This is a genomic window from Streptomyces sp. NPDC059895 (assembly GCF_042731035.1).
GTDB lineage: Bacteria > Actinomycetota > Actinomycetes > Streptomycetales > Streptomycetaceae > Streptomyces.
This window is the reverse complement of sequence record NZ_JBHWKO010000022.1, coordinates 55987-113657: the sequence shown is the minus strand read 5'-3', so window position 1 is coordinate 113657 and position 57671 is coordinate 55987. Positions and strand designations below refer to the sequence as shown.

At 71.5% G+C, this 57671-nt stretch carries 46 protein-coding genes and 3 pseudogenes (2 of these 49 only partly in view); 17 read left to right on the top strand and 32 right to left on the bottom strand.

The window, feature by feature from the left end; all coding sequences use genetic code 11:
• Both ACFV9M_RS24420 and ACFV9M_RS24415 read left to right on the top strand, forming a co-directional pair.
• Nucleotides 1-222, top strand: the final stretch of a protein-coding gene (locus ACFV9M_RS24420) for a GNAT family N-acetyltransferase (protein ID WP_385078886.1). Its footprint begins 795 nt before the window's first position; only the last 222 of its 1017 coding nucleotides appear in the window; the start codon falls outside the window, past its left edge; the stop codon is at nt 220-222.
• Nucleotides 219-1061 carry a tetratricopeptide repeat protein gene (locus tag ACFV9M_RS24415; RefSeq protein ID WP_385078883.1) on the top strand — a complete coding sequence of 281 codons (843 nt, stop codon included), beginning with the start codon at nt 219-221 and terminating at the stop codon, nt 1059-1061. The genes ACFV9M_RS24420 and ACFV9M_RS24415 overlap by 4 nt, the downstream gene beginning before the upstream one ends.
• Before the next feature lie 238 nt (nt 1062-1299).
• On the opposite strand, the gene ACFV9M_RS24410 is transcribed toward ACFV9M_RS24415, so the two are convergent.
• The 9 genes from ACFV9M_RS24410 to ACFV9M_RS24370 form a co-directional block, all read right to left on the bottom strand.
• Nucleotides 1300-1914 (bottom strand): response regulator, encoded by a 615-nt coding sequence (locus tag ACFV9M_RS24410; protein ID WP_385078880.1) that lies wholly within the window; start codon nt 1912-1914, stop codon nt 1300-1302.
• Nucleotides 1911-3083: a sensor histidine kinase gene (locus ACFV9M_RS24405; protein ID WP_385078878.1), complete on the bottom strand. Its 1173-nt coding sequence runs from the start codon at nt 3081-3083 to the stop codon at nt 1911-1913. The genes ACFV9M_RS24410 and ACFV9M_RS24405 overlap by 4 nt, the downstream gene beginning before the upstream one ends.
• Nucleotides 3080-3820, bottom strand: coding sequence for an ABC transporter permease (locus tag ACFV9M_RS24400; RefSeq protein ID WP_385078875.1), 741 nt, complete (start codon nt 3818-3820; stop codon nt 3080-3082). Before ACFV9M_RS24400 ends, ACFV9M_RS24405 begins: the two co-directional genes overlap by 4 nt.
• Complete coding sequence (locus tag ACFV9M_RS24395) at nt 3817-4731, bottom strand: ABC transporter ATP-binding protein (RefSeq protein WP_385078874.1); 915 nt, start codon at nt 4729-4731, stop codon at nt 3817-3819. Before ACFV9M_RS24395 ends, ACFV9M_RS24400 begins: the two co-directional genes overlap by 4 nt.
• A gap of 209 nt (nt 4732-4940) precedes the next feature.
• Nucleotides 4941-7421, bottom strand: a complete 2481-nt coding sequence (locus ACFV9M_RS24390; RefSeq protein ID WP_385102523.1) for a hypothetical protein — start codon at nt 7419-7421, stop codon at nt 4941-4943.
• 154 nt (nt 7422-7575) lie between these two features.
• Nucleotides 7576-7986 (bottom strand): DUF6113 family protein, encoded by a 411-nt coding sequence (locus ACFV9M_RS24385; RefSeq protein WP_385067277.1) that lies wholly within the window; start codon nt 7984-7986, stop codon nt 7576-7578.
• Nucleotides 7986-8855, bottom strand: coding sequence for an N-acetyl-1-D-myo-inositol-2-amino-2-deoxy-alpha-D-glucopyranoside deacetylase (gene mshB / locus ACFV9M_RS24380; RefSeq protein WP_385067280.1), 870 nt, complete (start codon nt 8853-8855; stop codon nt 7986-7988). The genes ACFV9M_RS24385 and mshB overlap by 1 nt, the downstream gene beginning before the upstream one ends.
• A gap of 184 nt (nt 8856-9039) precedes the next feature.
• Nucleotides 9040-9921: a hypothetical protein gene (locus tag ACFV9M_RS24375; RefSeq protein WP_385067283.1), complete on the bottom strand. Its 882-nt coding sequence runs from the start codon at nt 9919-9921 to the stop codon at nt 9040-9042.
• A gap of 24 nt (nt 9922-9945) precedes the next feature.
• Nucleotides 9946-10821 carry a helix-turn-helix domain-containing protein gene (locus tag ACFV9M_RS24370; RefSeq protein ID WP_385067286.1) on the bottom strand — a complete coding sequence of 292 codons (876 nt, stop codon included), beginning with the start codon at nt 10819-10821 and terminating at the stop codon, nt 9946-9948.
• Between the two features lie 471 nt (nt 10822-11292).
• Here ACFV9M_RS24370 and ACFV9M_RS24365 point away from each other — a divergent pair.
• Both ACFV9M_RS24365 and ACFV9M_RS24360 read left to right on the top strand, forming a co-directional pair.
• Nucleotides 11293-12164, top strand: a pseudogene (locus ACFV9M_RS24365) (helix-turn-helix domain-containing protein).
• Entirely contained in the window at nt 12161-12370 is a 210-nt protein-coding gene (locus ACFV9M_RS24360; RefSeq protein ID WP_385067289.1) for a DUF397 domain-containing protein, read from the top strand. Before ACFV9M_RS24365 ends, ACFV9M_RS24360 begins: the two are co-directional and overlap by 4 nt.
• Before the next feature lie 138 nt (nt 12371-12508).
• Here the strand turns inward: ACFV9M_RS24360 and ACFV9M_RS24355 are convergent, their stop codons facing one another.
• Nucleotides 12509-12703: a hypothetical protein gene (locus ACFV9M_RS24355; protein WP_385067291.1), complete on the bottom strand. Its 195-nt coding sequence runs from the start codon at nt 12701-12703 to the stop codon at nt 12509-12511.
• A 179-nt stretch (nt 12704-12882) separates the two neighbouring features.
• Here ACFV9M_RS24355 and ACFV9M_RS24350 point away from each other — a divergent pair, with 179 nt between their 5' ends.
• A complete protein-coding gene (locus tag ACFV9M_RS24350; protein ID WP_385067293.1) occupies nt 12883-15030 on the top strand; it encodes a prolyl oligopeptidase family serine peptidase in 2148 nt (715 codons plus the stop codon).
• Between the two features lie 150 nt (nt 15031-15180).
• Here ACFV9M_RS24350 and ACFV9M_RS24345 read toward each other — a convergent pair whose 3' ends face one another.
• The 12 genes from ACFV9M_RS24345 to ACFV9M_RS24290 form a co-directional block, all read right to left on the bottom strand.
• Nucleotides 15181-16251, bottom strand: a complete 1071-nt coding sequence (locus tag ACFV9M_RS24345; RefSeq protein WP_385067295.1) for an ABC transporter ATP-binding protein — start codon at nt 16249-16251, stop codon at nt 15181-15183.
• Entirely contained in the window at nt 16235-17218 is a 984-nt protein-coding gene (locus tag ACFV9M_RS24340) for an ABC transporter ATP-binding protein (RefSeq protein WP_385067297.1), read from the bottom strand. The genes ACFV9M_RS24345 and ACFV9M_RS24340 overlap by 17 nt, the downstream gene beginning before the upstream one ends.
• 7 nt (nt 17219-17225) lie before the next feature.
• Complete coding sequence (locus ACFV9M_RS24335) at nt 17226-18206, bottom strand: ABC transporter permease (protein ID WP_385067300.1); 981 nt, start codon at nt 18204-18206, stop codon at nt 17226-17228.
• On the bottom strand, nt 18199-19122 hold the full coding sequence (locus ACFV9M_RS24330; RefSeq protein WP_385067302.1) for an ABC transporter permease: 924 nt from the start codon (nt 19120-19122) through the stop codon (nt 18199-18201). Before ACFV9M_RS24330 ends, ACFV9M_RS24335 begins: the two co-directional genes overlap by 8 nt.
• A 6-nt stretch (nt 19123-19128) precedes the next feature.
• Nucleotides 19129-20757, bottom strand: a complete 1629-nt coding sequence (locus tag ACFV9M_RS24325) for an ABC transporter substrate-binding protein (RefSeq protein WP_385067305.1) — start codon at nt 20755-20757, stop codon at nt 19129-19131.
• 231 nt (nt 20758-20988) lie between these two features.
• Nucleotides 20989-22125, bottom strand: a complete 1137-nt coding sequence (locus ACFV9M_RS24320; protein WP_385067307.1) for an ABC transporter ATP-binding protein — start codon at nt 22123-22125, stop codon at nt 20989-20991.
• A 27-nt stretch (nt 22126-22152) separates the two neighbouring features.
• On the bottom strand, nt 22153-23214 hold the full coding sequence (locus ACFV9M_RS24315; RefSeq protein ID WP_385067309.1) for an ABC transporter ATP-binding protein: 1062 nt from the start codon (nt 23212-23214) through the stop codon (nt 22153-22155).
• Between the two features lie 10 nt (nt 23215-23224).
• Nucleotides 23225-24202 carry an ABC transporter permease gene (locus ACFV9M_RS24310; RefSeq protein WP_385067312.1) on the bottom strand — a complete coding sequence of 326 codons (978 nt, stop codon included), beginning with the start codon at nt 24200-24202 and terminating at the stop codon, nt 23225-23227.
• A 110-nt stretch (nt 24203-24312) separates the two neighbouring features.
• A complete protein-coding gene (locus tag ACFV9M_RS24305; protein ID WP_385067314.1) occupies nt 24313-26109 on the bottom strand; it encodes an ABC transporter substrate-binding protein in 1797 nt (598 codons plus the stop codon).
• 115 nt (nt 26110-26224) lie between these two features.
• Entirely contained in the window at nt 26225-27256 is a 1032-nt protein-coding gene (locus ACFV9M_RS24300; protein ID WP_385067317.1) for an ABC transporter permease, read from the bottom strand.
• Nucleotides 27257-28198: 942 nt separating this feature from the next.
• Complete coding sequence (gene typA / locus ACFV9M_RS24295; RefSeq protein ID WP_385067320.1) at nt 28199-30106, bottom strand: translational GTPase TypA; 1908 nt, start codon at nt 30104-30106, stop codon at nt 28199-28201.
• 185 nt (nt 30107-30291) lie between these two features.
• Nucleotides 30292-32556 (bottom strand): ABC transporter family substrate-binding protein, encoded by a 2265-nt coding sequence (locus ACFV9M_RS24290; protein ID WP_385067322.1) that lies wholly within the window; start codon nt 32554-32556, stop codon nt 30292-30294.
• Between the two features lie 369 nt (nt 32557-32925).
• Between ACFV9M_RS24290 and ACFV9M_RS24285 the strand changes: the two genes are divergently transcribed.
• Genes ACFV9M_RS24285 through ACFV9M_RS24270 form a run of 4 tightly spaced genes read left to right on the top strand, consistent with a single transcriptional unit; the run spans nt 32926 to nt 36851 of the window.
• The gene (locus tag ACFV9M_RS24285; RefSeq protein ID WP_385067325.1) at nt 32926-33216 is read left to right on the top strand and encodes a hypothetical protein; all 291 of its coding nucleotides are present in this window, start codon (nt 32926-32928) and stop codon (nt 33214-33216) included.
• 35 nt (nt 33217-33251) lie between these two features.
• On the top strand, nt 33252-34085 hold the full coding sequence (locus ACFV9M_RS24280; protein WP_385067327.1) for a hypothetical protein: 834 nt from the start codon (nt 33252-33254) through the stop codon (nt 34083-34085).
• 22 nt (nt 34086-34107) lie between these two features.
• Nucleotides 34108-36087 (top strand): fumarate reductase/succinate dehydrogenase flavoprotein subunit, encoded by a 1980-nt coding sequence (locus ACFV9M_RS24275; protein WP_385067330.1) that lies wholly within the window; start codon nt 34108-34110, stop codon nt 36085-36087.
• The gene (locus ACFV9M_RS24270; RefSeq protein ID WP_385067332.1) at nt 36084-36851 is read left to right on the top strand and encodes a succinate dehydrogenase/fumarate reductase iron-sulfur subunit; all 768 of its coding nucleotides are present in this window, start codon (nt 36084-36086) and stop codon (nt 36849-36851) included. The genes ACFV9M_RS24275 and ACFV9M_RS24270 overlap by 4 nt, the downstream gene beginning before the upstream one ends.
• A gap of 115 nt (nt 36852-36966) precedes the next feature.
• On the opposite strand, the gene ACFV9M_RS24265 is transcribed toward ACFV9M_RS24270, so the two are convergent.
• Together ACFV9M_RS24265 and ACFV9M_RS24260 are read right to left on the bottom strand one after the other, a co-directional pair.
• The gene (locus tag ACFV9M_RS24265) at nt 36967-37890 is read right to left on the bottom strand and encodes a class I SAM-dependent methyltransferase (RefSeq protein WP_385067335.1); all 924 of its coding nucleotides are present in this window, start codon (nt 37888-37890) and stop codon (nt 36967-36969) included.
• Nucleotides 37891-38053: 163 nt separating this feature from the next.
• The gene (locus ACFV9M_RS24260) at nt 38054-39319 is read right to left on the bottom strand and encodes a hypothetical protein (protein ID WP_385067337.1); all 1266 of its coding nucleotides are present in this window, start codon (nt 39317-39319) and stop codon (nt 38054-38056) included.
• A gap of 165 nt (nt 39320-39484) precedes the next feature.
• Here ACFV9M_RS24260 and ACFV9M_RS24255 point away from each other — a divergent pair.
• The 4 genes and pseudogenes from ACFV9M_RS24255 to ACFV9M_RS24240 form a co-directional block, all read left to right on the top strand.
• A pseudogene (locus ACFV9M_RS24255) lies at nt 39485-39661 on the top strand (hypothetical protein); the annotation flags it as partial.
• Nucleotides 39662-39719: 58 nt separating this feature from the next.
• Entirely contained in the window at nt 39720-41126 is a 1407-nt protein-coding gene (locus ACFV9M_RS24250) for a hypothetical protein (RefSeq protein WP_385067339.1), read from the top strand.
• 126 nt (nt 41127-41252) lie between these two features.
• Nucleotides 41253-44213, top strand: coding sequence for a hypothetical protein (locus ACFV9M_RS24245; RefSeq protein ID WP_385067342.1), 2961 nt, complete (start codon nt 41253-41255; stop codon nt 44211-44213).
• A complete protein-coding gene (locus ACFV9M_RS24240; protein ID WP_385067345.1) occupies nt 44210-45070 on the top strand; it encodes an immunity 49 family protein in 861 nt (286 codons plus the stop codon). The genes ACFV9M_RS24245 and ACFV9M_RS24240 overlap by 4 nt, the downstream gene beginning before the upstream one ends.
• 227 nt (nt 45071-45297) lie before the next feature.
• Here ACFV9M_RS24240 and ACFV9M_RS24235 read toward each other — a convergent pair whose 3' ends face one another.
• From ACFV9M_RS24235 to ACFV9M_RS24210, 6 genes are all read right to left on the bottom strand, one after another.
• A complete protein-coding gene (locus tag ACFV9M_RS24235; RefSeq protein ID WP_385067348.1) occupies nt 45298-47955 on the bottom strand; it encodes a SpoIIE family protein phosphatase in 2658 nt (885 codons plus the stop codon).
• Between the two features lie 263 nt (nt 47956-48218).
• A complete protein-coding gene (locus ACFV9M_RS24230; RefSeq protein ID WP_385067351.1) occupies nt 48219-48647 on the bottom strand; it encodes an ATP-binding protein in 429 nt (142 codons plus the stop codon).
• A gap of 263 nt (nt 48648-48910) precedes the next feature.
• The gene (locus ACFV9M_RS24225) at nt 48911-49342 is read right to left on the bottom strand and encodes a (deoxy)nucleoside triphosphate pyrophosphohydrolase (RefSeq protein ID WP_385067354.1); all 432 of its coding nucleotides are present in this window, start codon (nt 49340-49342) and stop codon (nt 48911-48913) included.
• A 30-nt stretch (nt 49343-49372) separates the two neighbouring features.
• Nucleotides 49373-49564, bottom strand: coding sequence for an SPOR domain-containing protein (locus ACFV9M_RS24220; RefSeq protein ID WP_385067357.1), 192 nt, complete (start codon nt 49562-49564; stop codon nt 49373-49375).
• 550 nt (nt 49565-50114) lie between these two features.
• The gene (locus ACFV9M_RS24215; protein WP_385067360.1) at nt 50115-50867 is read right to left on the bottom strand and encodes a GntR family transcriptional regulator; all 753 of its coding nucleotides are present in this window, start codon (nt 50865-50867) and stop codon (nt 50115-50117) included.
• A gap of 147 nt (nt 50868-51014) precedes the next feature.
• Complete coding sequence (locus ACFV9M_RS24210; RefSeq protein ID WP_385067363.1) at nt 51015-52136, bottom strand: DUF4190 domain-containing protein; 1122 nt, start codon at nt 52134-52136, stop codon at nt 51015-51017.
• Nucleotides 52137-52672: 536 nt separating this feature from the next.
• Here ACFV9M_RS24210 and ACFV9M_RS24205 point away from each other — a divergent pair.
• The 3 genes and pseudogenes from ACFV9M_RS24205 to ACFV9M_RS24195 all read left to right on the top strand — a co-directional run bounded on the left by ACFV9M_RS24205 (nt 52673) and on the right by ACFV9M_RS24195 (nt 54772).
• Nucleotides 52673-53878 (top strand): cytochrome P450, encoded by a 1206-nt coding sequence (locus ACFV9M_RS24205; protein ID WP_385067366.1) that lies wholly within the window; start codon nt 52673-52675, stop codon nt 53876-53878.
• Between the two features lie 146 nt (nt 53879-54024).
• A pseudogene (locus ACFV9M_RS24200) lies at nt 54025-54471 on the top strand (CPCC family cysteine-rich protein); the annotation flags it as partial.
• A 64-nt stretch (nt 54472-54535) separates the two neighbouring features.
• Nucleotides 54536-54772, top strand: a complete 237-nt coding sequence (locus tag ACFV9M_RS24195) for a tyrosine-type recombinase/integrase (RefSeq protein WP_385102528.1) — start codon at nt 54536-54538, stop codon at nt 54770-54772.
• A gap of 108 nt (nt 54773-54880) precedes the next feature.
• Here ACFV9M_RS24195 and ychF read toward each other — a convergent pair whose 3' ends face one another.
• The gene (ychF, locus tag ACFV9M_RS24190; RefSeq protein WP_385067369.1) at nt 54881-55969 is read right to left on the bottom strand and encodes a redox-regulated ATPase YchF; all 1089 of its coding nucleotides are present in this window, start codon (nt 55967-55969) and stop codon (nt 54881-54883) included.
• 467 nt (nt 55970-56436) lie between these two features.
• Between ychF and ACFV9M_RS24185 the strand changes: the two genes are divergently transcribed.
• Entirely contained in the window at nt 56437-56895 is a 459-nt protein-coding gene (locus ACFV9M_RS24185) for a DUF6542 domain-containing protein (RefSeq protein ID WP_385067371.1), read from the top strand.
• Between the two features lie 55 nt (nt 56896-56950).
• Here ACFV9M_RS24185 and ppgK read toward each other — a convergent pair whose 3' ends face one another.
• Nucleotides 56951-57671, bottom strand: the 3' portion of a protein-coding gene (ppgK, locus tag ACFV9M_RS24180) for a polyphosphate--glucose phosphotransferase (protein ID WP_385067372.1). The gene runs 38 nt beyond the window's last position; the window shows 721 of its 759 coding nt (coding positions 39-759); its start codon lies off the right edge, out of view; it ends in the stop codon at nt 56951-56953.

Here is a 57671-nt window from a genome sequence, read left to right as displayed (position 1 = left end):
GGCTTCGCCGCCGTCGAGGTGGACCCGGGGCAGCGCCGGCGGGGGCTGGCCACCGTGGTGATGGCCGCGCTGGCCGGGCGGGCGCTCGACGAGGGTGCCTCGGCCGCCTGGCTCCAGGTGGAGACCGACAACGCGGGGGCGCGCGCCCTGTACGAGGCGCTGGGCTTCGCGCCGCATCACGCGTACCACCACTACCGGGAGCCGGGGGCTGGTGCGCCGTGAACGCGTGGGAGCCGGGGGAACCTCGGCGGCGGTTCGGTGAGGAGGCACGGGCCGAGCGGCCCGACCTGTCCGTGCTGTGCCTGCTGATGGGGGCGGAGGCGGACCGGGCGCTGGACGAGGCCGGTCTGGACGCCGCCCAGGTCGAGCTGGACGCGCTGGCCGGGCAGGTGCCGTTCCGGCCGGGCGGTCCGCGGGCGTGGGCGGAGGCCCTGCGCGAGCTGCTGGGTGAGCGGTACGGGTTCCGCGGCTCCCCCGCGGACTACCGATTGCTGGAGTCCTCGCTGCTGCACGAGGTGCTGCGGCGCCGGCGCGGGCTGCCGATCCTGCTGTCCGTGGTGTGGATGGAGGTGGCGCGCAGGGCGGGGGCGCCGGTGTACGGCGTGGCCCTGCCGGGGCACTTCGCGGTGGGGTTCGGGCCGCCCGGCGACCTGGAGCGGCAGGTGCTCGTCGATCCCTTCGACGGGGGCCGGGTGCTCACGGCCGGTGACGCGGAGCGGCTGGTGGGCGGGGCGACGGGGGCCCTGCTGGAGCCGTCGATGCTGACGCCGGCCGAACCGCTGGACGTGGTGATGCGCATCCTGAACAACATCCGGTCGTGGGCGGCTGCCCGGCCCGAGCGGTCCGACGTGGCGCTGTGGGCGGTGGAGCTGTCGCTGCTGGTGCCGTCCCACCCGGCGCGGTTGCGCTACGAGCGGGGGCAGGTGCTGGTGCGGCGCGGGGACTTCCTCGGCGGGGCGGCGGAGCTGGAGGAGTACGCGGGGCTGGTGGAGGTGGTGGACGAGGCCGCCGCCGCGCGTGTGCGGCAGGAGGCCCGGGCCGCGCGGGCCCTGATGAACTGACCCGGCGCCGGGACCGCCGGGACCGCCCGTCCCGGCCGGCCCGCCGTGACGGCCGGCACCTCCGGGCCGGTCCGCCGTGACGGACAGCAACTCCCCGGCCGGTCCGCCGTCACAGCCACCACCTCCCCCGGCCAGGCCCCGTCACAGCCAGCGCCTCCCCCAGCCAGGCCCCGTCACAGCCAGCGCCTCCCCCAGCCAGGCCCCGTCACAGCCAGCACCCCTCCCGACCGGTCCCCCGTCACAGCCAGCCCTTCTCCCGCGCCGTCCGCACCGCCTCGGCGCGGTTGCGCACCGCCAGCTTCTGGATGGCTGTGGACAGGTAGTTGCGGACCGTGCCCTGGGACAGGTGCAGGGCCGCCGCCAGTTCGGCGTTGGTCGAGCCGTCGGCCGCCGCGCGCAGGACCTCCCGCTCGCGCTCCGTCAGCGGGTTCGCGCCGTCGGCGAGGGCCGCCGCCGCGAGGGCGGGGTCGATGACGCGTTCGCCGGTCAGGACCGTGCGGATGGCGTCGGCGAGCCGGGCGGCGGGGGCGTCCTTGACGAGGAAGGCGTCGGCGCCGGCCTCCATGGCGCTGCGCAGGTAGCCGGGGCGGCCGAAGGTGGTGAGGACGACCAGCTTCATCCCGGGGAACTCCGTGTGCAGCCGGGCCGCCGCCTCGATGCCCGTCGCCCCCGGCATCTCGATGTCGAGGAGGGCCACGTCGACGTCGTGCCGGCGGGCGGCCGCGAGGACCTCGTCGCCGCGTGCCACCTGGACGACCACCTCGATGTCGTCCTCGAGGCCGAGCAGGGCGGCGAGCGCCTCGCGGACCATCGACTGGTCCTCCGCCAGAAGGACCCTGATCGTGCGGCTCATGCGCCGGATCCTACGCTCGGCGGGAAGTCCGCCGGGACACGGGCGACCAGGCGGAAGCCGTGCCTGGTACCGCCCGCCTCCAGGGTGCCGCCCGCCTTCTGGAGGCGTTCGCCCAGACCGGTCAGGCCGTTGCCGGGTCCGCCGTCGGCGCCCCCGGAGCCGTCGTCCTCGACGACGAGTTCGAGGACGGGCCCGTCGAGGCTCTGCCGGCGCAGGAGCTCCACCGTGCAGCGGCGGGCGCCGCTGTGCCGGACGACGTTGGTGACCGCCTCGCGCAGGGCCCAGGCGAGGGCGGACTCGCTCTGCTCCGCCACACCGGCCAGTACGTCGGCCAGATCGGGGTCGGCGGGGACGCGGGCGGTGACGCCGGCCGCGGTGAGGGCGACCCCGGCGCCGGCGAGTTCCGTGGCGAGGCGCGGGCGGCGGTAGCCGGTGACGGCCTCCCGGACGTCGACCAGAGCCTGCCGGCTGACCTGCTCGATGTCGGCGACCTGCTGGGCGGCCTGGTCGGGACGGTCCGGAAGCATCCGGCCGGCCAGCTCGCTCTTCAGCGTGATCAGTGACAGCGAGTGCCCCAGCAGGTCGTGCAGGTCCCGGGCGAGGCGCAGCCGCTCCTCGTTGGCGGCGAGCTGGGCGACGGTGGCGCGGGCCTCGCGCAGGGCGATGGTGGTGCGGACGAGCTCGCGCACGCCCGTCATGGCGAAACCGCCGAGCAGGGCCGGCACGAGCAGCCCGGCCAGGTACGCCCGGCCGCCCGGCACCGCGCAGGCGAGCACCGCCATCAGCGCGCAGGCGGCCGGGATCGTCCAGCGGGCCATGCGCGGGGGCAGGGCGGCACCGGAGGCGATGGAGACGTAGACGAAGAGGACCAGCCATTCGCGGCCCAGGGCGAGCACGAGGACCGTGGACTGGGCCGCGAGGACGCCGAGCGAGCCGAGGACCAGGGCGTTGCGCTCACCGCGGCCGGTGCGGAAGATCAGCACCAGGTACGACGCGACGAAGGCGGCGAGGGCGGTCCAGCCGAGGACCTGGGCGCCCGCGCTGTGTCCGCCGTGCAGGAGGTCGGTGACGGGCGCGCTCAGGTACACCAGCCAGACGGCGGTCCACAGCGACTTGACGAGCCGTTGCCGGCGGTTCTCCGGACGCTGTCCGATGCCGATGCCTCTCACGCCTTCAGCGTGTCCTTCCGGTACAGCCAGGCCGCTCCGCCGGTGAACAGGGCGAAGGAGACGGCGAGGATCGCGATGTCCTGGACGCGAGGGGCCCGGCTCTGCTCGATGGCCTGCCCCAGGGCAGCGTACGCGTGGGTGGGCACCCACTTCGCGAGGGACTGCAACCAGGCCGGGAAGCTGGTCGTCGGCATCCACAGGCCGCCGAGGAGGGAGAGCCCGAAGTAGATGATCATCGTGATCGGGCGGACCGAGTCACCGGTGGCGAGGTAGCCGAGGGCGACGCCGAGGGCCGCGAAGACGAGGCTGCCGGCCCAGATGGCGCCGGTGAGCGCGCACCACTGCCAGGCGTCGAGGCGTACGTCCTTCACGACGGCGGCGACGGCGAGGACGACGACGATGGACGGCAGGCTGACGACGGCGGCGCTCGCGGTCTTGGCGAGGACGTAGCCGCGGCCCGGCAGCGGCGTCAGCCGCAGCTGCCGTACCCAGCCGCTCGCGCGCTCCTTGGCGATGCGTTCGCTGTTGCCCATCAGGACGGCCGTGAGGGCGCCGAAGGAGGCCATGGAGACCATCATGTAGGTCGGCAGGGTCAGGCCGGTGCCGGCGATCTCGGTGGTGCTGTCGGCGCCGCCCGCGACGAGCAGGAACAGGACCGACGGGTAGACCACCGAGAAGAACAGGAACTTGCGGTTGCGCAGGGCGCGGGTGAGCTCCAGCGCGATCAGGGCGTTCATGCGGTGCGTGCCTCCTCGGCGGCGGTGAGGGTGACGAAGGCCTGTTCCAGGCCGAGCCCGGTGACCTCCAGGTTGCGGGGGCGCAGGCCGAGGCCGTAGAGGGCGTGGACGGTGGCGTCGGCGTCGGCGGAGTGGATGCGGACGGTCCGGCCGGAGACGGTGAGGGCGGTGAGGCGGGGCAGGGCGCGCAGGGCGGACTCGTCGACCGGGCCGTCGGGCAGGTCGAAGGAGATCCGCCGGCCGCCGGCCCTCGCCTTGATCTCGGCGGCCGTGCCGTCGGCGAGCAGGCGGCCGCGGTGCAGGACGAGGACGCGGTCGGCGATCGCGTCGGCCTCCTCCAGGTAGTGCGTGGCGAACAGGACCGTGCGTCCCTGCTCGGCCTGTTCGCGCATGGTGGCCCAGAACGCGCGCCGGGCGGTGACGTCCATGCCGGTGGTGGGCTCGTCCAGGACGGTCAGGTCGCTGTCCCCGGCGGTGGCGAGGGCGAAGCGGACGCGCTGGGCCTGGCCGCCGGAGAGCTTGTCGGCCTTGCGGTCGGCGATCCGGGTGAGGCCCGCGCGGGCCATCACGTCGGCGGGCCGGTGCGGCCGGGGGTGCAGCCGGCAGGCGAGGGCGACCAGTTCGGCGACGGTGACCCCGTCCATCAGGCCCCCGCTCTGGAGCATCGCGCCGACGCGTCCGGCGACGATCGCCTCGCGCGGGCTGGTGCCGAGGACGCGGACGGTGCCGCTGTCGGCGTCCTTCAGGCCGAGGAGGAGGTCCAGGGTGGTGGACTTGCCGGCCCCGTTGGGCCCGAGCAGGGCCACGGTCTGCCCCGGGTGCAGGGTGAGACTGAGGCCGTCCACCGCCCGTACGTCCCCGAAGCCCTTGCCGACCTGGTCGAACTCGACCACCGGTGTTGTCGTCGTCATGCGTCGATCGTCGCGCCGGGGGCCCGGCCGGCGGCAGTGTCGGCCGTCCGGAGTGCCGCATGACAGATGTCATGCGGGCGCTGTGCGGGTGCCATGCGTGGCGCCATGCGGGTTTCGTGCTCCGGCGGGCCCGGACAAGGCCGTTCCCGGCCGGGACGCGCGAGGGGCACCCGGCGGTGGTGCCGGGTGCCCCTCGCGGAGGTGGTGCGTCAGCTCGGGTCGGTCTCGATGACCCCGACCCGGTCGGTGGTGCTCTTCAGCGCCAGGCGCAGGGCTCCGATGACGTCCTGGACGGTGACATCGGTCTTCTGGCCGGTGGCGCGGGTGATCTTGACGCCGTCGAAGGTGCCGCCGTACAGCTCCTTCAGCGCCGCCTCGTCGTAGCTGTCGACGAGCTTGCCGTCGACGGCCTTGACCTCGAGGAACTTCCAGAGGGAGTTCTCGGGGCTGAAGGCGACGCTGTGCGCCGCGTCGGTCTGGACCGTGACGGTGCCGGACATCGCCGGTTCGGCGAACTCCTTCATCATCCGGTCGACCTCGGCGTCGGTGACCGTCGGCTGCTTGGTGGTCGTCGGGACCTTCACCGGTGCGGTGGTGCCGTTCTCCACCAGGGCCCGGTAGGCGGCCACGACGGCCGTCTCGGCCTGGGTCGCGTCGATGCCCTTGCCGGCCTTGCCGTAGACGGCGACGGCCTTGCCCGCCTTGAACGTGATCGAGCCGTCGGTGGCCGAGCCGGAGCCGCCCGCGGCGCTCTCCAGGGCGGCCTGGAGCTTCTCCTCGTCGACCGGCATGACCGGCTCGACCACGCGCTGCTGCCCGAACAGCGAGCCGATCACCGAGACGGGGTTGTAGTCGCTGTGGGCCGCCTCGTCGACCGTGGCCTGCATGTCGAACTGGAGGCCCGCCTGGTCCGGCTTCAGGGTGACGGTGCCGCCGTCCACGGACAGCTTCAGCGCCTGGTTCACCCGGGTGTCGAAGGCGCTGTCCAGCTTCTTGACGGCGTCGTCACGGGTGCCGCCGCCGATGTCCACGCCGAGCACGGTGGTGCCCTTGGGCACGTCGGAGTGGTTCATCAGCAGGCCGGCCCCGTAGGCGCCGGCGGCGCCGACGACGATCAGGCCGCCGAGCAGGACCAGCTTGCTGCGGCCCTTCTTCTTTTTCTTCTTCGAGCCGGCGGCGGGCGTGCTCTGCGCGGCCGGCTCGGTCTGCTGCGGCGGGGTGTGCGGCAGCGGCCCGTCGGGGTGCGCGCCGGGCGCGAACGGCCCGCCGGGACCGGCGCCCTGGCCGCCTGGGGGCACGACCGGGATGCCGCTGGTGACGGTCTGGCCGGAGACGTTGTCATGACGGCCGTAGCCGCCGCCCGGGCCCGGCTCGGGGGCCGGCTGCTGCGGGGTGAGGATCGCGGTGTCGTCGCTGAGACCGCCACCGGGGAAGAGCGGCCCGGTGCCGGGGCCGCCCTGCACGCCCAGGCCACCGGGACCGCCCGGACCCGCCTGCGCGCCGGGACCGCCGGGCACGCCAGGGCCGCCGGGGCCGCCGGGTGCCTGGGGAGCGCGGGGGGCGCCCACCGTGCCGGTGGCGGCGCCGGGCGCCGTGCCGTTCATCGGCGGGATCATCGGGCCGTCGCCGGTGACCGGGCCGCCGGTCGGGCCGGCGGGGCCCTGCGGGCCGCTCCTGCCCCCGCGGCCACCGCCGCCCGGACCGCTGAAGTCCCTCGGCCCGCCGGGGGCGTCCGCGCCGGTGAAGCCGTTCGGCCCGCCGGGCGCACCGGCCGGCGCGCCCGGAACACCCGGAACACCCGCCGCGCCGGGGACGCCGCCCTGGCCGTTCGCCGGGGCGTAGCCGTTCCGGCCGCCGCCGTCGTCCGGGACGTACGGCAGGTCGTCGCGGCGCGGCTCGGTGCCGCCGCCCTGCCCCGGACGCGTACCGCCCGCCAGCGGGCCCGCGGCGAGCGCCTCGGTCACGTCGAAGGAGCCGGTGCCGCCGCCGTGCCCCGGAGCCACCGGACCGCCGGTGGCACCACCGGGCAGCCCGGCGCCGTTCGCACCGCCGGAGCGGGGGGCGCCCGGCGTGCTCATCGGGCCGCCGGCACCACCGGGCCGCCCGGAGCCCGGACGCGCGCCACCGGGCGCGCCGGCACCGGGTCCGGCCGGACGCGGGGCGCCGCCGCCCGCGGCGCCGTTGGCGCCCGCGGGCGAACCGCCCGCGGCCGCGGCCCCGTTGGCCGGGCCGCCGCCCTGACCGGGCTTGCCCGGCGCGGACTTGCGCGGCGCGAACCAGTCGCTGGTCTTCTCCCCGGTCGCCGTCGCCTGCGCGGCGGGCTGTTCGGCGGCGCTCGCGGCGGACGCGGAACTCCCTTTCCCGGCGGCCGCGGACGCCGCCGGGGCGCCCGCTTCCGCGGCGGAGCCCTGCGGCTGCGCGTCGGCACCGCCGTCGCCCGCGCCCTCGGCGTCCGCCACGGGCTTGCGCACGACGACCGGCGGAATGGGCCGCGACCCGGGGATGTTGATCCGGATCCGGGTCGTCAGCGTGGTCTCGGTCTTGCGTTCCTCCGGCTGCGCGGCCGAACGGCCCGCGTCCGCACCGCCGTCGGCCACCACCGGGGTGCCGTAGGGCGGCGTGCCCGAGGGGTATGCGGCTCCGCCGCGCCCGTGGGGCCCGGAGGACGGACTGTCAGTTTCACGACTCAAGGCAGGTTCTCCAGGTTGGCTCCGCCGCCCGCCACGACCTCAGAGGCGGCCCGGCGGCGCGCACCACCATACTGGCCACTTCTGGCGCTTATCCCACGACCGCCACCGAAACCCGCACCGGACCCGCACGGCCCTGGTACGGCGAAGCGGTACGTCACTTGTCAAGTCGGACGTCGTCGCCGACCGGTTGCCGTCCCGGAGCAAGGGTGGCGCAGATCACAGCCAGCGCCATACCGCCGAGCAGGAAGAGGTAGGAGCCGCCTCCCGCGCCGAACATGAAGTCGCCTTCGGGGCGGGCCGTGGTGAGCAGGACGACGGCGATCATCCAGCCCGCGGCGGGGGCGACGGCCCCGCCCCGGCCGCGGAGGGCGCGCGCCCCGCCGAGGAAGAGGCCGGCGGCGCCCGCGAGCGCGAGCAGCAGTCCGCCCGGGAACCAGCCGGACTGGACGAGCGCCCCGGCGGCGCCGGTGACCGCGCCGAGCAGCAGCAGGCCCAGGTAGGCGGCGGCCCGTCCGGCGGAGGGCGGACGCAGCGGCTGGGCGAGCGGGGAGCCGTGACCGGACATCAGGCCTCCTCCCCGACGCCGGCGAACAGGTCGGTCTCCCGGCCGGGGCCCGCCGCCGGACCGCCGCGCACCAGTTCGTAGTACTCGGTGGTGAACAGGGGTTGTGCGAGCTCGTTGGAGAGCGCGAAGGAGCGCCCGTCGGGGGCGACCTCGATCTGGGTGGCGTGCGCACGCATCGCGGCGGCCTTGGCGGCGGCGTGGGCGGTGCCGTCGATCTCGGTGGTGATCCGCTCGTCGTCGACGACGCCGGGGACGTCCCCGACCGTCGCGCTCTCGGGGAAGGGCAGGCCGGGCAGCTCGTCCCGGAGCCGGTCGAAGGCGGCCTCGGCGACGGAGCGCGGGACGCGGTTCCAGTAGACCTTGGGGACGCTCCAGCCGGCGTCGGCGGCCCGCTCCACGGCGCGCATGGCGACGCGGTGGGCCTGGATGTGGTCGGGGTGGCCGTAGCCGCCGTCGTCGTCGTAGGCGACGAGCACCTGGGGGCGCAGCTCCAGGATCACCTCGGCGAGCAGGGCGGCGGCGCCGTCGACGTCGGCCTGCCAGAAGCAGCCGGGGTCGTCGTTGTCGGGGATGCCCATCATCCCGGAGTCGGCGAAGCGGCCGGCGCCGCCGAGCAGCCGGACGTCGTGCACGCCGAGCTCCGCCGTGGCGGCCCGCAGCTCGCGCAGGCGGTGCTCACCGAGGGCGGCGCCGGTGAGGTGCCGCAGCTCCGGCGGGATGACCTCGCCGCGTTCACCGAGGGTGCAGGTGACCAGGGCCACGTGCGCCCCGTCGGCCGCGTACCCGGCCATGGTCGCGCCGTTGTTGATCGACTCGTCGTCCGGGTGCGCGTGCACCAGCAGCAGACGTCGAGCGGGCAGTTCCGTCATGGGCCCAACCCTACGAGGCGGACACCCGTCCCCGGCCGCCTACCCGGCCGACTCCCGCCGCGCCGCCGCGTACGGGGGCGATGGCGAGCGCGAGGCGCTCATTCCGTCCCGATGGTGTCGTTCACGGCTGCCTCGGGGAGCCGCCGCGCCCCGCCGGGGCGGGAGCGACGGCTCACCGGGAGGATCAGGCGACGCCGTCCGGCTTCACGAAGATGTCCTCGGCGGACGGGACGGTGACGGCACGGGTGAGCCACTGGCGCAGGAGGTCGGGGTCGTCGCAGCCGGCGATGCGCTCGCGGGTCCCCTCGGGGACGTTCAGGCCCCGCGCCTCCAGGACGAGCAGGATGTCCTCCGCACGCCCCTGGGCACGCCCCTCGTCACGGATCTCTTCGGAGATGGACGACTTGTAGAAGGAAAGGTCCACGGCCACCAGGGTCCTCCAGATTTCCGCGGCCCGGCGCACGCTGTCCAGGCCTCGTGTGGTGAGTTCGATAATGGGGTCGGCGACGGTCTCGGGCACGTCCTGCAGAGCGGTGGACAGGGCCTTCAGTATCCCATTCACGTCGCGATCCTTCGCGTGCGTGATGGCGCACAGGGTGGCCAGTGCGAGGTCGGCGCCGGCCTCCTCCGGGTCGGTGATGAAGGGCATGTTGTGCGGCCCGGCCACGAGCGGGCGCAGCGTCAGCGCGGCCCACCAGCCGGGTCCGATGGACACGGGCCGGGCAGCCCACTCGGCTGTGGCCCGATCCTGGCAGACCACGAGCAACAGGGGCGGGATCTTGTACTTGGCGTACAGGAAGGACAGGTAGTACGCCCAGCTGGCGGCTTTGTCCGGGTCCTTCGCACTCTGGGCTTCGACGGCCAGAAGGATCGGGGCGTCGCCGTCGAGTCGCAGCAGTGTGTCGACACGACGTTCGACAGGCCGAGTCTCCGTGACATCGGTGGGCAGAACTGTCACGGACGTGGGCTGGATGGAGGGGAGGCCGAGCACCTTGGAGACACCCGTGAACAGGCCGGGGTACTCCTGGAAGATGCGGTGCATCGCCTCGTGGGACGAGTTGACCATGCGGTTCCTTTGCTTGTTCGGTCTTCAGACGGCCACTGCCGACCGCGCTCGGCAGTCGCGGCAGGGGCCTGGTTCGGGCCCGCGGAAGCCTCGGTCGCAGCCGTCGCAGTTCCGCAGGGGGTGCCGGACGGCCGGCGGCGGGACGACGGAGGCGCCGTACGGAGGCAGGGGCGGCATCAGGGCCGTGAGGCGGTGGGCCAGGAAGGCAGCGGGACGACGGAGGCCCTCGGGCGGCAGGTCGGCGGAGAGGGCCTGGCGTACGGCGGTGGGGCTGACGTCCCGCTCCAGCCAGGCGGCGACACCGGGGGCCAGGTGGGCCGTGTCGCAGGCGGAGAGGAGGAGGCGGGAGTCGTGGCGGCGGAGACCGGCGAGGAGGTCGGTCGCCGCTTCGAGGAGCTTGGGGTAGGGGTGCGAGGGGCGCGGCACGTCGGGGAGGGCCTTGCGGGGCGCGGACGGCCTCGGCCCGGCGGGGACCGTCCTCGGGGTGTGCTCGGTGGCGACCGCAGCGGTACGGCGGTGGTGGCCGGGCTGGTTGCAGGAGACCGTACGGGTGACGATGCGGCCGTCGGGGATGCGCTCGCGCTCGCGACGGAGGTAGCCGTGGGCCTCCAGTTCGCGCAGGGCGGCGGCGATACGGGTCGCGCCCTCGGGGAAGCGCGCGACGAGGGACTTGATGTCGACGCGGGCGCCCTTGGGCAGGGACTGGATGTACACGGCCAGCCCGATGGCCAGGAGGGACAGTTCCCTGTGCTGGGCGAGATGGTTGCCGATCACCGTGAAGCGGGTGGTGCGGCGGGCGTTGTCGTGGACGAGACCGCCGAAGTGCCGCCGTTTCGGGGGTTTGTCGGCGGTAGGACGGGACCGGGCGTGCGGGCGCACGCTAGGGTTCTGCGTATCCATCGGGAAGGGCTCGACTTCCTTGGTGGTCAGGCCCTCGCCTTGGGATTGCAGCCCGGCGAGGGCCGTCTCATGTCTGCGGTGTGGTGCTGCGTTGCGCTGAGAGTAGGGCAGGCAACGCCCCACAAATCCAGCCCAATCGGCGATATTCACTCGGGCGAGTGAGAGCCCGCCGGCGGGCGGGAGGGGTGGGGCTTGGTGGGGTGATTTCTCCATCGTCGGTCTTGGAAAAAGCCGCCCGTGGCACCGGAACGCGAGGGCGCGGGTTCCGGCCGGAACGCGGATGCGGAGTGGACGGTTCCCCGGATCGCGTCACCCGGAGCGGCCGCACCCCCTTACCGTGACGAGTGACGACACCATTGCGGACGGTGACCGTCCGGAGGTTGTCCGGTCGTGTCAAGGCCGTCTCGGGCTGCCGTGCGGGTAGGGGCGTCGCGCCACGTTCGGACGACGGAGGGGTGCGGGACGCAGCAGGTGGACGGCCGGGTCTTGGACCGGCCCACGGCCGAGGCGGACGAGCCGGGCTGGGAGGTGGAGCCCGACGACGAGTGGGGCATCGCGGTCGTCGCCACGGTGGGACGGCAGATCAGGCTGCGGCGCGAGGCCGTGGGGATGCGCGCCGGCCAGTTCGCGGAGGCCCTCGGGTACGGCGAGGACCTGATCTACAAGATCGAGGGCGGGAAGCGGATTCCCCGGCCGGAGTTCCTGGACAGGGCGGACGAGCTGCTGGGGGCGGGTGGACTGCTGGCGGCGATGAAGGAGGACGTGGAGAAGGTCCGGTACCCCAGGAAGCTCCGGCAGTTGGCGGAGATGGAGGCAAAGGCCGCGGAGCTGCTCTCGTACGGCAACCACGATCTGCACGGTCTGCTACAGACGGAAGAGTACGCACGGGCGCTGCTGAAGACGCGGCGACCGGTGACCCCCGAAGACCAACTGGAGCAGGCTGTGGCGGCGCGCATGGCCAGGAAGGCGATCTACGAGCGCTCACCAGCCCCTGAACTCAGCTTCATCCTGGAAGAGACGACGCTGAGGCGCCCGGTCGGAGGCAAGATGGTGTGGCGCCGGCAGCTCGAACACCTGCTGGAGGCCTCGCTGTTGAGGAACGTCGACATTCAGATGATGCCGACAGACCGCTGGGACCACCCTGGGACGGGAGGGCGGATCCAGGTGCTGAAGTTCCTGGACGGCACGGCAGTTGGGCGCATAACCGACGAGTTCAACGGCCGTCCCGTCCACGACCCGAAGCAGCTCCGGATCCTTGAACTGCGCTATGGCGTCATCCGGGCGAGGCTCTGGCCACACGGGAGTCACCGGCCTTCGTCGAGCAACCGGTGGGAGAGACATGATCCGCAAGAACTCTGCCGAAGACGCGTTCACGTTGGCGTGGTTCAAGAGCAGTTACAGCGACAGCAGCAACCCGAACGACTGCGTCGAGATCGCCACCACCCCCGACACCATCCACGTCCGCGACTCCAAGCACACCGAAGGACCACGCCTCCGGCTCTCGCCGGGAGCCTGGGCCGCCTTCGTGCCGTACGCGTCCGAGGGCTGACGGTCCGCTCGCCCCGGACCGAGGGGAGAACGCCCGAAGCCGGGTGGCTTACGGACCCCGATCCGGGGAAGGCGCGGGAATAGTCGACCGGAGCCGGGCTCCGGTCGACCGCTCACCGGAGCCACGGGCCGACGCGCGTCAGAACTTGATACTGCCGATCATGCTTGCCACGCTCGTCGTCAGATCGCTGATCGTCCCCGCCATGGTGGAGGAGGCGAGATAGAAGCCGAGCAGCATGCAGACGACCGCGTGACCGCCCTTCAGCCCTGACTTCTTGATCAGCAAGAAGACGATGATCGCCAGCAGCACCACCGCCGAAATCGAGAGTGCCACGGCGGCTCACCTCCAAGAACCCGGGAACGTGGGGGAAAGTACAGAGCGGGGAACGCGTAAAACCGTACAACTGCCAGCAGGTTCATACCCACACAGCGCTAGTGATCATAACTATGAGTGCGTGCGCATCGAGTGGCGCACAGCCGCACAAGGGGGCGCATGGCCAATATGGTCGGGGTATGACGACCGAGTCGGACTCCTTCCCCCGGCGGCTCGCCCGCACCCAGCGTTTCACGCTCGGCGCGCCGCGTTCGTTCACGGTGGCCCCCGACGGCTCCCGTGTTGTGTTCCTCCGCTCGTCCTCCGGCACGGACCGGGCGAACGCACTGTGGGTGCTCGATCCGGCGGACGGCCGGGAGCGCGTGGCGGCGGACCCACGCGCCCTCCTGGGCGGCGCCCCGGAGGACCTCCCGCCCGAGGAGCGGGCACGCCGCGAGCGCAGCCGTGAGGGCGGCGCCGGCATCGTCGGCTACGCCACCGACGAGACCGTCGAGTTGGCGTCTTTTGCCTTGTCAGGGCGGCTTTTCACAGCGGAGCTGCGGGCCGGTACGGCGCGCGAACTCCCCGTCGCGGGGCCGGTGGTCGACCCCCGCCCCTCCCCCGACGGACGGCTGGTGGCATACGTCGCCCGGGGCGCGCTGCGGGTGGTGGGTGCGGAGGGGGAGGGCGACCGGGCGGTCGCCGCACCGGAGTCGGAGCCGGTTTCCTATGGATTGGCCGAGTTCATCGCGGCGGAGGAGATGGGGCGTTCGCGGGGGTTCTGGTGGTCCCCGGAGTCCGACCGGCTGCTCGTGGCGCGGGTGGACGACACGCCGGTGGAACGGTGGTGGATTTCCGATCCGGCCCATCCGAAACGTGACCCAAAACACGTGCCGTATCCAGCTGCCGGGACGGCCAACGCGGAGGTCCGGCTGTTCGTGTTCGGCCTCGACGGGGTGCGCACGGAGGTCGTCTGGGACCGTGCACGCTACCCGTATCTGGCGCGAGTGCACTGGTCAGCGGGGGGTGCGCCACTGCTGCTCGTCCAGGCTCGCGACCAGCGAACTCAGGTGTACCTGGCGGTGGACGCCGGCTCCGGGGCGACCCGGATGGTGCACGCCGACGAAGATCGAGAATGGCTTGATCTTTTCCCTGGAGTGCCGTGCTGGAGCCCGTCGGGACAACTTGTCCGAATCACCGACGAGGGCGGTGCGCGGGTCCTCGCGGTCGGCGACCGGCCGCTGACGGGAGCGCAGCTGCACGTGCGGGCGGTGCTGGACGTGACGGCCGACGACGTGCTGGTCTCGGCGTCGGCCGGGGAGGACGCGGCGGCGCGGGAGACGGGCGAGGTGCACGTCTACCGCGTCGGCGAACTCGGCGTCGAGCGCCTCTCGCGGGAGCCGGGGGTGCACTCGGCGGTGCGCTCGGGGGGCGTGACCGTGATGGTATCGGCGGTGCCCGACCGGCCGGGGAGCCGGGCACTGGTCCAGCGCGACGGGAAGACCGTGGCGACTGTCCGGTCGTATGCGGAAGATCCCGGTCTGTCCCCCCGCGTGCGCTTCACCGAGGGGGGCGCACGGAAAATCCCGTGCGCCGTGCTTATGCCTACGGACTACCCCGGTGACACCTCACTGCCGGTGCTCCTCGACCCCTACGGCGGGCCGCACGGGCCCCGGGTGCTCGCCGCGCACAACGCGCACCTGACCTCCCAGTGGTTCGCCGACCAGGGCTTCGCGGTGGTCGTCGCGGACGGCCGGGGCACGCCCGGCCGCTCCCCCGGCTGGGAGAAGGCGATCCACCAGGACTTCACGGTCGCCCTCGACGACCAGATCGAGGCGCTCCGGGACCTGGCCCGGAGCCACCCCCTGGACCTGTCCCGGGTGGCGGTCCGCGGCTGGTCCTTCGGCGGCTACCTGGCGGCCCTGGCGGTGCTGCGCCGCCCGGACGTCTTCCACGCGGCCGTCGCGGGCGCCCCCGTGACCGACTGGCGGCTCTACGACACCCACTACACCGAGCGGTACCTCGGCGACCCGGCCACGGCCGCCGGGACGTACGCGCACAACTCGCTCGTCACCGACGAGGGACTCTCCGCGCCGGCCGCCGGCCCCCACCGCCCGCTGATGATCGTGCACGGTCTCGCCGACGACAACGTGGTCGTCGCCCACGCCCTGCGCCTGTCCTCCGCCCTGCTGGCCGCCGGCCGCCCGCACGAGGTGCTGCCGCTGTCCGGGGTCACGCACATCACCCCGCAGGAACAGGTCGCGGAGAACCTGCTGCTGCTCCAGGTGGACTTCCTCAAGCGGTCCCTGGGCCTCACGGGCGGCGCCGACGGGCGCCTCGGCGGCTGAGACACGGCAACGGGCCGGGAGACATGGCGCTCCCGGCCCGTTTCACGGCACCCGCACGGCCGTACGCTGTTCAGCCTGACGCGTCCGTATATCGGAACAGGGTCGGCCAAGTTGCCTGCGTGTTAACGCGGTTGCTGCACAAATGTGCCGCTATGCGCCTCCGTGGGCACGATCTCCGCGCGACCGCTCCGGCGGAACCACGTTCTCCTCCTCCGCGAAGTGGCAGGCCGAGTCGTGGGCCGCGGGGCCGCCCACGGCACGGAACCGCGCCGGGACCGCGAGCGCCGGCACCTCCACCGCGCACCGCTCCCGCGCCTTCCAGCAGCGGGTGCGGAAGCGGCAGCCGGAGGGGATGTTCGTCGGGGACGGCACATCACCCGAGAGGATGATCCGCTCCCGGCGCTCCCGCGCCTCGGGGTCGGGCACGGGCACCGCCGACAGCAGGGCCTGGGTGTAGGGGTGGGTGGGATGGTCGTAGATCTCGGTGTCGCTGCCGGTCTCCACGATCCGCCCGAGGTACATCACCCCGACCCGGTCCGAGATGTGGCGCACGACGGACAGGTCGTGCGCGATGAACAGGTACGACAGCGCGAACTCGCTCTGGAGCCGGTCGAGGAGGTTGACCACCTGGGCCTGGACCGACACGTCCAGCGCGGAGACCGGCTCGTCGGCGACGATCACCTCCGGGCGCAGGGCGAGCCCGCGCGCGATGCCGATGCGCTGGCGCTGGCCGCCGGAGAACTGGTGCGGATAGCGGTTGACGTACTCGGGGTTGAGGCCCACGACGTCCAGCAGCTCCCGCACCCGCCGCCGCCGGTCGCCCTTCGGGGCCGCCTCGGGGTGGATCTCGTACGGCTCCCCGACGATGTCCCCGACCGTCATCCGCGGGTTGAGGGAGGTGTACGGGTCCTGGAAGACCATCTGGATGTTGCGGCGGACGGCCTTGAGGGCCCTGCCCGACAGCCTGGTGACGTCCTCGCCCCGGTACCGGATGCGGCCCGCCGTCGGCCGCTCCAGGTGCACCAGCATCTTCGCGACCGTGGACTTGCCGCAGCCCGACTCCCCCACGATGCCCAGGGTCTCGCCCCGGCCGAGCGCGAAGTCGACGCCGTCGACGGCCTTCACCGCGCCGACCTGCTTCCTGAAGAGGACGCCCCGGGTGAGCGGATAGTGCTTGACGAGACCGCTCACCTCCAGGATCGGCTCAGCTGTCGGCACCATGCAGGCACTCCCTCCAGAAGTGGCAGGCGCTGCCCCTGTGCTCGTCCACCGCGTACAGCGGCGGCACGTCGGTCCGGCACACGTCCCGGGCCATCGGGCAGCGCGGGTGGAAGGGGCAGCCGGGCGGGATGTCCATGAGGTTGGGCGGCAGGCCCTTGATGGCGTAGAGGTCCCGGCCCTTGCGGTCCAGGCGCGGGATGGAGTCCAGCAGCCCCCGGGTGTAGGGGTGGGCCGGCGCCTTGTAGAGGTCGTGCACCGGGGCCGACTCCACGATCCGGCCCGCGTACATCACGGCGATGCGGTCGGCGACGTCGGCGACCACGCCCAGGTCGTGCGTGATGAGGATCAGGCCCATGCGGTACTCGCGCCGCAACTCGGCGAGCAGGTCCATGACCTGGGCCTGCACGGTGACGTCGAGGGCGGTGGTCGGCTCGTCGGCGATGACGAGCGCCGGTTCCAGGGCCAGCGCCATCGCGATCATGATGCGCTGGCGCATGCCGCCGGAGAACTGGTGCGGGTAGTCCCTGAGCCGTTCCCTCGCCCCCGGGATGCGTACCCGGTCCATCAGCTCGACGGCGCGGGCCCGCGCGTCCTTGCGTGACAGGCCCCGGTGGACGACGAACATCTCGCCGAGCTGGTCGCCCACGCAGAGCACGGGGTTGAGGGCGGACAGCGCGTCCTGGAAGATCATCGCCAGCTGCGCGCCCCGGACCGCGCGGCGCTCCTCCTCCGTCAGCTTCAGCAGGTCCCGGCCGCGGAAGAGGATCTCGCCGCCGGTGATCCGCCCGGGCGGGGTGTCGAGGATGCCCATGACCGCCTGGGCGGTGACGGACTTGCCGGAGCCGGACTCGCCGAGCACCGCGAGGGTCTCGCCCGCGTCGACGCCGTAGCTGACGCCGTTGACGGCCTTCGCGACGCCGTCGCGAAGGCGGAACTCGATGTGCAGGTCGCGTACGTCGAGCAGCATGACGCCGTCACCTCAGCTTCGGGTCGAGGGCGTCGCGCACCGCGTCGCCGAGCATGATGAACGCGAGGACGGTGACCGCCAGCGCGCCGGAGGGCCACAGCAGGGCGTGCGGGGCGTTGCGGATGTAGGGGGAGGCGGCGGAGATGTCGATGCCCCAGGAGACGGTCGGCGGTTTCAGGCCGACGCCGAGGTAGGACAGGGTCGCCTCCAGCGCGATGTACGTGCCGAGCGCGATGGTCGCCACGACGATCACCGGGGCGACGGCGTTGGGCGCGATGTGCCGCAGCAGGATCCGGGAGTTCGAGGCGCCCAGGGCGCGGGCGGCCAGGACGTAGTCGTTCTGCCGGGCGGTGATGACCGAGCCGCGGGCGATCCGGGAGATCTGCGGCCAGCCGAGCAGCACCATGAACCCGATGACCGGCCAGAGCGTGTCGCCGGTCACCACGGACAGCAGGACCAGACCGCCGAGGACGACGGGGATCGCGAAGAAGACGTCGGTGATCCGGGACAGGACCGCGTCCCCCACCCCGCCGAAGAACCCGGCGAGCCCGCCGAGCACGCCGCCGAGGACGGCGACGCCCAGCGTGGCCAGGACGCCGACCGTGACGGACGTACGGGCGCCGTAGACGGTCCTGGTGTAGACGTTGCAGCCCTGTCCGTCGTAGCCGAAGGGAGCGCCCGGCTGGGAGCCTTCCTGGGCCTTGGCGAGGTCGCACGTCAGGGGGGAGCCGGAGGCGAGCGCCGAGGGCCACAGGGAGACGAAGACCAGGAAGAGGATGACCAGGGCGGAGAGGAGGAAGACGGGGTTGCGGCGCAGGTCCCGCCAGGCGTCGGACCACAGGGAGCGCGGCCTGGCGGAGGGGCCGGTGCCGTCCGGGCCGCGCGGCGCCCTCTCCAGCGACGCGCCCTCGCTCGTCGCGAGGTCCATCGCGCCGCCCATGCCGGTCCCGGCGATCGCGCCCTCGGGCTCGTACGTCTGTTCAGGCATAGCGGATCCTCGGGTCGAGCACGGCGTACAGGAGGTCGACCAGCAGGTTGGCCACCAGGAAGACCAGCACCAGGACGGTCACGAAGCCGACCACGGTCTGGGTGCTCTGGCGGAGGATGCCCTGGTAGAGCTGGAAGCCGACGCCGTGGATGTTGAAGATGCGCTCGGTGACGATGGCGCCGCCCATCAGGGCGCCGATGTCGGTGCCGATGAAGGTGACCACGGGGATCAGGGAGTTGCGCAGCAGGTGCCGGGTGACGACCCGGTGCCGGGGCAGTCCCTTGGCGACGGCCGTACGGACGTAGTCGGAGCGTCTGTTCTCCGCGATGGAGGTGCGGGTCAGGCGGGTGACGTAGGCCAGGGAGACCGAGGCCAGCACCAGGCCCGGCACGATCAGCTCGTCGAAGGTCGCCGCCGGGGACACCGACGGTTTGATCCACCCCCACTCCACACCGAGCAGCAGTTGCAGCAGCAGGCCGGTGACGAAGGTGGGGACGGAGATGACGACGAGGGTGACGAGGAGGACGCCGGTGTCCACGGGCCTGCCCCGGCGCAGGCCCGTGACGACGCCCAGGGTGATGCCGACGACGATCTCGAAGAGGATCGCGACGACGGTCAGCCGGACGGTGACCGGGAACGCCGTCGCCATCAGCTCGGTGACCGGCTGGCCGTTGAACGCCGTGCCGAAGTCGCCGGTGAAGACGTTCCCCATGTAGGTCAGGTACTGCCGCCACACCGGCTCGTCGAGGCCGAACTCCTTCCTGAGCTGGGCGGCGGTGGCCGGGTCGCACTCGCGGTCGCCGCAGAGTCCCGCGATGGGGTCGCCCATCACGTGCACCATCAGGAAGATCAGCATGGTGGCGCCGACGAACACCGGGACCATCTGGAGCAGGCGCCGGATCACATACCGCCCCATGGCGGGTCAGCTGACCTTGATCTCGTCGTAGACGGGGACGGAGAACGGGTTGAGCCGTACGTCGGACAGCCGCTGCGAGTAGCCGGCGCTGCCGTTCTGGTACCAGAGCGGGATGGCGGCCATGGTGTCCCGGACCACCTCCTCGGCCTGCTGGAACTTCGCCACGGCCGCGGCGGTGTCGGTCTCGGCGTTGGCCTCGTCGACGAGCCGGTCGAACCGCTCGTCGGACCACTTGCCGTCGTTGGAGGAGGCGTTGGTGTAGTAGAGCGGCTGGAGGAAGTTCTGGATGAGGGGGTAGTCCATCTGCCAGCCGGACCGGAAGGGGCCCGTCAACGTCCTCTCGATGATCTGGCCGCGGTAGTCGGCGAAGGTGCCGACGGGGTTGGCGACGCAGGCCCTGTCGTTGCCCAGGGCGTTGTTGATGGAGTTGCAGACCGCGTCGACCCACTGCTTGTGGGAGCCGGTGTCCGCGTTGTACGTGATCTTCACCTGGCCGCCGGGGAGGCCGCCGCCCTCCTCGATGAGCTTCCTGGCCGCCTCGGGGTCGTAGTCGCAGGCCTCCCCGCACAGGCCCTTGCGGTAGCCGCCGTCCTCGCCGAGCACCGGGGAGGTCCAGTCGGTGGCGGGGGTGCGGGTGCCCCGGAAGATCGTCCGGGTGATCTGCTCGCGGTCGATCGCCCGGGACAGGCCGGTGCGGACCTTGGCGGAGCCGGCCTTGTTCCAGTCGGGGTCGTAGTAGGGGAAGGCGAGCAGCTGGATGATGCCGGCGGGGGTGTTGAGGTAGCGGTCGCCCAGGTCGTTGTCGACGTTCCTGAGCTGGGCGGCGGGCACGTCGTCGACGAGGTCGAGGTTGCCGGCCATCAGGTCGGTGTAGGCGGTGTTGTTGTCGGTGTAGACCTTCAGGGTCACCCCGCCGTTTCGCGCCTTGTCCGGCCCCGGGTACTCCTCCCATCTGCGCAGTTCCATCTGGGAGCCCTTGGTGTAGGACTGGATCGCGTACGGGCCGTTGCCGACGGGCCTGGCCAGCCAGGCGTCGTGGTCGGTGAAGAAGGCCCGCGGCAGCGGGGCGAAGGCGGGGTAGCCGAGGGTGTCGGGGAACGTCGAGAACTTCTGCGTCAGCCGCACCGTGAACGTACGGTCGTCGACGACCTTCAGACCGGAGAGGGTGTCGGCGCTCTGTCTGCCGCCGTCGCTCGGGTGGATCCGGTCGTAGCCCTCGATGTACGCGAAGAAGTACGCGTTCCTCTGCTTGTTCCTCAGACTCGCGCCGTAGTTCCAGGCGTCCACGAAGGACTTCGCGGTCACCTTCTCCCCGTTGCTGAACGTCCAGCCGTCCTTGACGGTGATCGTGAAGTTCCGCGAGTCGGAGGTCTCGATCTTCTCGGCGAGCATGTCCTCGGCCTCGCCGGTCGCCGGGTCGTACCGCTTCAGGTTGCGGAAGATCATGTCGAGGACCTTGCCGCCCTGCACCTCGTTGGTGTTGGCGGGCTCCAGCGGGTTGTGCGGGTCCCCCCAGGAGGAGCTCAGCACCGCGCCGGTGCCGGCGCCGCTGCCGCCTCCGCCCCCGCAGGCCGCCGCCGCGAGGGTTACCGCCGCCGCACCCGCGGCCCATCTGGCGTGCGTCGCTCCGCGCATGGAGTGCCTCCTCGTCCGCCGACCCCTTGCTGGGTCAGCTTCCGAGGAGGTGCGCCGCGGCGCACGTTCGTCCGGTCCGTATGGGTACGGATTGCTCCGGAGGAGCGTACGAAGGGGCGCCCCCCGCATACGCCGGGACCGGGGGCGGGAGGGTTCGCTCCCGCCCCCGGTCCCGAGGGGCTCGGCGTGGGCTCGCGCGGGTCGCGGCCCGCACAGGCCGAATCCGCCGGATCAGCTCTTGTCGACCGCGGTGCCGTGGTCCTCCAGCGCCTTCAGGCCCGGGTCCATCACCACGTCCTCGGCGCGCGCCTTGGTGGTGGGCGCCTCGGGGAAGTGGCAGGCCGTCAGGTGGCCCTCCTTGTTCCCGTCGAGCCGGACCAGCGGGGGCTCCTCGGTCGCGCACTTGTCCTGCGCCTTCCAGCAGCGGGTGCGGAAGCGGCAGCCGGACGGCGGGGCGATCGGCGAGGGGACGTCGCCCTCCAGCCGGATGCGCTCCCTCTTCTCCGCGTCGATGTCGGCGTCCGGCACCGCGGACAGCAGCGCGTGCGTGTAGGGGTGGCGGGGCCGGTTGTAGATCGAGTCGCGGTCCGCGATCTCGACGATCTTTCCGAGGTACATCACCGCGACGCGCTGCGAGAAGTGCCGCACGATCGCCAGGTCGTGGGCGATGAAGACGAACGCGATGCCCATCTCCCGCTGCACTTCCTGGAGCAGGTTCACGACCTGGGCCTGGATCGACACGTCGAGGGCCGAGACCGGCTCGTCGGCGACGATCAGCTTGGGCTCCAGGGCGATGGCCCGCGCGACGCCGATGCGCTGGCGCTGGCCGCCCGAGAACTCGTGCGGGAAGCGGTTGTAGTGCTCGGGGTTGAGACCGACGATCTCCAGGAGTTCCCGGACACGCTGCTCCCGGCCGCCCGGCGGGTTGATCCCGTTGATCTCCATCGGGCCCGAGATGATCGTGCCCACGGTCTGCCGGGGGTTCAGCGAGGCGTACGGGTCCTGGAAGATCATCTGGATCTCGGACCTGACCGGCGCCAGCTCCTTGCGGCCGGCCCTGCTGATGTCCCGGCCCTTGTACTCGATGGTGCCCGAGGTCGGCTCGTACAGCCGGGTCAGCAGCCGGCCGGTCGTCGACTTGCCGCAGCCGGACTCGCCGACGAGGCCGAGACTCTCCCCCGGGAACACCTCGAAGTCGACGCCGTCGACGGCCTTCACCGCGCCGACGGTACGCCGGATCGGGAAGCCGCCCTTGATCGGGAAGTGCTTGGTCAGACCGCTGACTTTCACCAGCGGTGCGGCGGCCTCGTCCCGCTGCTGCGGGATGGTGTCGGCGACCGCCGTGGTCGTCTTGCTGTTGTCGCTCATGGTGATGCCCCAGTCGCCGGTTTCCGCTCAGCCCAGCCGGGGCTGAATCGTCTCGATGAAGACCTGCTGCCGCTGCTCCTTCGCCATATGGCAGGCCGCGGCACGTCCCGGGGCGAGCGCCGGGCGCTCACCCGAGCAGCGCTCCCCGGCAACCCGGTCGGTGAACGCGCACCGCGGGTGGAACGGGCATCCCGTGGGCGGGTTGAGCAGCGAGGGCGGCGACCCGGGGATCGGCAGCAGCGGCTCGTCGACGTCGGAGGAGAGCCGCGGCATCGAGCCCAGCAGACCCCAGGTGTACGGGTGCTCGGGCGCCTTGAGCACCTCGCGCACCGTGCCGCGCTCCACGGCGCGGCCCGCGTACATCACCAGGATGTCGTCGGCCATGTTGGCGACCACACCGAGGTCGTGGGTGATCATGATGATCGCGGAGCCGAACTCCTGCTGGAGGTCCTTGAGCAGGTCCAGGATCTGCGCCTGGACCGTCACGTCGAGCGCCGTGGTGGGCTCGTCGGCGATGAGCAGGTCCGGGTCGCAGGAGAGCGCCATCGCGATCATGGCGCGCTGCCGCATACCGCCGGAGAACTGGTGCGGGTAGTCGTCGACCCGCTTCTGCGGGTGCGGGATGCCGACCTTCTCCAGCAGGTCGATGGCGCGTACCCGGGCGTCCTTCTTGGAGGCGCCCGTGTGCTTCATGAACGGCTCGCCGATCTGCCGGCCGACCGTGTAGTACGGCGACAGCGCGGTCAGCGCGTCCTGGAAGATCATCGCCATCTTCTTGCCGCGCAGCGTCTCCAGCTGCTTCTCGCTGGCGTCGGTCAGCTCCTGGCCGTCCAGCCGGATCGACCCGTCGACGGCGGTGTTCTTGCGGTTGTGCAGGCCGAGGACGGCCAGGTTGGTCACCGACTTGCCGGAGCCGGACTCGCCCACGATCCCGAGGGTGCTGCCGCGCTGCAGGTCGAAGGAGAGCCCGTCCACCGCCTTGACGATGCCGTCCTCGGTGGAGAAGTGGACCTTGAGGTCGCGCACCGAGAGAAAGGCGTCCCCCGCGGCGGCGGCCGCGGCCTCGTCGGGCTTGGTCTGAGTGGTCACGGTGGTTCTCCTAGGACAGGCGCACGCGCGGGTCGATGACGGCGTACAGGGCGTCCACGATCAGGTTGAAGACGATGATGAGCGCGGCGCTGATCAGCATGACGCCCATCAGCATCGGCAGGTCCTTGTTGGTGACGGAGTCCAGTGCGAGCCGGCCGAGCCCGGCCAGGCCGAACGTCAGCTCGGTCGCCATGCCGCCTGCCAGCAGCGCGGACAGGTCGATGCCGAGGATGGTGATGATGGGGATGAGGGAGCCGCGCCAGGCGTAGCGGAAGAAGGTGTAGTTGCCCGACATGCCCTTGGCGCGGGCCGCCTTCACATGCTCTTCCTGGAGCTGCTCGACCATCGAGGAGCGGCTCATACGGGTGTAGTTGGCGGTGAAGATGGTCGCCAGCACGACCCAGGGGATCAGCAGGCCCATGAACCAGCCGCCGGGATCCTCGGAGATCGGCACGTACTTCGGCTTGTCGAGCCAGCCGGTGCTGTAGACGAAGGCGAGCAGGAGCAGCGGGCCGAGGAAGTAGATCTGCAGGGAGCTGATGACCAGCGAGCCGGTGCTGAACACCTTGTCCAGCCAGGTGCCGCGGAACTTGGCGGCCAGCAGGCCGGCGCCCAGTCCGACGGTGAGGAAGACCACCAGGCTGCCGATGGTGAGCCAGACGGTCAGCGGGAAGCGGTCGAGGATGGTGTCCCAGACGTTCTGGTTGTTGGCGAAGGAGACGCCGAAGCAGGGGGCGTCGCAGTGGCCGACGGCGAAGTCACGGCCCGCGAAGATACCGACCAGGAAGTCCCAGTACTGGACGGTGACCGGCTGGTCGAGGCCGAGGTTCTTGTGAATGATCTCCAGCGCGTCCGGAGTGCAGTTCTTGCCACAGGCCAGCAGGGCCGGGTCCTGCGGGATGGCGAAGAACATGAAGAACGTGAAAGCACTGATCAACAGCAAGATCAGCGCCGCGCCGAACGTCCGGCGAATGAGGAATTGAAGCATGGCAGGCAGCTGCTCTCAGGACGGCGGCGATCGGGAGGGGTCTGCGGGATGTCCGGGGCCCGGTGGGGGCGCTCCGCCGCGCGTCCCCCACCGGGTTCCCGGTCTGACGGTTACTTCTTGAGGAAGATCCGGGTGACGTCCACGTAGCTCGAGTCGGAGCTGTAGCGGATGCCGCCGATGTTCGAACCGAAGATCTGGAACACCTTGGTGTAGTAGATCGGGGCGGCCGGGTTGATCTCCGTCGAGATGTACTCGCTCAGCTCGGCCCAGGCCTTGGTGGCCTCCGTCGCGTCGGTGATCTTCTGGATGCGCTTGATCTCCGAGTTGACGTGGTCGTCGTTGATGTGCGAGTAGTTCGACGAACCGTCCTGGAGCTGCGTACCGTCGTAGACCGGCGGGATGACCGTGGAGGCGGACGGCCAGTCCTGGCCCCAGCCGGTCATGTACAGGTCGAAGCCGTTCTTGACCTTGCCGACCTGCTCGTACCAGGTGGCGGAGTCGATCTCCTTCTTCTGGATGTCGAGACCGATCTTCTCCAGGGCGGTGGCGATCAGCACGGCCTGCTGCTGGCGGACCGGGGTGTTGCCGTAGGCGTAGACGAGCTTCTTGCCCTCGAAGCCGCCTTCCTTGATCAGCTTCTTGGCGGCCTCGATGTCGCCGTTGGGCTTGGACTCGCGGTTGAACGGGTCGAAGGACTCGTCGTAGCCCGGCGTGGTGGGCGAGATCAGCGAGTTGGCGACCTCACCGCCGTAGGCACCGCCGTCGGCCTTGAAGACCGAGGTGGAGGGCAGCGCCAGGGTGATGGCGTCCCGGAGCTTCTTGTCCTTGACACGGTCCAGGTTGAAGTTGAGCTGCCACACGTAGGGCGCGTAGCCCTGGATGGTGCGCGCCATGGCCGTCTTGTCGCTCACCACCTTCTGCAGCTGCGTGGTGGCGACCTGGCCGGTGAACATCATCGCGTTCTTGGCTTCGCCCTGGTCGGCCAGGAGGGTCTTGGTCTGGTCCTCGTCATCGTGGTTGACCTCGATGGCGAAGCCGTCCACGTACTGGTGGCGCACCGAGTCGGACGTGGCGTCCCACTGGGGGTTCTTCACCAGCGTCATGGACTTGCCCGGCTTGAATTCGGAGATCTTGTACGGGCCGGTGGAGACCGGGTCGGTGTCGTACTTCTCCTTGGTGTCCGTCTCCTCCGGGACGACGCTGTAACCCGGCATGGTCAGCGTCTGCGGGAGGTCGGGCTGCGCGTCCTTGAAGTGGAAGACGATCGTTTTGTCGTCCGGCGTCTCCAGGACGCTGTCGGGCAGGTGCTTGCCCTTGTCCGGCCCCGCGTACGCGTCGCGGTAGGTGGTGCCGGCGCCGGACAGCCACTGCTGGAGGTAGACCGGACCGTCGGTGATGTACGAGGTGTACAGGCGCTCGACCGTGTGGCGGATGTCCGCCGCGTTGATCGGGTTGCCGTTCTCGTCCTTCAGGTTGTCCTTCAGGGTGTACGTCCAGGTCTTGCCGCCGTCCGAGGCCGTACCGGCGTCGGTGGCGAGGTCGCCCACGACGGTCAGGTTGCCCTTGTCGTCCTCGGAGTACTGGGTCAGACCGCGGTAGATGAGGCGGCTGAGGAGCTTGCCGTCCGACACGTAGATCTGGCCCGGGTCCAGGTGGGAGAAGTCCGTCTCCTGGTAGACGGTCACCGTGCCGCCGGCCTGGGCACCGGTCACCGCGGGGGCCGGACCGGTCGACGCCTTGGCGTCACCGATCTGCACCGGCTTGGACTGCGACTTGGCATCCTCCTTGCTCTTGCTGTTGTCCTTGGCGGAGCTGTCGCTGCCACCGCCGCAAGCGGTCAGGGTCAGGGCGCCGGCGGCGACCGCGACTATGGCGGCCGTGGCGGTGCGATTGCGGAAGATGCTCATGGGGACGTATCCACCTGCCTGTGAGTAGTGAGCAATGCTGGTACGTGACCGGTTCCGGGCTGTGGAGCCCCCGGGACCGGCCGGGCGAGCGTGTGGGGGGAAAACCTGCCGGGGTTCAGCGTCCGGTCTTGGGATCGAAGGCGTCCCGCACCGAGTCACCGAGGAGGTTGAAGGCCACGACGAAGATCACCATGGCCACGCCGGGGAAGAGCATGTAGTACGGGTCCTGCTCCACGATGTTGGCGCCGATGGAGAACATCCGCCCCCAGTCCGGGGTGGGTTCGACGTATCCGACACCCACGAAGGACAGGAACGCGATGCTGAGGATGGTGCTCGGCAGGGTGAGGGTCGCCTGCACCAGCGTGGGAGTGACGATGTTGGGCAGCAGTTCCTTGCGGATGATGCGCCAGGACGAGGCTCCGGAGATGCGCGCGGCCTCGATGAACTCCCGGTCGCGCAGGGACAGCGTGGCGGCGCGGACGATGCGCGCCATGCTCATCCACCCGAGGAAGGACAGCACGATGATGATCGCGGCGGTGCGCACATAGGTGGGCGTCTCCTCGTCGGGGGCGACGAACACCGTGGTGATGACGGGCATCGCCGCGACGAAGAACAGCTGGTTGGGAAGGGCCATGAAGAAGTCGGTCATCCGGCCGAGCCAGTAGTCGACCTTCCCGCCGAAGTAGCCGCCGGCGAGGCCGATCAGCACGCCCGTGACGGTCATCAGCAGGGTGGCGGCCAGCGCCGTGAGCAGCGAGGTCCGGATGCCGTACACGAGCTGGGTGAAGACGTCGCGGCCGAGGCCCGGTTCGATACCGAACCAGAACTCGCCGTCGATGCCGCCGGCCGGCTTCGCCGGCATGGTGAACATGTCCAGCAGTTCGGGGTTGTCCTGCCCGTACAGGGTGTACGGGTCCTTGCCGTACAGCTTCGCGATCAGCGGTGCCGCCGCCGCGATCAGGAAGTAGAACAGGACGATGACGGCGGAGACCACACCGGTCCGGTCACGCTTGAAACGCGCCCACATCAACTGCCCGGGACTGCGCCCCTCGAGCTTCTTCGACTCCTTGGCGCCACCGGGGGGCACGCTCGCTTCGTCCAAGACGGAAGAGGCTTCAGCACCCTCAATCTCGATTGGACTCGTCATGATTCGTCCATTTCACAGGTTGGAGGTCGTCGGGAGTGCACGGCGACCCGACGGCCTTCGCACGGCGTACGTCATGCGCAGCGCGCGAGGGGAACAACGACGGAGGGGCGACACCAGCCCCCTGGGGAACCCTGGTTCGCGGTCGGCGCCTACCGACCGAGGGAACGGGCCGTCGAGGAAGTGCGCGTCGACGCGTCGCTGCCGCAACCACCATGACGGGACCGGGCGAACCCGCGGGGCCTACACCTGTCCTCGGGGACGACGCGACCCGTAGGGCGCTCGTGGCCACCGCGCATGGGTTCCTCCTCATGAATCCATAGGTTCCGCAAAGGGAGCGTGCGACGCAGCACCGCACCGCCCGTCGCCGGTGCCGGAGTTGCTCGGGTGCCCCCGCGCTCGTGAGTGGGCGCCGCCTCAGCGTGTGACCCGTTCTGTCCGAGCTCTACGCGCCTAACTATCTGCCATGCGCCAAGGCCGAACCACACCCCCGAGGTCTCGGTTCGATCACAGCTCGCGCTAACATCTTCCAAAATCCGGACAAACAGTTTGGTGAGAGATCCCTGCGAAACGGACTTGTTACACGCCTACCGGCGACAGGTGTCCGGTTTCCGGACGCATGAGGGAGGAAATTCGATTGCGATGAACACGGCCGGCGTGCAAGGTGCCCCGCGGACTCCGGGGCCCTCCGAGTGCTCGCGCCGAGGCCGTTGCGCCGCCGGCGCGGTGGCCGGCGCCGGCCCGCGGACGATCCGTCACGGCCGTCTTTCGCAAGCAGGGTAGTGGGCGCGGCGCCGTCAGAGGGGCACACCGCGGCAAATAGAGGGTTTTCCCTACCCCTGTACCGTCGGCCGGCAGCAGTTCAGTCGCCCCACCACGTCGTCAACGACGACACCGGGCATCCCGCCTGGCGGGATGCCCGGTGTCGTCGGGTGCGGTGGCTGATCAGCCGTGCTTGGCGCGGCTCGCGGCGCGGGCGCGCTCGCGCGCGTCCAGGTTCACCTTACGGATGCGCACCGCCTCCGGGGTGACCTCCACGCACTCGTCGTCGCGGCAGAACTCCAGCGACTGCTCCAGCGACAGCTTGCGCGGCGGCACGATCGACTCGGCCACGTCGGCCGTCGAGGACCGCATGTTGGTGAGCTTCTTCTCCTTGGTGATGTTGACGTCCATGTCGTCGGCGCGGGAGTTCTCGCCGACGATCATGCCCTCGTACACCTCGGTGCCCGGCTCCACGAAGAGGACGCCGCGCTCCTGGAGGTTCGTCATCGCGAACGCGGTGACGGCACCGGAGCGGTCGGCGACCAGGGAGCCGTTGTTGCGGGTCTGGAGCGTGCCGAACCAGGGCTCGTGGCCCTCGTGGATGGAGTGGCCGATGCCCGTGCCGCGGGTCTGGGTCAGGAACTCGGTCCGGAAGCCGATGAGACCGCGGGAGGGGACCACGAACTCCATGCGCACCCAGCCGGAGCCGTGGTTGGACATGTTGTCCATCCGGCCCTTGCGGACGCCCATGAGCTGCGTGACCGCGCCCATGTGCTCCTCGGGCACGTCGACCGTCATGCGCTCGACGGGCTCGTAGACCTTGCCGTCGACCTCCTTGGTGACGACCTGCGGCTTGCCGATGGTCAGCTCGAAGCCCTCGCGGCGCATCTGCTCGACCAGGATGGCCAGCGCCAGCTCACCGCGGCCCTGCACCTCCCAGGCGTCCGGACGCTCGGTGTCCAGGACGCGGAGGCTGACGTTGCCGATCAGCTCGCGGTCCAGACGGTCCTTGACCTGGCGGGCGGTGACCTTGCGGTCCTTGACGGCCGCCTTGGCGTCGGCGCCCTTGCCGGTGCCGCCACGGCCGACCAGCGGGGAGGTGTTGGTGCCGATGACCATGGAGATCGCGGGCTCGTCGACCGTGATCAGCGGCAGCGGGACCGGGTTCTCCGGGTCCGCGAGGGTCTCGCCGATCATGATGTCCGGGATGCCGGCGACGGCGCAGATGTCACCCGGGCCGGCCTTCTCGGCGGGCTTGCGGGTGAGCGCCTCGGTCATCATCAGCTCGGAGATGCGCACGTTGGTGACGGAGCCGTCGCGCTTCATCCAGGCGACGGTCTGCCCCTTCTTCAGCTCGCCCTGGTGGACGCGGAGCAGCGCGATACGGCCGAGGAAGTTGTCGGCGTCCAGGTTGGTGACGTGCGCCTGGAGCGGGCCCTCCTCGTCGAAGGTCGGGGCCGGGATGTGCTCCAGGATCGTGGAGAAGAACGGCTCCAGGCTGGTGGAGTCCGCCGGGACCGTGCCGTCCTCCGGCTTGGTCAGCGAGGCGATGCCGTCGCGGCCGCAGGCGTAGACGATCGGGAACTCGATCTGCTCCTCGTCCGCGTCCAGGTCGAGGAAGAGGTCGTACGTCTCGTTGACGACCTCGTCGATCCGGGCGTCCGGCCGGTCGGTCTTGTTGATGCACAGGATGATCGGCAGGCGGGCCTGGAGCGCCTTGCGCAGCACGAAGCGGGTCTGGGGCAGCGGCCCCTCGGAGGCGTCGACGAGCAGCACGACACCGTCGACCATCGACAGACCGCGCTCGACCTCGCCACCGAAGTCGGCGTGGCCGGGGGTGTCGATGATGTTGATGGTGATCGGGTCCCCGCCGTCCTTCGGGTGGTACTTCACCGCGGTGTTCTTGGCGAGGATCGTGATGCCCTTCTCACGCTCCAGGTCGTTCGAGTCCATCATGCGGTCGTCGACCGAGTCGAGCTGGTGGGCGGCGAAGGCACCGGCCTGCTTGAGCATGCCGTCGACGATGGTCGTCTTGCCGTGGTCGACGTGGGCGACGATGGCTACGTTGCGAATGTCGTGGCGCGTGGCCATAAAGCGGCGTTCTCCCGGAGTGTGAGGGCGGCCCTGCTGCGTACGTCTGTGTTACGCGGGCCCTGCCGGGCTTGACATGCCACGGCCTCACCCCATGGTACGTGGCCCCGCGGGAACTGACCTCCGCAGGGCCACGCAGCTCACTCCCCCGTGCCCGTCGCCTCACTCCCGGGACGGGGCTCGCGTCACTCCCGGGACGGGCTCGCGGCGATCCGCGCGCCCTTCTTGAGGAAGCCCATGTCCTCGTAGACCGGCGTCTGGAAGCCGAAGGCACCGGCGTTGACCACGCTCTTCTTCGCGGCCGTGAGCTGGGGGCGCTGGTAGAGGGGAATCGATCCGGCGGCCGCCCAGATCCGGGCGTCGGCCCTGCGCAGCAGGGACCGCTCCTCCTCCGCGTCCAGCGTCGAGATCGCCTGGTCGAACAGCTGGTCGACCTGGTCGGTGCCGACGCGGGTGTAGTTCTGCTGGACGCTCAGCGAACCGTCGGCGGCCGGCACCGGCTTGGCGTAGATCGGCCGGGCGTCGGTGGCGGGGTAGGCGGAGGCGGGCCAGGAGTACAGCGCGAGGTCGTACTCGCCGGAGGCGATGTGGTCCTTGAAGTAGCTCTCGTCGGAGACCTTGGTGATCTCGGTGCCGATGCCGACCTGGTCCAGCATCCGGGTGATCCGGCCGGCGACCGCGTGCAGGGGCTCCGAGCCCGCGCCGCTCGGCAGCACGAACCGCAGGGTGAGTGCCTTGCCGTCCTTGGCCAGCGCCCCGCGCGCGGCACCGGCCGGGGCGGCGGTGCCCTGGGGGGCGTAGGCGCCGGGCGGGCCCTGCTGGTCGACGGACCGCTTGCCGTCCTGGGCGAGCTGCCGGACGCGCTCCTCACGCTCGCGTCCCGCCTCGCCCGGGGCCTTGTCGTCCTCGCCGACGATGTACGTGCCGTCGTCGTCGCCCTCGGACCGGCCCTTCTCGGACCTGGCGCCCTTCTCTCCTGCCTCGCCCTTCTCGCCTTTCTCCGTTTCGCCCTTCTCCCCCTTCTCGCCCTTCTCCGTTTCGCCCTTCTCGCGGTCCTCGCCCTCGGAGCCGGCCGCCTTCTCCGTCTTCTTCCGCTCCTCGACCGGGCCGCCCGACACCCAGCCGGCGTCCGCGAGCAGCGCCTGGGCCTCCTTGGTGTCCTGCCCGCCGAGCGCCCCGCTGCCGTCGGCGTACGCCTCCTGCCCGGACAGGGCGAGGTGGCTGCCGACGGGGACGGCGGGCAGGCCCAGCGGCTCGAGCACCACCTCGACCAGTTCCTCGCGGTCCAGCGCCCGGGCCACCGCCCGGCGCACCCGCTCGTCGGCGAGCGGGCCGTCGGCGCCGTTCAGGGCGAGCTGCGTGGAGGCGGGCTCCAGCGACTTGCGCACCTCGAAGTCCCGCAGCGCCTTCTGCTGGCGTTCCCAGGTGGCGATGGCCTTGCTCAGCTTCCTGCGGGCGTGCGTCTCGTCCTCGGCGGCGTCCTCGTCGGAGCCGTGGGCCAGGGCCCAGGACCGCAGCGCCTTGGCCGCCGTACGGCCGCCGCCGGGGCCGGCCAGGGGTCCGGCCCCGCCCTGGGCCGCGCCGTCGATGCGCTGGGCGGCGGCCGGGTCGATCTCGGCCAGGTCGATCTCGCCGGCGGCGAGCGCGGCGGCCCGCTTCTCGCGGGGCACGGCCGTCAGGACGATCTCGGAGAGCTTGGCGGGCCGGCCCCACCAGCGCGGGTTGGGGGTGAGCCGGATCCGGTCCTCGTCCCGGTCGACCTGCTTCACGGCGAACGGCCCGGCGGTGACCTTCAGCTTGCGCCGCGCCCCGTCGTTGAACGAGTCCGGCGTGCCCATGACGTCCTTCGGGTACAGCGGCGAGAACAGCGACTGCCAGTCGGCGTAGGGGCGGCCGAAGGTGACCCGGACCTCCAGGTCGTTCGCGCCGCGCTCGATCTTCTCGATGCGGTCGTAGCCGGCGTTGCGTGCGGTCCAGTAGGCGCTGTCCTTGCCGGACAGGGCGCGCCACTGGGCGGCGAAGTCGGCGGCGCCGATCTCGCGGCCGTCGCTCCAGACGGCCTGCTGGTTGAGCTTGTAGAGGACGACCTGCTTCGGCTCGGTCTCGACGACCTCGGCGGACTCCAGGTAGTCGGGGTTGCGCGCGGGCCGCCCGTCGGCGGCCAGCCGGTACATCGACGGCAGGACGGCCTGGGCGACCCGGGTGGTGGTGGCGTCGGCGTCGGACTGGAAGGCGTTGAAGGTCTCCGGCAGGGCGTCCACCGCCCAGCGCAGGGTGCCGCCCTCGGCGACCTGGACGCGGTCGGCCCGGGCGATGTCCTGGGGTGCCAGCGGTTTGCCGGCCGGGTCGTCGGTGCCGCAGCCGGCCAGCGTGGGCACCGCGAGCGCGCCCGCGGTGAGGAAGGCGACCGAGCGCATGACCGCGCGCAGTCCGACGCCGTCGTGGGACATCTCAGGTACCTCCGGGGAGCCGCTGCCGCCGGTCGCACGCGCCGGTGACACGAGTGCGTTCTGTTAGTGCGTCCTGTTAGTGCGTTCTGTTCACATTTGGCGGTATTTTGGAGTTGATCTGATCTACGGCCCACTGAAGAGGAAAGGGTTCGCCTGTCGGGGACGACACGGCGGCGGAGGCGGGCAACCTCACCCGCGTGGAGCAACGCGCGCCCCCGGCGCACACAGAGCGTGTCCCGCGTGTGTCCGGGGGCGTGCGTCGGCCAATCGCTGCACACGCCTTCACATCCACAGGTGTGACGCGCAACACTCGCAGGCGCATGAGCGTCGCCGTCCAGGGCCACCGGCCCGCGGAAGTGAGGTCACGTCATGTCCGTGCACGACGATCTGACAACGGTCCAGCGCTGCCTGGACGACCTGGCACGGTCCGTGGGCCGTCTGGAGCAGCAGCTCGGCAGCGGCGGTCTGGACATGCGCCGCGTCCGTACCGACACCGACCACCTGCGCGAGAGCGTCGCGCTGCTGCGCGCGGCGGTCGCCACGCCCGCCGCGGCCAAGCGCCCGGACCTCGTCACCATCCCCGACACCCCCTACGACGACTCCCTGTGGATCGACACGGACGACGAGGGACTCGGCGCCCGTGACCGACGCGCCCCCTGAACCGTCCGGAGTCCCGAGCCGACCGGAGTCATGAATTGGCCACTGGTACGGAACCTCCCGCCACCGACCCCCATGCGCCCCGCGGCGTGCACACCGCCACGCGCGCCGCGATCTCCGCGCCCCATCTGCGCACCGACCGCTGGTGGCTGGCCCCCGCCGCCACCGCGGCCGGGCTGCTGGCCTTCGTCGTGTACTCGACCTGGCGGGCGTTCGCGGACGCCGACTACTACGCGGCCCCCTACGTCTCGCCGTTCTACTCGCCCTGTCTGGCCGAGCGCTGCGTGCCCATGCGCGCGGGCCCGAACTGGGAGGTCTTCGGCGGGTGGTGGGGCATCTCCCCCGCGATCATCATCCTGATCTTCCCGCTCGGCTTCCGCCTGACCTGCTACTACTACCGCAAGGCCTACTACCGGGGCTTCTGGGCGTCCCCGCCGGCCTGCGCGGTGGCCGAGCCGCACCGCACGTACACCGGCGAGACCCGCTTCCCGCTGATCCTCCAGAACGTCCACCGGTACTTCTTCTACGCGGCCCTCCTGGTCGCCGGGATCCTCACCTACGACACCGTGCTCGCCTTCCGCGACGAGCACTACGCCTGGGGCCACATGGGCCTGGGCACCCTCGTCTTCCTGATCAACATCGTGCTGATCTGGGCGTACACGCTCTCCTGCCACTCCTGCCGGCACATCGTCGGCGGCAAGCTCAAGCACTTCTCCCGGCACCCCGTCCGTTACCGGATGTGGCAGTGGGTCGGCACGCTGAACGCCCGGCACATGCAGCTCGCCTGGGCGTCGCTGCTGAGCGTCGCGCTCGCCGATCTCTACGTCTATCTGGTCGCGTCCGGCGCCTTCGACGATCCGCGCTTCTTCTAGACGAGATGAGTGGGGCCTTCTGATGTCCGTGGTCGACCGGCAGGAGTGGGACGTCGTCGTGGTCGGGGCCGGTGGCGCCGGCCTGCGCGCCGCCATCGAGGCGCGCGAGCGGGGCGCCCGTACGGCCGTGATCTGCAAGTCGCTGTTCGGCAAGGCGCACACGGTGATGGCCGAGGGCGGCATCGCGGCGGCCATGGCCAACGTCAACGAGCACGACACCTGGCAGGTCCACTTCCGCGACACCCTGCGCGGCGGCAAGTTCCTCAACCAGTGGCGGATGGCCGAGCTGCACGCCCAGGAGGCCCCGGACCGGGTGTGGGAGCTGGAGACGTGGGGCGCGCTGTTCGACCGCACGAAGGACGGCCGGATCTCGCAGCGCAACTTCGGCGGCCACGAGTACCCGCGCCTCGCGCACGTCGGCGACCGCACCGGCCTGGAGCTGATCCGCACCCTCCAGCAGAAGATCGTCGCGCTCCAGCAGGAGGACTACCGCGAGACCGGCGACCACGAGTCCCGGCTGAAGGTCTTCCAGGAGTGCACGGTCACGCGTGTCCTCAAGGACGGCGGGCGAGGCGAGGCGGGGGTCCCCCCGGCCGAGGACCGGGGGAGGGTCGCCGGCGTCTTCGCCTACGCACGTGAGACGGGCCGCTTCTTCGTCCTGGAGGCGCCCGCCGTGGTGATCGCGACCGGCGGCATCGGCAAGTCGTTCAAGGTGACGTCGAACTCCTGGGAGTACACCGGTGACGGGCACGCGCTGGCGCTGCTCGCCGGGGCACCGCTGCTGAACATGGAGTTCGTGCAGTTCCACCCGACGGGGATGGTCTGGCCGCCGTCGGTGAAGGGCATCCTCGTCACCGAGTCCGTGCGCGGCGACGGCGGGGTGCTGCGCAACTCCGACGGCGAGCGGTTCATGTTCGACTACATCCCCGACGTCTTCAAGGAGAAGTACGCCGAGACGGAGGACGAGGCCGACCGCTGGTACGACGACCCGGAGAGCAACCGGCGGCCACCCGAGCTGCTCCCCCGCGACGAGGTCGCCCGGGCGATCAACACGGAGGTCAAGGAGGGCCGCGGCTCCCCGCACGGCGGGGTCTTCCTGGACGTGTCGACGCGGATGCCCGCCGAGGTGATCAGACGCCGGCTGCCGTCGATGTACCACCAGTTCAAGGAGCTGGCCGACGTCGACATCACGGCGGAGGCGATGGAGGTCGGGCCCACCTGCCACTACGTGATGGGCGGCGTCGCCGTCGACTCCGACACCGCGGCGGCGCGCGGGGTGCCGGGGCTGTACGCGGCCGGGGAGGTGGCCGGCGGGATGCACGGCTCCAACCGGCTCGGCGGGAACTCCCTGTCCGACCTGCTGGTGTTCGGACGCCGGGCTGGACTGCACGCCGCCGGGTACGCGACGGCCGCGGCGGCGGACCGCCCCCGGGTGGACGACACCGAGGTGGCCGCCGCCGCGGCGGAGGCGCTGCGCCCGTTCTCGGCCGAGGCGGAGGTGGAGGAGCCGTCCGGAGGGCCGCCGGAGAACCCGTACACCCTCCACCAGGAGCTCCAGCAGACGATGAACGACCTGGTCGGCATCATCCGCCGGGAGGCGGAGATGGAGCAGGCCCTGGAGAAGCTGGCGGAGCTGCGGGTACGGGCCCGCCGGGCCGGTGTCGAGGGGCACCGGCAGTTCAACCCGGGCTGGCACCTCGCCCTGGACCTGCGGAACATGCTCCTGGTCAGCGAGTGCGTGGCGCGGGCCGCGCTGGAGCGCACCGAGTCGCGCGGCGGCCACACCCGTGAGGACCACCCGGCGATGGAGCGCCCGTGGCGCCGGATCAACCTGCTGTGCCGACTGACCGACCCCACGGGCGGGCTCGCGGCGACCGACCCGGTCCGCGGCCAGATCGCCCTCGACCGGGAGACCACCGAGCCGATCCGCACCGACCTGCTGGCCCTCTTCGACAAGGAGGAGCTGGTCAAGTACCTCGCCGAGGAGGAGCTGTACGAATGAGCGGCTACCAGGCGCGTTTCGAGGTGTGGCGCGGCGACACGGACGGCGGCGGCCTCCAGGACTTCACGGTCGAGGTGCACGACGGCGAGGTGGTCCTCGACATCATCCACCGCCTCCAGGCCACCCAGGCCCCCGACCTCGCCGTGCGCTGGAACTGCAAGGCGGGCAAGTGCGGTTCCTGTTCCGCGGAGGTCAACGGGCGGCCCCGGCTGCTGTGCATGACCCGCATGTCGGTGTTCGACCGGGCGGAGACGATCACCGTCACGCCGCTGCGCGCCTTCCCGGTCGTCCGGGACCTGGTCACCGACGTGGGCTTCAACTACACCAAGGCGCGGGAGGTGCCGGCCTTCGTCCCGCCCGCCGGCCTGGCCCCCGGCGAGTACCGGATGATGCAGGAGGACGTGGACCGGTCGCAGGAGTTCCGCAAGTGCATCGAGTGCTTCCTGTGCCAGGACACCTGCCATGTGGTCCGCGACCACGAGGAGAACAAGCGGGCCTTCGCCGGACCGCGCTTCCTGATGCGGGTCGCCGAGCTGGACATGCACCCGCTGGACGCGGCGGAGGAGACCGGGCTGGACCGCAGGCGCGCCGCCCAGGACGAGCACGGTCTCGGCTACTGCAACATCACCAAGTGCTGCACGGAGGTCTGCCCCGAGGACATCAAGATCACCGACAATGCGCTGATCCCCCTGAAGGAGCGGGCCGTGGACCGCAAGTACGACCCGCTCGTCTGGCTCGGGAACAAGATCCGCCGACGGGCGTGAGCGGTGCCGGGGCGCGCGAGCCGTGCCGGGGCGCGCGCGAGCCGTCTCAGGACGACGTGCGAGACCCGGCTCAGGGCCCGTGAGACCCGGCTCAGGACGACGTGCGAGACCCGGCTCAGGCGGCCTTCGCGCGCAGGTACCCGGAGTGCGCCACGCGGCCCAGGAAGGTGAACCGGGTCTCCCCGGCCATGTGCCGGTGGAACGCCTCCGTGATGCCGGGCCACTTCGGGTGCCCGAAGTCGTCCAGTACGACGATGCCCCCGGGGGCGGCGACCTTCTCGGCCCACTCCAGGTCGGCCGCGACCCCGGCGGCGGAGTGGTCGCCGTCGACGACGATCACGCCGTAGGAGCGGTCGGAGACCAGGGCACGGACCCGGGGGTCCTCGGAGAAGCCCCGCTGGACGCGGGCCGCCGCGCCGGCCGGGCCCGCCAGGGAGAGGTTGGTGCGCACGGCCGCCTCCCGCACGGGCGTGCCGGACGCGTCGTCGCCCATGGTGGCGCCGGGCTGCACCTGCGTTCCGGCGAGCGGGTCGACGATGGTCAGCCGCGGGTCGCGCCCCGCGCGTTCCATCATCCGGATCAGGGCCGCGCCGAACATCCCGTACAGGGTGCCGATCTCCAGGATCTCGTCGTTCGGCGGGTCCAGCAGCGGCACGGCGGACAGCTTGCCGACGATGTTCATGGTGCCACCGGCGATCCGGCCGACCCCGAGCGCCTCCAGCGCGACGAGCAGCCGGAACGCCTGGGCGGCGGTGCGCTCGGCGCCGGCCCGGTCCCCGGTCACCTCGGCGAGCTCCGCGATCAGGCGCTGGAGAGCGGCGGCGGACGGCACCCGGGACACCCCGCGCCCGGTGCCGTCGAAGAACAGCTCCAGCGGGTGCCGCTGGTCGCGGTGCGCCTCCGGCCGCCGCGCCGCGCCGGCCGGGGTGCCGCCGGTCCCGACGAGGCGCCGGACCTGGCGTTCGATGCGCTGGTCGATGAGGTGTGCCACCGGGCGCAGAGCCCGGCGGACGGCCTTGCCGGTGAGTGGTGATCGCATCGGAGTGTGACCCTCGCAGAGGTAGGGGACGAGGACGCTAGGACGTCCACAGCCCATGCACAACCGCGACGGCGGGCCATCGGGGAGAAGCCCGGATGACGTGTGGCCGACGCCTGGGTTACATCCCGGGCGTCCGACCGGACCGGACGGCCTCCGCCGGTCCTCAGCGGACCCAGCCCTCCCGGTACGCCGTCCAGTCGGACTCCGTGGCCGCGAAGTCGACGTACAGGGCGACGCCGAAGGCGGCGCGGTCGGCGTCGGTGCGGGACAGGCCGAGCCGGACGCCGCGGACGCCCGCCGGGACCGTCTCGGCGTGATCCCAGTGGCCGACATCGTTCTCGTGGAAGAACGGCAGGCCCATGAGGAGGTCGGTGCCGGGCGGGGTGGCCTCCAGGGCGAGCGAGGTCTGCTGGGCGACGTAGCCGGCGTAGGCGCTCTCCATCAGCTGCCCGGTGTCGTACGACATGACGGCGATCTGATCGACGCGGCGGGCGACCTGGCCGAAGAACTCCTGCGACCACCACTTCGGGTGGCCGGTGACGGCGCCCCGGACGGAGTGGAGACCGGGCAGCGGGTCGATCTGGTGGGCGGCGACGGAGAGCGGGGCGTCGTGCGCACCGGTGACGTCGTGCAGGCTGTCGAGGAGCGTGAGGTAGTTCCGGTCGTCGGAGTGCAGCGGCTCCAGGTCGAAGTGGGCGCCCTGGAAGCCGGCGGCGAGGATCTGCCGGGTGGAGGTGACGACGTTGGCGCGCGTCCCGGCGTCCTCGAGCCGCATGCCGTGGGGGCTCTCGCTCGCCAGGACGTCACCGAGCCAGGCCTGGACCCTGACGCCGGGCATCGCGCGGTGCACGGCCGCGATCAACCAGCGGGCTTCGGGGTAGGCCGTCGCGGGGAGCGTGCCGTCGTGTTCCAGTGGGCCGGCGTGCACGTACAGATCGTGGATGCCGGTGTCCTCCAGCCGGGCGGCCAGGGCGGTGACGTCGGCGTCCTTCTTCCGGCCGTCGACCCAGGCGTGACCGAGCCAGATCGCGTCCCGGCCCCGGGTGCGGGCGCCGTCGGCGGGGTCGCCCATGGAGTTGACGCTCAGGACGACCTGGGAGGCGAGGACGGGGAGGAGGACCAGGAGGACCAGCACGAGGACGGTCCGGCGGGCGCGGCGGAGCCAGGGGCGGTGGGGGCGCCGGAGGGTGGGGGGCTCGGCGGGCCGGGCGGCGGCGGAGGCGTCGGCGGCATCGGGGACCTCGGGTGGGGCGGTGGCCGGGGCGGCGACGCGCGGATCCGTTTCCGCGCCCGCGTCCCCCTGCGTCCGTGACTGCGACGGTGGCTGTGCCTGCGACTGCGACGGCGCCTGCGGCTCTGATTGCTGCTGCGGCTCTGACTGCTGCTGCGACTGCGACTGCGCTCCCGTTTGCGCCGACTGCCGATCCACCGGTTCCCCTCCCCTGTCGCCCGGCCACACGCCTCCCACCTCGGGCGTATCCCGCTCGCGTGGCCGCATGGGCGGTCATACGCTCCGAAAGGTGACGCCATCGCTCTACCGAGGCCGGCCCCGGCGGGCCACGTCGCACATATCCGTGCGGGTGGCCCTTGCCGCGTGGGGCGGCGTCGCCGGGGCGCTGTGGCTGGTGTTGCCGGGGATGACGTCGGGGACGGACGCTCCGGTTGCGATCACCCGTCCGGCGTCCGCCGCTCCGACCTCGGACTCTCGCGCACTGGACTCTCCCGCACCGGACTCTCCGGCGCCGAACTCTCGGGCGCCAGACTCTCGGGCTCCAGACTCTCGGGCTCCAGACTCTCGGATGTCCGCCGCACCGGTGTCCGCCGCACCGATGTCCGCCGCACCGATGTCCGCCGCACCGGTGGAGGACGGCACGTCCACGGCCGACCTGGTGCTGCCGCTCGTGGCGGTCGGCGCGGCGGGCGCGGTGGCGGGCTACGGGTACGTACGGCGCGTCCGCCGCGCCCGTGGCCGGACGACACCGGGCGGAGCGGGCACACCTCCGCCGACGCGTTCCTCGCCGCCCCTGGCCGAACTGGACGAGCGGGCCCGTGCGGCCCTGGTCGAGGCGGACGGCCGCGTCCGGACCGCCCGCGGGGAACTCGGCTTCGCCGAGGCCCGGTTCGGGGCGGAGGCCGTGGCCCGGTTCGGCCGCGCGCTGCGGGACGCGGAGGGCGAGCTGGCCGCCGCGTTCCGGATACGGCAGCGCTTCGACGAAGGGGTGCCGGAGGAGGCGGCGGCCCGGCGGCACGCGCTCGCCGGGGTCGTCGGGCGGTGTGAGGAGGCGGGTCGGCGGCTGGACGCGGTGGCCGGCGACTTCGCGCGGCTGCGGGGGCCGGCGGAAGGGCCGGGCGGGGCGTCGGAGGTGGCGGAGACACGGTTCCGTGAGCTGACGGGCCGTACGGGCGCGGCCGAGGCGGTCTTGGTGGAGATCGGTGCGCGCTACGCCGCGACCGCGACCGCTTCCGTCGCCGGGAACGTCGAACAGGCCAAGGACCGGCTGTTCTTCGCCACCGTACGCCTCAACCTGGCGCGTCAGGCCAGTGATTCGGGGCGGTCCGAGGACGCCGCCCGGCATCTGTGGGCCGCCGAGGGCGCCGTGGTGCAGGCGGCCGTCCTTCTCGACGGCGTGCACCGGTTGGCCGCCGAACTGCGGGAGGCCGAGTCGATGGTCCCGGCCGCGCTGACCGGCGCCGAGGCGGACCTGGCGGCGGTGCGCGGCCCGGCCGTCCCCGGGGGCGAGATCCTCGTCCCGCTGTTCCACGCCGACACCGTCCTCGCCGCCGTACGACAGGAGGTGACGGCTCGTCAGCCGTACGACCCGGTGGGCGTCCTGCGCCGGATCGTGCGCGCGACGGCGCCTTTCGCCCCGGGCCGGTCCGGGGTCCTGTCGGCCGCCGCCCGCCTCGCCGCCGGCAGCGCCACCGCCGCCGCGGACGACTTCGTCGCGACGCACCGGGGTGCGGTGGGCGCCACGGCCCGTACCCGCCTCGCGGAGGCCCGCCGCCTTCTGACCACGGGCACCACGTCCGACCGCCTCCGCGCCGACACCCTGGCCCTGGAGGCACGCGCCCTCGCCGAACAGGACGTACGCCTGCGCGGTAACCCTCTTCCCGAGGCGGCCGGCGAGGAGAGCGGAACCGCAGGAGCCGTCCTGGGCGGCATCCTGCCGGGCACCGGCACGGACATCGGCACGCACATCGGCCCGTACGGCCCGGTGGGCTTCGGCCGGTTGTAGGACCGGGCGTATCAAGGCCCCCAGGGGCCCCCGCACTTGTAGCGGTTCAGTGACGCTGTCCGACTCCCCATGACCCCCATTCGTATGATGACCTGGTTTTGACACGCATAACGGGGGTGGTTGAGCGTGATCAATCCGGAGGAGATCCCGCAGTTCACCGGCAACCTCTTCCAACTGGAGTTGGACCATGCCGCGTTGAAGAAGGACGCGGGGAGCATTCGGGACACGGGCAGTGATGTGCATTCCCAGTTCCAGGGGTTGTCGGCGTTCTACCGGGCTCCGGAGGCGGAGCAGTTGTTCGCGACGACGAAGCCGGTGCGGGACCGGGCGGACGGTTTCGCGACGAATCTGGAGACGGTGTCGTCGGCGCTGTCGTCGTACGCCGCGGAGATACGGCCCCTGGTGTCGAAGCTGCTGGAGCTGAAGACGAAGGCGCACACTTTCGTCGGCTCGGTGAAGGACGACGGCGAGTGGGAGTACGACGAGGACAAGGTCGCCGAGCACAACCGGCTCCGGGACGAGATCACCGCGACGGTGGCGGCGTTCTGGGCGGCGGAGCGGACCTGCCACAACAAGATCACCGCGTTGTGGGGCGGGACGCAGATGGTGGCGGGGGACGGTTCGGAGCGTGAGGACCAGTACGGGTTCAACGCCGAGGACATGAAGAACGCGAAGCTTCCCTGGGGTGACCCGGTGGAGGAGAAGCACCACTGGTACGAGGTCGGCCACTGGGTGAAGTCGTTCGTGTGGGACGGGCTGATCGTCGACGGTGTGTGGGGGACGATCAAGGGTCTGGGCACGCTGGTCGGGTTCGGCGGCTGGGAGGCGATGGGCCAGGCCTGGAAGGGCCTCGCGCAGCTCGCCACCGGTCTGGTCCTCACCGGGATGCCGCTGGTGGGTGCGGCGTTCTGGGCGTTGCCGGACGACAAGCTGCCGTCGTGGCTGCGGGAGTCGCGCACGGCGATGAAGGAGACCGGCAAGGCGCTGGTGGCGTGGGACGAGTGGGGCAAGAACCCCGCCCGTGCGGCGGGTGCGGTCACCTTCAATGTGCTGACCACGGTGTTCACCGGTGGTGCGGGCGGTGCGGTGGCGGGTGCGGGCAAGGCGGGCGCGGTGGCGAAGGTGCTGTCGGTGGCCGGGAAGGCCGGCCGGGCCATCGATCCGATGACGTACATCGCCAAGGGCGCGGGTGCGGGCCTGTCGAAGATCGGCGACATCACGAAGGCGCTGAAGGGCGTCGGGAACATCGAGATCCCGAAGCTGCCGGACAACGCGGTCACGCTGCCCGAGGGCACGGTGATGCTGCCCGACGGCACGGTCCGGCTGCCGGAGGGCGCGGTGGTCCCGGCCGGGGCGGCGAAGCTCCCGGACGGGAGTGTGAAGCTGCCCGAGGACGTGCCGGTGCTGCCGGAGGGCAGCACGAAGCTGCCGACCGGGCCGGGTGCTCCGGCCCGGTACTGGGATCCCGAGGGCAACCTCCTCGACGAGCGGGGCAACGTCCTGCAGAAGGCCGAGGACGGTCCCGGCGACATCGTCGACCAGCCCGACCCGGGCAGCCCGGCGGCGGGCGCGGACGTGCCCCGGGTGGACTCCCCGGTGAGGGAACCGGCCCTGGTCGGCGCGGCCCCCAACACCGCCGACAACGCCGCCGGCGCCGCCCAGCACGTCAACCTCGGCAACAGCCTGGACAACGTCGGGGACGTCGGCCGCGTCGGCGAGGACGTCACCACGACACCGGTCGTCCACGCGGGCGGCGACATCCCGGCCGTCCACGCGAGCACCGACCTGCCCGGAAGCAACACGGGCAGCCACCTCCCCGGCGGCACCGCAGACCACCTCCCCGGCGGCTCGGCCGGCAACAACCTGCCGACCAACAGCGTCGACACCCACACCGGCAGTACGGTGCCCGGTCCCCGGACGGGAGACAACCTGCCCGGCGGCGGCCACGCGGACGCCGTCAACACTCCCGGCCGGGACCTGCCGGGAAGCGGCGGAACCGCCCCCCTCCCCAGCCACATCCCCGAGACACCCGTCAACGGCCTGGACGACCTCGCGGGTCTCGGCGATGACGCCCTCGACCACACGGGCGGCCTCGGCGACGAAGCCGGGGACGCCGCCACACACGCGCCGGAGGGCGATGCACCCGCTCGGGACGCGGACGCCGCACGCCCCAGCTTCATGCGGGACGGTGACAACCCCTACGGGCCCGAGGGCTCCCTCACGCCGGAGCAGATCCAGGAGATCCAGGTCTACCGAGCCAACCACGAGCCCGGATACTTCGAGGAGTTCTACAAGTCCAACGGAAACCGCAAGAACCTGGAGTTCTCCGACGAGAGCATGACGACTCCTCCCCAGCTGACCCGGGAGTCGCCCCAGCACCCGTGGGTCTCGGCCAAGGACGCGCCAGAGCCTCTGAAGCCGAACTACATCGACGACGCGCTCAAGCGCGGGCGGAAGCACGCGAGCGACGAGGCGCTGAAGACGTTGGACGAGGCGGCGGCCAAGCGGCACCAGGCCATCGGATACGACCAGGCCGCCGGGCGCCACAAGGCCGAGGCCGTGGAGGCGCACAAGCAGGCCCCCACACCCGAGACGGAACTGACCCAGCTCGAACGCACCAACGAATACAAGGCCGCGCATCGCGACATGCGGGACGAGTCGGAGGCCTACGGTGAGCTCATCGCCGAGCACCACGTCATCCCGGAGCACTACGAAGGGGCAACCCGGGAGACAGTGCACGGCCCGAAGAACGGCAACGACCAGTTCGACCAGGTGTGGCGGCGCGAAGACGGCGGTTACGTCGTCGTAGAAGCCAAGAGCAGCGTCACCACGGATCTGGGCGCCCGTAATCTACCCAGCGGAAAGCGCGTCTCCCAGGGAACCAGGGAGTATTTCGAGGACATCATCCGAGAAATGCAGAAGAGGGGAAAGAAAATCCCCTCCGAGCGTAAACTCGCAGCACAACTGATGAAGGCCCTGGATGAAGGGAAACTGGACTACATAGTCGTCAAGGGAGAGAAGAACGCCGGCAAGTACGCTGGCTACCACATGAGGCAGTTCGACATCTCTGAGAGGACCACTCCGTGACGATCACGATCCCACGGCACGGTGCGCCAGGCCCCGACGACGAAGCCTACGCGGAGGGACTGGGCGAGGACCTGGCAGAGAGTCTGGAGAGGCTCGAACGGTCGCCCGGTTCCATCGACTTCGTCTTCGGTACCGCGCTCCTGCACCTTCAGGCTCGTTGCGCCCCGGACCCCCGTGCCGCAAAGCTGGAGACCTGGGAAGCGGTCGTCACCGCGATGCAAGTGGGGTCCGCGCTGTTCGCCATGACAGGTGCGGCCGAAGGTACGGTGCAGTGCCGTATCGCCCGCGAGATGCGTACGCTCCCGGCTATCGGTCCGCGTTCGTACGCCGATGCGGGCAACTGGCTCACCGCCTTCTGGCTGGCCATCGTCTGCCGCGACCAGAAGCGGATGAGTCAGCTGTGCGAAATCCCCCTCGATCGGCTGCGCTCGCCCGATGGGTCCTACGACGGGTACGTCTACCACTGGGTGGAAACCCTGCAGGCATACTGGCTACAGCGTCCCGAACTGGTGGAGAAACTGACGGCCACACTGCAGGACTCGCACCCCGACATGGTGACGATCGCTCCTCGTGACCTGGTGCAGAACGTTCTCTATCCGCCCATTAACCTCTTCTACCGCTTCCTGCGCAAGGACGAGGAGGGATTCAATCAGGCCTTGACTGAATCCCTAGAACTCCACAAGGCGTATTGGACGGCCGACGAGGACCGCGCGGAGGATCCGTCGGGTGCTGTCGCTCTCGGCCTCCTTGCCATCACCTGCCTCGCCTACGACGGCGGGATCCCGATCGAGGTCGAATCCGACTACCTCCCCAAGCATCTGCTCGAGCGAGGCTGGCTGGGCGAGTTCGCCACCTGATCCCCCGGAGTGGCCGGACGGGCGTCGACGACGTCGGCTTCACCCGGGCACTCGCCGACGCCCTCCGGTGGCCCATGACGCCGACATCACCGTCGAGGTCGGGTCCGACTACCTGCCGCCCCCCTGGAGCGCAACTGGTGTGGGAAGTTCCCCATGCAGGCGCAGGGCACGGCGGGGGCGCGGCCGTTCCGTCTCCAATGCCTGTGCCGCGCCGCCGCCCGTGCCGTCTAGAACAAGCTCAGCAGCGCCTCCGCCGGATCCGTCAGGGTCGTCTCGCTGTCGGGCAGCGGGAGTTCGAACCACACCGTCTTGCCGTGCGGGGTGCGGCGTGAGCCCCAGGCCGCCGAGAGCAGGCCGACGAGTTGCAGGCCCCGGCCGCCCTCGTCCGTGTCGCGGGCCCGGCGGCGGCGTGGCTGGACCAGGCCCGCGTCCCAGACCTCGCAGACCAGGGTGCGGTCCAGCAGCAGGCGCAGCCGGATCTCGCCCTCGCCGTACCGCAGCGCGTTCGTCACCAGCTCGCTGACGAGCAGTTCGGTGGTGTCGACGAGGGGTTCCAGGTCCCAGCTGAGGAGCTGGCCGCGCGCGTACTCGCGGGCGCGGCCGACGCTGCGCGGCTCGCGCGGCAGGGTCCAGTCGCCGACCGACTCGGTGGGCAGGCCCTGTACACGTGCCATCAGCAAGGCGATGTCGTCCTCGCCGTGGTGCGTGTCGAGGGTGTTGAGGACGTGGTCGCAGACGTCCTCCAGGGGGCGCGAGGGGTCCGTCAGCGCGCCTACGAAGGCCTGGAGGCCCTCGTCCAGGGGGTGGTCGCGGGACTCGACCAGGCCGTCCGTGTAGAGCGCCAGCAGCGCGCCCTCGGGGAGTTCGACCTCGACCTCCTCGAAGGGCTCCCCGCCCACGCCGAGCGGCATGCCCGGCGGCACGTCGAGCATCAGGGCCGGCTCCCCGGGCTCGACCAGCACCGGCGGCAGATGGCCGGCGTTGGCGAACGTACATCGCCGGGTGACGGAGTCGTAGACGGCGTAGACGCAGGTCGCGAGGTACACCTCGGAGAGGTCGGCCTCGCGGGGGCGGCGGGCGGCGCGGGTGGCCTGCTGGACGCCGCCGGGGGTGCCGAGCCCGCGTGCGATCTCGTCCAACGCGGAGAGCACCTCGGCGGGTTCGAGGTCGAGCAGGGCCAGCGTGCGGACCGCCGTGCGCAGTTCGCCCATGGCGACCGCGGCGCGCAGGCCCCGCCCCATCACGTCGCCGACCACCAGCGCCGTGCGGTGTCCGGGGAGTTCGATGACGTCGAACCAGTCGCCGCCGACCTCGCTGGGGCGGCCGGTGGAGACGTTGCCGGGCAGGTAGCGGCAGGCGATGTCCAGGCCGGAGGCGACCGGGTCGCCGGGCGGGAGGAGGGACCGTTGCAGTATCAGCGCCCGTTCGTGCTCGCGGCGGTAGAGGCGGGCGTTGTCGATGCAGACGGCGGCCCGGGCGGCCAGTTCCACCGCGAGGTCCCGGTCCCGGTCCCCGAACGGCTCGCTGCCCTTGGTCCGCGAGAACTGCGCGAGGCCCACGACGGTGTCGTGGGCGACCATCGGAATGGCGAGCGTGGACTGCACGAGGCCGCCGTCCTCGCCGGGGATGTACTGCGGGCGGGCGGTGCGCAGGGCGTCCGCGCAGGGCGAGTTGAACGGGTAGTGGTGCACCGCGCCGACCGCGACGGGCGCGCCGGTGCCGGCGAAGGGCGCGTCGGAGACGGCGGACGCGAAGGCGACGCGGCGCAGTTCGGCGCTGCCGTCGGCGAGCCCGGGCGGGGTCTCGTCGCCGGCCAGCAGGCCCTGGTAGAGGTCGACGGTGGCCAGGTCGCAGAAGCCGGGTACGACGACGTCGAGGAGTTCGCGGGCGGTCGTCTCCAGGTCGAGGGAGTTCCCTATGCGGGCGCCCGCCTCGTTCAGCAGGGCGAGATTGCGCCGGGCGGCGGCGGCCTCGCGGGCGGCGGCGCGGCGGGCGGTGATGTCGGTGCCGAGCCAGGCGATGCCGATCGGGCGGCCGGATCCGCTCTTCACGCGGTAGAGGTTGATCGACCAGTGCCGGCGTTCGTCGGAGCCGGGGACGAATCCCGTGACGTGCATGTCCGTGATGGAGTCGCCGGTCTTCAGGACGCGGCGCAGGATGGCGGTGACCCGCTCGGCCTCGGGGCGGGGCAGGTAGTCGTACACCCCCTTGCCGCGGTGGTCGTCGGGGGTGCCGCCGAAGAGGGACGCGAACCGGTGGTTGGCGCGCCGCACCCGCAGCTCGGGGTCGATCAGCAGGAACCCGAACGGAGATTGACCGAATATCGCCTGCGAGGCGGCCAGGTCGGTCTCGATGCTGCGCAGGGTGCGGACGTCGACGACGATGCACACGGCGGCCTTCTCGCCCTCCTGGGTGCGCGTCGGCATGACGTACACCTCGGCGAGGCCGTCCTCGCCGGGCTTGCCGTCCTGCGCGCCGGGCATCCGGAACGGGACCACGCCGGTCCACTCCCGCCCGTCGAGTATCTCGGCCATCTTGCGCTGGCCGCGTTCACGCAGATCCGGGTCGATGAACGCGTCGATCGGATCCATGCCGACGGCCCGTTCGGCCGGGATGCCGAAGATGTGTTCGGCGCGCAGGCTCCACTGGTCGACCAGCCCGTCGGGGCCGATGGAGAAGGAGGCGACCCTGATGTAGTCGTAGATCGAGCCGGGCGGACTGCTCTGCCACAGGGCGTCCCCGGCCGGCACCTCGCCCTCGCCGCCGGCGCCACCGCCGACGACCGGGACGTGTCCCGTATCGGCTGCGAGCGCACCCGCGTCCTCAGCCCTCGCGCCGTCCGACGGGTCCTCGGACTCCGCGGCCTTCGCTGGTATCTCGCTCACGCGAACCGTCCCCTCCAGCTCACCGCGCCCGGCACCGGTCACCGGGGGCGGCTGCCCGCAGTATCCAGCACTACGGCGCCGCACGGCACGGTGTTCACGATCACAGCACGGTCCAGACGTATTCAGAACCGTTCCGTGACAACACTTCCAGTCTTCTAACCAGCGGACACACCGCCGAACCCCACCTTCCGGCACGGGTCGCCGGGCAGGGGTGCCGACGTACGCACACCCCGCCCCGTCCGCCCCCAGCTTCCCGGACGGACTCAGTCGGGCACCACCAGTTCGAACCACACCGTCTTGCCGGTGTCTCCGGGCCGGGTGCCCCAGGAGCGCGAGGAGGATGCCACCAGTTGCAGCCCGCGCCCGCCCTCGTCGTCGGGCCGGGCGACCCGCTCGCGCGGCGGGTCGGGCAGCGGGTCGGAGACCTCCGCGCGCAGCACGCCGTCCAGACCGGCGGGACGGACCAGGCGGACGCCGATGGGGCCGGTGGCGTGCCGCAGCGCGTTGGTCACCAGTTCGCTGACCAGCAGGGCCGCCAGGTCGCCGACGCTGTCCAGCCCCCAGTGGCGCAACTGCCCCCGCACCGCGCCGCGCGCGGTGCGCACCGCTCCGGGGTCCGCGGGGAACGTCCACTCGGCGCAGTCGCCTTCGGTGTCGATCACGCCGATCACTTCCCGGGCCAGCAGGTGCATCCCATGTCCGTTTTCACTGGGTTAATTGGCACATACCCGATATGCGGGGTGCAGTACCGCGACCGGTGGCACGGGTGGCGCACGGTGGCACCGACGGCGTACGGCGACACCGACGACGTACGGGGGGATGGGGCGACGCGGGGATGGGCGACGAGGGGGATGGGCGACGAGGGGGATGAGGTGACGGAGTGACGGGACGCGGCGAGGTTGCGGAGGGGGGAGGTGGCGAGGTTGCCGGGGGAGGTGGCGGGGTGGAGGCTCCGTCAGCGACGCGGCACGCCGGGGCGGGGCGCCGCCGGTCCCAGCCGCTGGATCGTCTCCCGTACGGCGGGTACGTCCTGGTCGAGCCAGCCCACGTCCCAGATCTCGTCGGGGGCGAGCCAGCGCAGGGCGTCGTGGTCCTCCAGGGGGGCGGGGGCCGGGGAACCGGGGAGCAGACGGGCGGTCCAGACGTGGAGGACGTAGGGGTGCCTCAGCGGCCACTCCCCCGGCACGCGTTCGACGGCTTCGGCGGCCACGCCGAGTTCCTCGCGCAGTTCACGGACGAGCGCCTCCTGCGGCCGCTCGCCGGGCTCGACCTTGCCGCCGGGCAGTTCCCAGCGCCCGGCCAGCTCGGGGGGTGCGCTGCGGCGCGCGGCGAGCAGGCGGTCGCCGTCGAGCAGGGCGGCGCCGACCACCACGATGCGATCCGTCATGCGCCGGAGCCTACGGGACCGCCGGGGCGGTCAGTTACGGGAGGCGTCCCCGTTCTGGCCGATGCGTTCGACCCAGTAGAGCTGCTTGTGTCCGCGGACGTCGAGACTGTCCGCGATCTTCTGGGCCTCGGCGCGCGTCGCGTACCGCCCCACGCGGTAGCGATTGCCGTTGTCGTCCTGCCGTATGACGAGCCAGGGCAGAGAGATGGTGCTGTCGTTCATCACGCCCCGCGCCCCCTTCCCTCCCCGGCCCATCCCGGTCCCGTCCCGAGCGCGCCCCGCACCCGGCCCTGCAAGGAAACCGCAATCCGCATATGCCCGAGCGTACGCCTAACCTTTACGCAGCGAATACGGCTTTTCACAAACAGGTACGCAACCAGCCATTGCGGAGGGGGCGCACGGGACCGGACGCGCCGTGCGCGCGGCGCGACGCCTCCGGTCGGCGGCACGCCGGGCATCTGGCGGGCCACCTGCGGGAACGACGGGATTCGACCGGATTCCGACGGCGCGCGGACGGCCTCGCACCGGGCGGTTTCCGGGGGCATCTGCCAAAGGGGTGTGCGCTGTCTCACCGGACGCGCCGCCTCACCCACGACCGCCCGCGCCCCACCGGGGAGCCGGGACCCCAACCATTGGGCGGCCGACGGGGACCGCGGACCGGCGGCTCGCCGACAGCCGGCCGCCGACGACCCCACCAGCAGATGCGGACGGCTACTTCACCGGCGACCGGCGGACCACTACTTCACCTACTTCACCGGCGACCGGCGGACCACTACTTCACCGGCAGGTGGTAGGCGACCCGGTAGCGGTCGGCCGGGATGACCACGTCCGCCGTCTCCACGGGGCGGCCCGACGCGTAGTACGTGCGGTGGACGACGAGGACGACATGGCCCGGGACACCTCCCAGGGTGAGGAGTTCCTCGGCGAGGCCGGGACGGGCGCCGACCTCCTCGGTGACGTTGTCGACGACGATGTCGATGGCGCGCATCCGCTCGACGACGCCCATGCCGCCCAGGGGGCCCTCCTCGGGCAGCATGACCGGGGTGCGGCCGGTGACGGAGAGGGGCTCCCAGGAGGTGGAGAGCATCATCGCCTCGCCCCCCTCCCGGAAGACGTATCTCGTGCACATCACGCGGTCACCGGGCTGGATCGCGAGCCGCTCGGCGACAGCCCGGCTCGCCTCGGCCTGCTCGCTGCTGGACTCCCAGGTCCCGCGCGCGCGGGCGTCGGCCTGCTCCTGCCGGAACGGCGTCGCACCGCCGGACGGCCGGTAGCCGGAGCGGGCGATCCGGCGCGGCACCGGCCGCTCCCGCACGTACGTCCCCGACCCGGAGCGGCCCTCGACCAGCCCCTCGGCCATCAGCACCTTGCGCGCCTCCAGGGCGACGGTGTCGGAGACGCCGTACTCCTCGCGGATCCTGGCCTGCGACGGGAGGCGGGTGTGCGGTGGCAGCGAGCCGTCGACGATCTTCTTGCGGAGATCACCCGCGACCCGCAGATACGCCGGCTGCTCACCGAATGTCACTGGCCGCTCCCATCAGATTGTACAGACAGCAACAGACTGGCAACCGTGGGTTGGGCCGTGCAAGCAAAGGCCAGAGAATCACTCGATGTGATGACTTATGCCGGGGAGAGGCTTTACGCAGGCACTTTCTCCCCGCTATGGACGTGATCACACATCGAGCCCGCCCTCGTCCCCGTCGTCCCCGGAGGCGCTGCCGCCCTCGTAGTCCTCACCGTAGGTCGGCGCGGTGGTGGCCAGCCCCAGAGCCTCGCGCGCGGTGACGGTGGCCTCGCCGTCGACGTGGGAGTAGGCGTTGTCGTAGTGCTCGTAGAAGGTGTCCACGTCGGTGGCGGCCGCCGCCTCCGCCCACTCCCCGGCGGCCTCCCGCATGTCCTTCACCAGGTCGGCGACGGGCTGCCGCGCCTCGGCGGACCAGGTGTGCCCGCCCAGCGCCTCGGCCTGCTCGCCGGTCACGTCCCCGGCCTCGCCCGCCCAGGTCCGGTTCACCTCCAGGTCGTCCTCGGCGTACTCCTCCGGCTCCTCGTAGAGCACCTCGTCGACGGCGGCCATCGCCTCGAGGAAGTGGAGCTGGTCGGCGTCGAGGGTCGTCCGGTCGGCGCGCAGCGAGCCGGTGAGGGTGCCGCGTTCGTCGGTGTTGGCGAAGACGCAGGTGATCTCGCGGTCGCCCCAGTCCCAGCTGTCCTGGGTGGGCGTGAGGTAGTACATGTCCACCTCCTCGGTCAGCAGCCAGGGGTCCATGGTGTAGCTGTCCTGGAGGGTCCAGCACTCGTCCTCGGCCGTGTCCGTGACGTAGTCGTCGCCCGGGTAGCCGCTCCCGGTGAGGGCGACCGTGCCGAAGACCTCTCCGTCGTGCTCACCGGAGCAGGGCACCTTGTCGACGTCGTAGACGTCGTCGCGGAAGGTGTCGCCGGGCACGTCGAAGCACTCGCCCTTGGCGAGCGAGAGGCTGCTGTTGCCGCTCGCGCCCTCCTTGAACCCCTCCCAGACGGCGGAGGCGCCCCCGGTGGCCAGCATCGTCACCCACAGCGCGAGCCCCAGGGAGGACAGCACCGCACCGCCGATCGCCATCCCCTTGCCGCGCTCACCGCGCCGGCGGATCTGCACCAGCGCGACGATGCCGAGGACCAGCCCCACGGCGGGCAGGAAGCACAGCACGCCGAGCACGAGCGCGGCGATGGCGACCCCGTTGACCGGCGCGGACCGGTTGAAGGGCAGATACCCCTGCCCCCAGCCCGGGTACGGCGGCCCCCCGTAGGGGCCCTGCGGCATCCCTTGCGGCGGTCCCTGGAACGGCCCCTGGAACGGCCCGGGGAACGGCCCCTGGGGGGCTCCCTGAACCGGCCCCCGGGGGTGGGGAGCGTACGGGCCCTGCGGCTGCGGAGGCCGGTACGGGTCCTGCGGCGGCTGGGGCCCGGAGGGTGGGGGTATGGACACGAGCGACGTGCTCCTGACTGGCGAACTGACGTACGACGACTGGGCGCATGGTAAGCACGGCGCGAGCGGGGGCGGTACGGGGGGCGCGAACGCGACGATCCGGGCGGCGAGCCGAAGGCCCCCCGCCGGGTCCCGCCCCGCCGGGGCCCGCACCCCGGTCGCCTCCCGGGAGGGTGTGGGTGGCGCTCCGTCAGGGGCTGCTCGACGGCTCGACGGCGGGGAGTCGGCGGGCGGACGCGTCACCGCCGAGGAGAAGTTCTTAGGCCGAACGGCCGCAGTGGTGCGTGCCTGCGCGGGCGATCGGGCACCCATGTCGCGCCGGACACTCCGGACACTTGGGACCGCCTGTCAGATCCGATCGGGAGCCACGCATGGAACCAGTCGCCACCCCGCGAAACTGTCCGTTCGACTACGCCGAGGCCCTCGAGTTCGATCCCATGCTCCAGCGCTTGATGACCGAAGAGCCCGTCTCCCGTATCCGGCTGCCCCACGGCGAGGGGGAAGCATGGCTCGTCACCGGCTACGACGATGTGCGCACGGTGACCACAGACCGGCGTTTCAGCCGCCGCGCCATCATCGGCCGGAACTTCCCGCGCATGACGCCTGAACCCATCGTTCAGGACGAGGCGATCAACGTGATGGACCCGCCGGCCAGCAGCCGCCTGCGCAGCCTGATCTCCAAAGGATTCGCGCCCCGTCAGATGGAACGCATGCGGGCCCGCACCCAGCATGTCGTGAACGAACTGCTCGACCGGATGGCGGAGCACGGCTCTCCCGCAGACCTCACCGAGCACCTGGCCGACCCTCTGCCCCTCGCCACCATCTGCGAGGTCCTCGACATCCCCGAGACCGATCGGGCCCAACTGCGCGCCCACGCACGGACCATGATGGACACCGGCGTCGACAACCGGGACGACGCCGTACGGGCCAAGGCCGAGCTCCGCGCCTATTTCCAGACGTTGACCAGGCACCGGCGCGAGAACCCGGGCGACGACCTGATCAGCGCGCTGGCCACAGCTCGCGACGGAGACGAGATCCTCAACGACCAGGAACTGGCCGTCATGGCCATGGTCCTGCTCATCACCGGACAGGACACCACCACCTACCAGATCGGGAACATCGCCTACCTCCTGCTCACCCGCCCCGAAGAGCTCGCCATGCTGCGCGCCGATCCCGCGTTGCTCCCGCAGGCCATCGAGGAACTGCTGCGCTTCATCCCCTTCCGCAAGGGCGTCGGCATCCCCCGCGTCGCCTTGGAGGACGTGGAACTGAGCGGGGTGACGATCAAGGCAGGGGACATCGTGCACGTCTCCTATCTGACGGCCAACCGTGACGGACGGAAGTTCGACCGGCCCGACGAGCTGGATCTGCGTCGCTCCGGCCCGTCTCACATGACCTTCGGCTGGGGTGGACATCACTGTCTCGGCGCTCCGCTCGCCACCACGGAACTCCAAGTCGCGCTCGGAACCCTTCTGGAGCGCTTCCCCGACCTGAAACTGGCGAAGCCGGCCGAGGAAGTGCGCTGGAACAAGACGTCGATCTGGCGCTATCCGCTCGCGCTGCCCGTCACCTGGTGACCATAGCCAGCGCGGTGGTACTCGACGCCTGGCCCGCAGCTTCGACGAAGCATCAGCTTTGAGGGGCACCGCGGCCTGATGACCGGCTTCGGGCCCGGCGTCACCGCCGAGATCGCCCTGGGCACCTGGACCTCGGAGTCCGCATCGTGAGGGGTGCGGGCCACCGGCCGCCATCGCCGGTCCCGCCTGCCCTTGACCAGCTCCCCGAGCATCTTGAGGTCGGTCCGACGCAGACATTTCTCCGTCAGCTTGCGTTGGGTCCCGACGATCGTTCACGGGTGTCCCGCGGACTGTCTGCGGACTGGCCGGGTGTGCTGAGGCGGAGAAATGCATGGCACACCGGCGGGATCCGCAACGAGACTGCGCAGGTGAGCGACTGCTACCCCTGTCCCTGCTGCGGGCACCGCGTGCTCGACGCCATGCCCGGCTCGCACGAGATCTGCCCCGTCTGCTTCTGGGAGGACGACGGGGTCCAGTTCCGCTGGCCGGCCATGGGCGGCGGGGCGAACAAGGTGTCCCTGATCGAAGCCCAACGCAACTACCAGGACTTGGGCGCCTGCGACGAGCACGGCCGCCAGTACGTCCGCCCTCCGGCCGAGGACGAGCCCCTCGACCCCGCGTGGCGCCCCATCGATCTGACACGCGACTCTATCGGGCATACCGAAGGGCACCGGACCCCATGCCCTCCGGCACCACTACGCCAGCCTGCTGATCAAGCACGGCGAGTCCGTGAAGACGGTCTCCGAGCGCCTCGGCCACACCAACGCGGCCATGACGCTGAACATCTACACCCACCTGTGGCCCGACTCCGAGGAGTGGACCCGGGCCGCCGTCGACAAGGCGTACGCGGACCAGTCCGCCGATGTCCAGCCACAGGTCGACGAAGCGGCGTAGCCGCTCCCCCGCGCGCTGACCGAAGTCAGCACGCTGCGGACTCTGTGCGGACCGCAAAGGCCGCCCAACCCGCTCCGTCGCAGGTCAGACGGCCTTTCACTAGATCAACTAGACGTTGAAGCGGAACTCCACGACGTCCCCGTCCTGCATCACGTAGTCCTTGCCCTCCATGCGGGCCTTGCCCTTGGCGCGGGCCTCCGCGACCGAGCCGGTCTCCACCAGGTCGCCGAAGGAGATGACCTCCGCCTTGATGAAGCCCTTCTGGAAGTCCGTGTGGATCACGCCGGCGGCCTCGGGGGCGGTGGCGCCCTTCTTGATGGTCCAGGCGCGGGACTCCTTGGGGCCGGCCGTGAGGTAGGTCTGGAGGCCGAGGGTGTCGAAGCCGACCCGGGCGAGGGTGGCGAGGCCGGGCTCCTCCGCGCCGACCGACTCCAGCAGCTCCAGGGCGTCCTCCTCGTCGAGCTCGGCGAGGTCCGCCTCCAGCTTGGCGTTGAGGAAGATCGCCTCGGCGGGGGCGACCAGGGCGCGCTGCTCGTCCTTGAAGGTCTCGTCGGTCAGCTCGTCCTCGTCGACGTTGAAGACGTAGAGGAAGGGCTTGGTGGTGAGCAGGTGCAGGTCGTGGAGGAGCTCCTCGTTCCCGGAGCCCTGGACGATGCCCGCCGAGAAGAGCGTGTCGCCCTTCTCCAGGATCTCCTTCGCCTCCTCGACGGCCTTGACCTTGGGCGCCACGTCCTTCTTGATCCGCGACTCCTTCTGGAGACGCGGCAGGACCTTCTCGATGGTCTGGAGGTCGGCGAGGATCAGCTCGGTGTTGATCGTCTCGATGTCGTCCTTCGGGGAGACCTTGCCGTCGACGTGGACGACGTTCTCGTCCTTGAAGGCGCGGATGACCTGGCAGATCGCGTCGGATTCGCGGATGTTCGCCAGGAACTTGTTGCCCAGGCCCTCGCCCTCGCTCGCACCGCGCACGATGCCCGCGATGTCGACGAAGTCGACGGTCGCCGGGAGGACGCGCTGCGAGGAGAAGATCTCCGCCAGCTTCGTCAGGCGGGCGTCGGGCACGCCGACCACGCCGACGTTGGGCTCGATCGTGGCGAACGGGTAGTTGGCCGCCAGCACGTCGTTCTTGGTCAGGGCGTTGAACAGGGTCGACTTGCCGACATTCGGCAGACCGACGATTCCGATCGTGAGCGACACGTTGCGACTTCCCGTAGTCAGAGGGCCAGGGGGCCAGACGGCCAGGGGCCAGACGGCCAGAGGGCCAGAGGGCTGGCCGATCCACCAGTTTACGGCGTGCCCGCGCCCAGCCCTGCGGACCTGTCGAACGCACGGTCAAGGTCCCGGCCCCGGCGTGTCCCGCGCCGGATTCGGCACATTAAACGACTTATGTTGGACCGATGGAGCAACACAGGACGCGTCCGCGGCGGAACGGAGTGCGACGCGGGACGCCACCCCTCCCGCCGCAGGCGGGCCGCGGTGCCCGTCCGGCGTCTCCCGCGCGGGGAGGAGACGGCTCCGGCTCCCGGTCCGGTGCGCCGTCCGGGGCCGGTTCCGGGGCCGGTTCCGGGGCCGGTTCCGGGGCCGGTTCCGGGGCCGGTTCCGGGGCCGGTTCCGGGGCCGGTTCCGGGGCCGGTCGCTCCCCGGCCCTTCCCCGGCCCGCTCGCGTGCCGGGAGCGTCCGCTCCGGCTCCGGCGGGCGTCGCGCGCCGTCTGCCCGATCCCCGGCTCACCGGGCTCGGCTGCGGGCTGTTCAGCATGGCGCTGATGCTGCTGGTCGGCTGGCTCGACCACGCGCTGTTCGACGCCTCGCCGACGGTGTACGGGGTGCTGTTCCTGCCGGTGTGCCTGCTGACCGCGCTGTGGGTGCGCCGGGCCGAACCGCTGTCCGCGCCCACCGTCGTGCCCATCGCGTTCGCGGTGGGGCTCGTGCCCGTCGCCCACGGCGGCGACGGGCACGGCTCCCGGCTGACGGGGGTGATCACCGCGCTGGCCACGGAGGTCGGCTGGCTGTACTGCGGGACCTTCGTCGCGGGGCTGGTGGTGCTGATCCGCCGGATCGGCGCGGCCGGCCGACCGGCCCGCGGTCGCACCGGGGCTCGCGGTCACACCGGGGCCGTTCGGTAGCCGGTCGGTAGCCGGGGTCGGTAGCCGTGCCGTCCGGCGGGGCCCCAAGGGGCTCCTAGGCCGTCTGGTGGCTGTCCTTGGCCGCCCGCATCGCCGCCCCCACGATGCCCGCGTTGTTCAGCAGCTGCGCCGGGACGATCTCCGCCTTGATGCCCTCGATGAGCGGCAGGAACTTCTGCGCCTTGCGGCTGACGCCACCGCCGATGATGAACAGCTCCGGCGAGAACAGCATCTCGACGTGGGCGAGGTACTTCTGGACGCGGTGGGCCCACTGCTCCCAGCTGAGGTCGCCGTCCTCCTTGGCCTTGCTGGAGGCGCGCTTCTCCGCGTCGTGGCCGTGCAGCTCCAGATGGCCGAGTTCGGTGTTGGGCACGAGGGCGCCGTCGACGAAGAGGGCGCTGCCGATGCCCGTGCCGAACGTGAGCAGGATCACGGTGCCGCTGCGGTCCCGGCCGGCGCCGAAGGCGATCTCGGCGACGCCCGCCGCGTCGGCGTCGTTGACGACCGTCACCGGGAGGCCGCCGAGCCGTTCGCTGAACAGCGCGCGCGCGTCCACGTCGATCCAGCCCTTGTCGACGTTGGCCGCCGTGCGGATGGTGGATCCGCCGGTGACCACGCCCGGGAAGGTGAGCCCCACCGGTCCCGTCCACCCGAAGTGGTCGACGACCTGCTTCACGCCGTCGGCCACGCTCTCGGGCGTCGCCGGGTGCGGGGTGAGCACCTTGCAGCGCTCCTGGGCCAGGTCTCCCTGGTCCAGGTCCACAGGGGCGCCCTTG

Excerpts from the sequence above, each read along its gene's own strand:
- ACFV9M_RS24225 (WP_385067354.1), bottom strand. The coding sequence starts at position 49,342 with ATGACGGATCGCATCGTGGTGGTCGGCGCCGCCCTGCTCGACGGCGAC.
- ACFV9M_RS24350 (WP_385067293.1), top strand. The coding sequence starts at position 12,883 with ATGACGACCGAGTCGGACTCCTTCCCCCGGCGGCTCGCCCGCACCCAG.
- ACFV9M_RS24410 (WP_385078880.1), bottom strand. The coding sequence starts at position 1,914 with ATGAGCCGCACGATCAGGGTCCTTCTGGCGGAGGACCAGTCGATGGTC.
- typA (WP_385067320.1), bottom strand. The coding sequence starts at position 30,106 with ATGGCCACGCGCCACGACATTCGCAACGTAGCCATCGTCGCCCACGTC.
- ACFV9M_RS24270 (WP_385067332.1), top strand. The coding sequence starts at position 36,084 with ATGAGCGGCTACCAGGCGCGTTTCGAGGTGTGGCGCGGCGACACGGAC.
- ACFV9M_RS24330 (WP_385067302.1), bottom strand. The coding sequence starts at position 19,122 with ATGGGGCGGTATGTGATCCGGCGCCTGCTCCAGATGGTCCCGGTGTTC.
- ACFV9M_RS24290 (WP_385067322.1), bottom strand. The coding sequence starts at position 32,556 with ATGTCCCACGACGGCGTCGGACTGCGCGCGGTCATGCGCTCGGTCGCC.
- ACFV9M_RS24400 (WP_385078875.1), bottom strand. The coding sequence starts at position 3,820 with ATGAACGCCCTGATCGCGCTGGAGCTCACCCGCGCCCTGCGCAACCGC.
- ACFV9M_RS24375 (WP_385067283.1), bottom strand. The coding sequence starts at position 9,921 with ATGGTCAACTCGTCCCACGAGGCGATGCACCGCATCTTCCAGGAGTAC.
- ACFV9M_RS24305 (WP_385067314.1), bottom strand. The coding sequence starts at position 26,109 with ATGAGCATCTTCCGCAATCGCACCGCCACGGCCGCCATAGTCGCGGTC.
- ACFV9M_RS24325 (WP_385067305.1), bottom strand. The coding sequence starts at position 20,757 with ATGCGCGGAGCGACGCACGCCAGATGGGCCGCGGGTGCGGCGGCGGTA.
- ACFV9M_RS24310 (WP_385067312.1), bottom strand. The coding sequence starts at position 24,202 with ATGCTTCAATTCCTCATTCGCCGGACGTTCGGCGCGGCGCTGATCTTG.
- ACFV9M_RS24340 (WP_385067297.1), bottom strand. The coding sequence starts at position 17,218 with ATGCTGCTCGACGTACGCGACCTGCACATCGAGTTCCGCCTTCGCGAC.
- ACFV9M_RS24230 (WP_385067351.1), bottom strand. The coding sequence starts at position 48,647 with ATGCACCTGCTGGCCCGGGAAGTGATCGGCGTGATCGACACCGAAGGC.
- ACFV9M_RS24205 (WP_385067366.1), top strand. The coding sequence starts at position 52,673 with ATGGAACCAGTCGCCACCCCGCGAAACTGTCCGTTCGACTACGCCGAG.
- ACFV9M_RS24300 (WP_385067317.1), bottom strand. The coding sequence starts at position 27,256 with ATGACGAGTCCAATCGAGATTGAGGGTGCTGAAGCCTCTTCCGTCTTG.
- ACFV9M_RS24335 (WP_385067300.1), bottom strand. The coding sequence starts at position 18,206 with ATGCCTGAACAGACGTACGAGCCCGAGGGCGCGATCGCCGGGACCGGC.
- ACFV9M_RS24370 (WP_385067286.1), bottom strand. The coding sequence starts at position 10,821 with ATGGATACGCAGAACCCTAGCGTGCGCCCGCACGCCCGGTCCCGTCCT.
- ACFV9M_RS24265 (WP_385067335.1), bottom strand. The coding sequence starts at position 37,890 with ATGCGATCACCACTCACCGGCAAGGCCGTCCGCCGGGCTCTGCGCCCG.
- ACFV9M_RS24320 (WP_385067307.1), bottom strand. The coding sequence starts at position 22,125 with ATGAGCGACAACAGCAAGACGACCACGGCGGTCGCCGACACCATCCCG.
- ACFV9M_RS24275 (WP_385067330.1), top strand. The coding sequence starts at position 34,108 with ATGTCCGTGGTCGACCGGCAGGAGTGGGACGTCGTCGTGGTCGGGGCC.
- ACFV9M_RS24210 (WP_385067363.1), bottom strand. The coding sequence starts at position 52,136 with ATGCCGCAGGGCCCCTACGGGGGGCCGCCGTACCCGGGCTGGGGGCAG.
- ACFV9M_RS24345 (WP_385067295.1), bottom strand. The coding sequence starts at position 16,251 with ATGGTGCCGACAGCTGAGCCGATCCTGGAGGTGAGCGGTCTCGTCAAG.
- ACFV9M_RS24395 (WP_385078874.1), bottom strand. The coding sequence starts at position 4,731 with ATGACGACGACAACACCGGTGGTCGAGTTCGACCAGGTCGGCAAGGGC.
- ACFV9M_RS24250 (WP_385067339.1), top strand. The coding sequence starts at position 39,720 with ATGTCCGCCGCACCGATGTCCGCCGCACCGGTGGAGGACGGCACGTCC.
- ACFV9M_RS24285 (WP_385067325.1), top strand. The coding sequence starts at position 32,926 with ATGTCCGTGCACGACGATCTGACAACGGTCCAGCGCTGCCTGGACGAC.
- mshB (WP_385067280.1), bottom strand. The coding sequence starts at position 8,855 with ATGACGGAACTGCCCGCTCGACGTCTGCTGCTGGTGCACGCGCACCCG.
- ACFV9M_RS24220 (WP_385067357.1), bottom strand. The coding sequence starts at position 49,564 with ATGAACGACAGCACCATCTCTCTGCCCTGGCTCGTCATACGGCAGGAC.
- ACFV9M_RS24360 (WP_385067289.1), top strand. The coding sequence starts at position 12,161 with ATGATCCGCAAGAACTCTGCCGAAGACGCGTTCACGTTGGCGTGGTTC.
- ACFV9M_RS24385 (WP_385067277.1), bottom strand. The coding sequence starts at position 7,986 with ATGTCCGGTCACGGCTCCCCGCTCGCCCAGCCGCTGCGTCCGCCCTCC.